The 56,999-nt window shown below is 70.8% G+C and carries 53 protein-coding genes (2 of these 53 only partly in view); 34 read left to right on the top strand and 19 right to left on the bottom strand.

Going from position 1 to position 56,999, the window contains the following annotated elements; all coding sequences use genetic code 11:
- The 3 genes in view from IE252_RS15390 to IE252_RS15400 are tightly spaced (at most 21 nt apart) and all read right to left on the bottom strand, a layout consistent with a single transcriptional unit that may run on beyond the window.
- Positions 1–331, bottom strand: the beginning of a protein-coding gene (locus IE252_RS15390) for a fumarate reductase/succinate dehydrogenase flavoprotein subunit (protein WP_190089961.1). 1,598 nt of this gene lie to the left of the window's left edge; the window shows 331 of its 1,929 coding nt (coding positions 1–331); the start codon lies at positions 329–331; the stop codon falls past the left edge of the window.
- Positions 331–1,149, bottom strand: a complete 819-nt coding sequence (gene sdhC / locus IE252_RS15395; RefSeq protein WP_190089962.1) for a succinate dehydrogenase subunit SdhC — start codon at positions 1,147–1,149, stop codon at positions 331–333. Before sdhC ends, IE252_RS15390 begins: the two co-directional genes overlap by 1 nt.
- Positions 1,150–1,170: 21 nt before the next feature.
- A complete protein-coding gene (locus IE252_RS15400) occupies positions 1,171–1,458 on the bottom strand; it encodes an Rv0250c family protein (protein WP_190089963.1) in 288 nt (95 codons plus the stop codon).
- A 311-nt stretch (positions 1,459–1,769) separates the two neighbouring features.
- Here IE252_RS15400 and IE252_RS15405 point away from each other — a divergent pair, with 311 nt between their 5' ends.
- The 13 genes from IE252_RS15405 to IE252_RS15465 all read left to right on the top strand — a co-directional run bounded on the left by IE252_RS15405 (position 1,770) and on the right by IE252_RS15465 (position 19,585).
- Positions 1,770–4,277: an ABC transporter family substrate-binding protein gene (locus tag IE252_RS15405; RefSeq protein WP_190089964.1), complete on the top strand. Its 2,508-nt coding sequence runs from the start codon at positions 1,770–1,772 to the stop codon at positions 4,275–4,277.
- Between the two features lie 318 nt (positions 4,278–4,595).
- The gene (typA, locus tag IE252_RS15410) at positions 4,596–6,497 is read left to right on the top strand and encodes a translational GTPase TypA (RefSeq protein ID WP_190089965.1); all 1,902 of its coding nucleotides are present in this window, start codon (positions 4,596–4,598) and stop codon (positions 6,495–6,497) included.
- A 455-nt stretch (positions 6,498–6,952) separates the two neighbouring features.
- On the top strand, positions 6,953–8,575 hold the full coding sequence (locus IE252_RS15415; protein ID WP_190089966.1) for a peptide ABC transporter substrate-binding protein: 1,623 nt from the start codon (positions 6,953–6,955) through the stop codon (positions 8,573–8,575).
- Between the two features lie 153 nt (positions 8,576–8,728).
- A complete protein-coding gene (locus IE252_RS15420) occupies positions 8,729–9,655 on the top strand; it encodes an ABC transporter permease (RefSeq protein WP_190089967.1) in 927 nt (308 codons plus the stop codon).
- Positions 9,648–10,589: an ABC transporter permease gene (locus IE252_RS15425; protein WP_190089968.1), complete on the top strand. Its 942-nt coding sequence runs from the start codon at positions 9,648–9,650 to the stop codon at positions 10,587–10,589. Before IE252_RS15420 ends, IE252_RS15425 begins: the two co-directional genes overlap by 8 nt.
- A gap of 14 nt (positions 10,590–10,603) precedes the next feature.
- On the top strand, positions 10,604–11,659 hold the full coding sequence (locus IE252_RS15430; protein ID WP_190089969.1) for an ABC transporter ATP-binding protein: 1,056 nt from the start codon (positions 10,604–10,606) through the stop codon (positions 11,657–11,659).
- The gene (locus tag IE252_RS15435) at positions 11,652–12,800 is read left to right on the top strand and encodes an ABC transporter ATP-binding protein (protein ID WP_190089970.1); all 1,149 of its coding nucleotides are present in this window, start codon (positions 11,652–11,654) and stop codon (positions 12,798–12,800) included. Before IE252_RS15430 ends, IE252_RS15435 begins: the two co-directional genes overlap by 8 nt.
- A 118-nt stretch (positions 12,801–12,918) precedes the next feature.
- A complete protein-coding gene (locus IE252_RS15440) occupies positions 12,919–13,830 on the top strand; it encodes a GNAT family N-acetyltransferase (protein WP_190089971.1) in 912 nt (303 codons plus the stop codon).
- Between the two features lie 109 nt (positions 13,831–13,939).
- Positions 13,940–15,568 (top strand): peptide ABC transporter substrate-binding protein, encoded by a 1,629-nt coding sequence (locus IE252_RS15445; protein WP_190089972.1) that lies wholly within the window; start codon positions 13,940–13,942, stop codon positions 15,566–15,568.
- Between the two features lie 72 nt (positions 15,569–15,640).
- The gene (locus IE252_RS15450; RefSeq protein WP_190089973.1) at positions 15,641–16,564 is read left to right on the top strand and encodes an ABC transporter permease; all 924 of its coding nucleotides are present in this window, start codon (positions 15,641–15,643) and stop codon (positions 16,562–16,564) included.
- The gene (locus tag IE252_RS15455) at positions 16,557–17,576 is read left to right on the top strand and encodes an ABC transporter permease (RefSeq protein WP_190089974.1); all 1,020 of its coding nucleotides are present in this window, start codon (positions 16,557–16,559) and stop codon (positions 17,574–17,576) included. The genes IE252_RS15450 and IE252_RS15455 overlap by 8 nt, the downstream gene beginning before the upstream one ends.
- A 13-nt stretch (positions 17,577–17,589) precedes the next feature.
- Positions 17,590–18,564, top strand: coding sequence for an ABC transporter ATP-binding protein (locus IE252_RS15460; protein ID WP_190089975.1), 975 nt, complete (start codon positions 17,590–17,592; stop codon positions 18,562–18,564).
- Positions 18,557–19,585 (top strand): ABC transporter ATP-binding protein, encoded by a 1,029-nt coding sequence (locus IE252_RS15465; protein ID WP_190089976.1) that lies wholly within the window; start codon positions 18,557–18,559, stop codon positions 19,583–19,585. Before IE252_RS15460 ends, IE252_RS15465 begins: the two co-directional genes overlap by 8 nt.
- A gap of 195 nt (positions 19,586–19,780) precedes the next feature.
- On the opposite strand, the gene IE252_RS15470 is transcribed toward IE252_RS15465, so the two are convergent.
- The 5 genes from IE252_RS15470 to IE252_RS15490 form a co-directional block, all read right to left on the bottom strand.
- Entirely contained in the window at positions 19,781–20,917 is a 1,137-nt protein-coding gene (locus IE252_RS15470; protein ID WP_190089977.1) for an ABC transporter ATP-binding protein, read from the bottom strand.
- 26 nt (positions 20,918–20,943) lie between these two features.
- Positions 20,944–22,011, bottom strand: a complete 1,068-nt coding sequence (locus tag IE252_RS15475) for an ABC transporter ATP-binding protein (RefSeq protein WP_190089978.1) — start codon at positions 22,009–22,011, stop codon at positions 20,944–20,946.
- Positions 22,012–22,075: 64 nt separating this feature from the next.
- The gene (locus IE252_RS15480; protein ID WP_190089979.1) at positions 22,076–23,053 is read right to left on the bottom strand and encodes an ABC transporter permease; all 978 of its coding nucleotides are present in this window, start codon (positions 23,051–23,053) and stop codon (positions 22,076–22,078) included.
- A gap of 64 nt (positions 23,054–23,117) precedes the next feature.
- Positions 23,118–24,899, bottom strand: a complete 1,782-nt coding sequence (locus IE252_RS15485) for an ABC transporter substrate-binding protein (protein ID WP_190089980.1) — start codon at positions 24,897–24,899, stop codon at positions 23,118–23,120.
- A 28-nt stretch (positions 24,900–24,927) separates the two neighbouring features.
- Positions 24,928–25,956, bottom strand: coding sequence for an ABC transporter permease (locus IE252_RS15490; RefSeq protein ID WP_190089981.1), 1,029 nt, complete (start codon positions 25,954–25,956; stop codon positions 24,928–24,930).
- 444 nt (positions 25,957–26,400) lie between these two features.
- On the opposite strand from IE252_RS15490, the gene IE252_RS15495 reads away from it, so the two are divergent.
- Complete coding sequence (locus tag IE252_RS15495) at positions 26,401–27,462, top strand: hypothetical protein (protein WP_190089982.1); 1,062 nt, start codon at positions 26,401–26,403, stop codon at positions 27,460–27,462.
- Positions 27,463–27,488: 26 nt separating this feature from the next.
- On the opposite strand, the gene IE252_RS15500 is transcribed toward IE252_RS15495, so the two are convergent.
- Positions 27,489–29,618 (bottom strand): prolyl oligopeptidase family serine peptidase, encoded by a 2,130-nt coding sequence (locus tag IE252_RS15500; RefSeq protein WP_190089983.1) that lies wholly within the window; start codon positions 29,616–29,618, stop codon positions 27,489–27,491.
- Positions 29,619–29,820: 202 nt separating this feature from the next.
- Here IE252_RS15500 and IE252_RS15505 point away from each other — a divergent pair, with 202 nt between their 5' ends.
- From IE252_RS15505 to IE252_RS15540, 8 genes are all read left to right on the top strand, one after another.
- Positions 29,821–30,015, top strand: a complete 195-nt coding sequence (locus IE252_RS15505; RefSeq protein ID WP_101389912.1) for an SH2 domain-containing protein — start codon at positions 29,821–29,823, stop codon at positions 30,013–30,015.
- A gap of 76 nt (positions 30,016–30,091) precedes the next feature.
- Positions 30,092–30,982 (top strand): N-acetyl-1-D-myo-inositol-2-amino-2-deoxy-alpha-D-glucopyranoside deacetylase, encoded by an 891-nt coding sequence (gene mshB / locus IE252_RS15510; RefSeq protein ID WP_190089984.1) that lies wholly within the window; start codon positions 30,092–30,094, stop codon positions 30,980–30,982.
- Positions 30,979–31,383 (top strand): DUF6113 family protein, encoded by a 405-nt coding sequence (locus IE252_RS15515; RefSeq protein WP_229848387.1) that lies wholly within the window; start codon positions 30,979–30,981, stop codon positions 31,381–31,383. The genes mshB and IE252_RS15515 overlap by 4 nt, the downstream gene beginning before the upstream one ends.
- Before the next feature lie 183 nt (positions 31,384–31,566).
- Positions 31,567–33,612, top strand: a complete 2,046-nt coding sequence (locus tag IE252_RS15520; protein WP_190089985.1) for a peptidoglycan binding domain-containing protein — start codon at positions 31,567–31,569, stop codon at positions 33,610–33,612.
- A 161-nt stretch (positions 33,613–33,773) separates the two neighbouring features.
- Positions 33,774–34,697 carry an ABC transporter ATP-binding protein gene (locus IE252_RS15525; protein WP_190089986.1) on the top strand — a complete coding sequence of 308 codons (924 nt, stop codon included), beginning with the start codon at positions 33,774–33,776 and terminating at the stop codon, positions 34,695–34,697.
- On the top strand, positions 34,694–35,434 hold the full coding sequence (locus IE252_RS15530) for an ABC transporter permease (protein ID WP_190089987.1): 741 nt from the start codon (positions 34,694–34,696) through the stop codon (positions 35,432–35,434). Before IE252_RS15525 ends, IE252_RS15530 begins: the two co-directional genes overlap by 4 nt.
- 5 nt (positions 35,435–35,439) lie before the next feature.
- Positions 35,440–36,600, top strand: a complete 1,161-nt coding sequence (locus IE252_RS15535; protein ID WP_190090181.1) for a sensor histidine kinase — start codon at positions 35,440–35,442, stop codon at positions 36,598–36,600.
- A 250-nt stretch (positions 36,601–36,850) separates the two neighbouring features.
- The gene (locus IE252_RS15540) at positions 36,851–37,456 is read left to right on the top strand and encodes a response regulator transcription factor (RefSeq protein WP_190089988.1); all 606 of its coding nucleotides are present in this window, start codon (positions 36,851–36,853) and stop codon (positions 37,454–37,456) included.
- A 52-nt stretch (positions 37,457–37,508) separates the two neighbouring features.
- Here IE252_RS15540 and IE252_RS15545 read toward each other — a convergent pair whose 3' ends face one another.
- Entirely contained in the window at positions 37,509–38,348 is an 840-nt protein-coding gene (locus IE252_RS15545; RefSeq protein ID WP_190089989.1) for a transglutaminase-like domain-containing protein, read from the bottom strand.
- Positions 38,349–38,394: 46 nt separating this feature from the next.
- Positions 38,395–39,393 carry a GNAT family N-acetyltransferase gene (locus IE252_RS15550; protein ID WP_190089990.1) on the bottom strand — a complete coding sequence of 333 codons (999 nt, stop codon included), beginning with the start codon at positions 39,391–39,393 and terminating at the stop codon, positions 38,395–38,397.
- 141 nt (positions 39,394–39,534) lie between these two features.
- On the opposite strand from IE252_RS15550, the gene fdxA reads away from it, so the two are divergent.
- Positions 39,535–39,870, top strand: coding sequence for a ferredoxin (gene fdxA, locus IE252_RS15555; RefSeq protein ID WP_190089991.1), 336 nt, complete (start codon positions 39,535–39,537; stop codon positions 39,868–39,870).
- 115 nt (positions 39,871–39,985) lie between these two features.
- On the top strand, positions 39,986–41,107 hold the full coding sequence (locus IE252_RS15560) for a bifunctional succinyldiaminopimelate transaminase/glutamate-prephenate aminotransferase (protein WP_190089992.1): 1,122 nt from the start codon (positions 39,986–39,988) through the stop codon (positions 41,105–41,107).
- A gap of 85 nt (positions 41,108–41,192) precedes the next feature.
- On the opposite strand, the gene IE252_RS15565 is transcribed toward IE252_RS15560, so the two are convergent.
- On the bottom strand, positions 41,193–41,645 hold the full coding sequence (locus IE252_RS15565; protein ID WP_190089993.1) for an ATP-binding protein: 453 nt from the start codon (positions 41,643–41,645) through the stop codon (positions 41,193–41,195).
- A gap of 289 nt (positions 41,646–41,934) precedes the next feature.
- Positions 41,935–42,906, bottom strand: a complete 972-nt coding sequence (locus IE252_RS15570; protein WP_444545951.1) for a VldE C-terminal domain-containing protein — start codon at positions 42,904–42,906, stop codon at positions 41,935–41,937.
- An 87-nt stretch (positions 42,907–42,993) separates the two neighbouring features.
- Between IE252_RS15570 and dapE the strand changes: the two genes are divergently transcribed.
- Positions 42,994–44,073 carry a succinyl-diaminopimelate desuccinylase gene (dapE, locus tag IE252_RS15575; RefSeq protein WP_190089995.1) on the top strand — a complete coding sequence of 360 codons (1,080 nt, stop codon included), beginning with the start codon at positions 42,994–42,996 and terminating at the stop codon, positions 44,071–44,073.
- Positions 44,074–44,150: 77 nt separating this feature from the next.
- Complete coding sequence (locus tag IE252_RS15580) at positions 44,151–44,909, top strand: LOG family protein (RefSeq protein ID WP_190089996.1); 759 nt, start codon at positions 44,151–44,153, stop codon at positions 44,907–44,909.
- Positions 44,910–44,986: 77 nt separating this feature from the next.
- Here the strand turns inward: IE252_RS15580 and folP are convergent, their stop codons facing one another.
- Positions 44,987–45,847: a dihydropteroate synthase gene (gene folP, locus IE252_RS15585; protein WP_190089997.1), complete on the bottom strand. Its 861-nt coding sequence runs from the start codon at positions 45,845–45,847 to the stop codon at positions 44,987–44,989.
- A 149-nt stretch (positions 45,848–45,996) separates the two neighbouring features.
- Here folP and IE252_RS15590 point away from each other — a divergent pair, with 149 nt between their 5' ends.
- Both IE252_RS15590 and IE252_RS15595 read left to right on the top strand, forming a co-directional pair.
- Positions 45,997–46,320, top strand: a complete 324-nt coding sequence (locus IE252_RS15590) for a DivIVA domain-containing protein (RefSeq protein ID WP_229848390.1) — start codon at positions 45,997–45,999, stop codon at positions 46,318–46,320.
- Entirely contained in the window at positions 46,317–46,904 is a 588-nt protein-coding gene (locus IE252_RS15595; protein ID WP_190089999.1) for a DNA-3-methyladenine glycosylase I, read from the top strand. The genes IE252_RS15590 and IE252_RS15595 overlap by 4 nt, the downstream gene beginning before the upstream one ends.
- Positions 46,905–46,925: 21 nt before the next feature.
- Here IE252_RS15595 and chcB read toward each other — a convergent pair whose 3' ends face one another.
- The gene (gene chcB / locus IE252_RS15600) at positions 46,926–47,726 is read right to left on the bottom strand and encodes a 2-cyclohexenylcarbonyl CoA isomerase (RefSeq protein WP_190090000.1); all 801 of its coding nucleotides are present in this window, start codon (positions 47,724–47,726) and stop codon (positions 46,926–46,928) included.
- 309 nt (positions 47,727–48,035) lie between these two features.
- Here chcB and IE252_RS15605 point away from each other — a divergent pair, with 309 nt between their 5' ends.
- On the top strand, positions 48,036–48,203 hold the full coding sequence (locus tag IE252_RS15605) for a DUF3117 domain-containing protein (RefSeq protein WP_009997451.1): 168 nt from the start codon (positions 48,036–48,038) through the stop codon (positions 48,201–48,203).
- A 115-nt stretch (positions 48,204–48,318) separates the two neighbouring features.
- Here IE252_RS15605 and IE252_RS15610 read toward each other — a convergent pair whose 3' ends face one another.
- Positions 48,319–49,023 (bottom strand): O-methyltransferase, encoded by a 705-nt coding sequence (locus IE252_RS15610; protein ID WP_190090182.1) that lies wholly within the window; start codon positions 49,021–49,023, stop codon positions 48,319–48,321.
- Between the two features lie 161 nt (positions 49,024–49,184).
- Here IE252_RS15610 and sigE point away from each other — a divergent pair, with 161 nt between their 5' ends.
- From sigE to IE252_RS15635, 5 genes are all read left to right on the top strand, one after another.
- Positions 49,185–49,961, top strand: a complete 777-nt coding sequence (gene sigE / locus IE252_RS15615) for an RNA polymerase sigma factor SigE (protein ID WP_190090001.1) — start codon at positions 49,185–49,187, stop codon at positions 49,959–49,961.
- Positions 49,958–50,884, top strand: coding sequence for a zf-HC2 domain-containing protein (locus tag IE252_RS15620; protein WP_190090002.1), 927 nt, complete (start codon positions 49,958–49,960; stop codon positions 50,882–50,884). Before sigE ends, IE252_RS15620 begins: the two co-directional genes overlap by 4 nt.
- An 86-nt stretch (positions 50,885–50,970) precedes the next feature.
- Positions 50,971–52,710, top strand: coding sequence for a trypsin-like peptidase domain-containing protein (locus IE252_RS15625; RefSeq protein WP_190090003.1), 1,740 nt, complete (start codon positions 50,971–50,973; stop codon positions 52,708–52,710).
- Positions 52,711–52,898: 188 nt separating this feature from the next.
- Entirely contained in the window at positions 52,899–53,357 is a 459-nt protein-coding gene (locus IE252_RS15630) for a sec-independent translocase (protein WP_190090004.1), read from the top strand.
- A 164-nt stretch (positions 53,358–53,521) separates the two neighbouring features.
- Positions 53,522–54,199, top strand: coding sequence for a hypothetical protein (locus IE252_RS15635; protein WP_190090005.1), 678 nt, complete (start codon positions 53,522–53,524; stop codon positions 54,197–54,199).
- Between the two features lie 143 nt (positions 54,200–54,342).
- Here the strand turns inward: IE252_RS15635 and IE252_RS15640 are convergent, their stop codons facing one another.
- The 3 genes in view from IE252_RS15640 to IE252_RS15650 are tightly spaced (at most 40 nt apart) and all read right to left on the bottom strand, a layout consistent with a single transcriptional unit that may run on beyond the window.
- Positions 54,343–55,476, bottom strand: coding sequence for an Mrp/NBP35 family ATP-binding protein (locus IE252_RS15640; protein ID WP_101389933.1), 1,134 nt, complete (start codon positions 55,474–55,476; stop codon positions 54,343–54,345).
- A 40-nt stretch (positions 55,477–55,516) separates the two neighbouring features.
- Complete coding sequence (locus IE252_RS15645; protein ID WP_190090006.1) at positions 55,517–56,098, bottom strand: DUF1003 domain-containing protein; 582 nt, start codon at positions 56,096–56,098, stop codon at positions 55,517–55,519.
- Positions 56,091–56,999: the 3' portion of a magnesium transporter MgtE N-terminal domain-containing protein gene (locus IE252_RS15650; RefSeq protein ID WP_190090007.1), read on the bottom strand. Its footprint extends 363 nt past the window's final position; 909 of the gene's 1,272 nt are visible here — the last part of the coding sequence; the start codon falls outside the window, past its right edge; its stop codon occupies positions 56,091–56,093. Before IE252_RS15650 ends, IE252_RS15645 begins: the two co-directional genes overlap by 8 nt.

The raw sequence follows: 56,999 nt of genomic DNA on the forward strand, positions 1-56,999 counted from the left end.
TACGGTCGAAGAGGGCGCCCCAGGTCTCCAGCTCCCACACCCGGTCGGGCGCCTCGCGCGCGTGGAGCTCGGCCATCCGCCACTGGTTGAGGAACTTGCCGCCGCGCATGGTGTCGCGGAAGTGGACCTGCCAGTTGTCACCGGAGTTCACGTTGCCCATGGAGGCGGCGATGCCGCCCTCGGCCATCACCGTGTGCGCCTTGCCGAAGAGGGACTTGCAGATCACCGCCGTACGGGCGCCCTGCTCGCGGGCCTCGATGGCGGCCCGCAGGCCGGCCCCGCCCGCGCCCACCACGACCACGTCCCACTGCTGCCGTTCGAGCTGCGTCATCAGAAGAACCTCGGATCGTCGAACGCCCCGGTGGCGAGGAAGTACACGTACAGGTCGGCCAGCGAGACACTGATCAACGAGGCCCAGGCGAGCAGCATGTGGTGCTGGTTCAGCTTCCCGGCCCAGCCCCACAGCCGGTAGCGCACCGGGTGCTTGGAGAAGTGCCGCAGCTTGCCGCCGACGATGTGCCGGCAGGAGTGGCAGGACAGGGTGTACGCCCAGATCAGCACGATGTTGACGGTGAAGACCAGGGTGCCGAGCCCCATGTGGCCCCACCGGTAGTGCTCGTCGCGGTAGGCGAGCACCGCGTCGTAGGTGAGGAACGCGGCGACCGGCAGCGCGAAGTAGAACGTGTACCGGTGGATGTTCTGGATGATCAGCGGGAAGCGGGTCTCGCCCGAGTACTTCTTGTGCGGCTCGGCCACCGCGCAGGCGGGCGGCGAGGCCCAGAAGCCCCGGTAGTAGGCCTTGCGGTAGTAGTAGCAGGTGCCCCGGAAGGCGAGCGGGAAGATCAGGATCAGCAGGGCGGGGGAGAGGCCCCACCAGCTGCCGATGAGGTCGGCGTTCGGGCCGCCGCGCATCGGGACGCAGTTGTCCGCGACGCACGGCGAGTAGAACGGCGAGACGTACGGAGCGGCGTAGTAGTCGTCGTTCACGAAGGCCCGCCAGGTCGAGTAGACGACGAAGGCGAGCAGTCCGGCGGCGGTCACGGCGGGCGCCAGCCACCAGCGGTCGGTGCGCAGATGGCGGGGCGCGATGGCGGCGCGCGAGGCGTCGTGAACGCCGGTCAGCGGTTGGGGTTCGGTGCCTGTGGCCAACAGTGGCTCCAGTCGCGTGAGTCAGGGGGCGCGCCGGTCGCGGGCGCCCAGACCTTCGTCGTCCGAGTCCGTCCACAGCGAGGCGTCGTACGGCGTGTCCGGGATGGTGACCAGGTCGGGGCGGGCCTCGGCGGCTCGGGGAGCGGTCGCGCGCAGCAGCGCGACGCTCTCGCGCAGATGGTCGGTGTCGGTCCGTACCCGCCGGATGTCCAGGCCGCCGTCGCCGACCTGTTTCTCCAGCCGCCCCACTGACCTCACCAGGTCGTCGAGGCAGCGCTGAACCGACGTCAACTCGTCGTGCAGGGACATGACGTGCCCTACCTTCCGCAGTGGCGGGCGGTGACCGGTCGTGCCGGAGGGCGACCTCCGGATCCCCCCGAAAGGTCATGCGCCTGAGAGTGTCGCGCGTCACTTCCGTGATTGTGAAGGTGTGTGCACCGGGTTCCGGGCGCGCGCACCACCCCGTACGCGCCCTCATTGAGCCGCACGGGTGGGATCCGGCCGCCGCCGCGCCGTGTCGCCGTACGGGTGGGGGCGCCGTCCTCTTCAGTGAGTGGGCAATACGTGTGATCATCGCGAAATGCCACCAAGCAAACAAAACTGACGAAGAGGTACAAAACATGCCCCACGTCGGCGTCCAGCGCGGGAGGGCATCCCGGGCGATCCGCACCGTCGCCGCGATCCGCACCGTCGCGTCGCTCCGGTCCGTCGCGCTCCTCACCTCCGGTGTGCTGGCGCTCCCCGCACTGACCGGCTGCTCCTCGGGCGACGACGCGGGCGGCGCGGTCGCCGTCCCCCAGGACATCGGCGCGGCGGCCCGTCCCCAGGTCGCCGACGGGGGCACCCTGCGCTGGGCCGTCGACGCGCTGCCCCAGACGCTCAACGTCTTCCAGGCCGACGCCGACGCCGCCACCGCGCGGATCACCGGCGCGGTGCTGCCGTCCCTCTTCACCCTGGACGAGCGCGGCCGCCCGGAGCGCAACCCGGACTATCTGGAGAGCGCGGAGATCGTGCAGCGCGAGCCCAAGCAGGTCGTGCTCTACAAGCTCAATCAGAAGGCGGTGTGGAGCGACGGCCGGGAGGTCGGCGCCCCCGACTTCGTCGCGCAGTGGCGCGCGCTCAGCGGTCGCGACACGGCGTACTGGACCGCGCGCAACGCCGGGTACGAGCGCATCGAGAAGATCGAGAAGGGCGCCAACGACCTGGAGGTCAAGGTCACCTTCGCCAAGCCGTACGCGGACTGGCGCGCCCTGTTCAGTCCGCTCTACCCGAAGGACGTCACCGGGACCCCGGACGCCTTCAACGACGGCGCCCGCACCAAGCTGAAGGCCACCGCAGGACCGTTTCTCCTGAAGGCCTCGGACCGCGACAAGGGCACCTTCACGCTGGCCCGCAACCCGCGCTGGTGGGGCCGGCCCAGCAAGCTCGACGAGCTGGTCTTCCGGGCCGTCCCGCGCGACAAGCGGGTCGCCGCCCTCGCCGACGGCAGCCTGGACGTGGCCGAGATCGACCGGTCCGGCGCCGACCGCATCACCCTGGCCGAGCGCGACAAGGGCGCGGGCCGCGGCAACGACGGCCCCGGGCTCACCCACGGCCCCGGCGCCGCCATCACCCCGGCCGCCGCGCTGCGCTCCTGGGCGATCGCGCACGGTTCCGACGAGGAGCGGGCCGAGGCCGAGGTGCGGGCGCGCAAGCAGACCCGCGAGGCCGTCGAGCGGTACGCGGAGGAGCAGGCGGGCCTGGCGGGTCTCTCCATCCGCAAGTCCCTGGAGCCCGCCTACACCCAGCTCGCCCTCAACGGCAGCTCCGGCCCGCTCGCCGACGAACGGGTGCGCCGGGCCGTGGCCCGGGCCCTCGACCGCGAGGAGCTCGCGGAGCTCGTGCTCAAGCCGCTCGGGCTGCCCGCCCGGCCGCCCGGCAGCCATCTGGCGCTGGCGGGCCAGCCGGCGTACGCCGACAACAGCGACGCGCTCGGCGGCCACGACACCCACGAGGCGCAGGCCCTGCTCGCGGACGCGGGCTGGACCCCCGGCGGCGCCCGCCAGAAGCCCGGCACGAGCAAGGCGGGCAGCAAGGCGTCCGGCGCCAACGCGGACGACGACGCCAAGCGGGAGAGCGCCGGGGACACGGGCTCGAACGACGACGGCACGTACATCGTCGGCGACGACAAGGGCAGGAGATTCCGGGCCGGTCCGTACCTCCTGGGCGGCGCGAAGGTCGGCGAGGGCCCCTATTACGCGGACGGGGCCAAGCCCCGGTCGGGCTCCGGCGCGCAGGACGACGAGGGCGCGGCCGGGAGCGACGACCGCCCCGGCGACAACCGGCCCGGCGGCTCGGGACCGGGCGCCGATACGCACGTGCTCGCCCCGGCCCGGGCCGCCGCCCTCCAGGAGATCGCCCTGATGCGCCAGGCCGACGCGCTGGACGACGCGGGCCACGGCCACCGGGACGAGGCCGGGAAGCGGCGGGACGGCGAGGACGCCCGCAGGACCGAGGCCCAGCGCCAGGGCGGCGCCCCCGGCGCATACGCCCCCAAGGGCACCGCGGCTCCCGCGGCGGGCGGCCCGCTCGGCAAGGACGGCAAGCCGCTCACGCTGCGCTTCGTGCTCCCCTCGGGCGCGGGCTCCGAGCAGCTGCGGGCGGTGGGCGAGCGGATCGCGCAGATGCTGAAGGCCGTGGGGATCAGCACCGAGATCTCCAAGGTGGCCGACGACAGCTACTTCAAGGACCACATCGCCTCGGGCGACTTCGACCTGGCGCTGTACTCCTGGCCCGGCACCGCCTACCCGGCCACCGACGACCGGCCGGTCTTCGCCAAGCCGGAGCCCGCCTCGGACGGCTCGCTGGTGGTCGAGCAGAACTACACCCGGGTCGGCACCGACCACATCGACCAGCTGTTCGACCAGGCGGCCGGGGAGCTCGACGAGGACGAGGCCCGCGACCTGGTGCGCAAGGCGGACGCCAGGATCTGGGCGGCGGCCGGATCCATCCCCCTCTACCAGCGCCCCCAGCTGGTCGCGGTGAAGCCGAACGTCGCCAATGCCGGAGCGTTCGGGTTCGCCGCCCCGCACTTCCAGGACATCGGTTTCAAGAAGGCGGAAAGCGCGCCGAAGGGGGCGAAGAAGTAGCGGATGCGATCGGTGAACGTTCACTGATCGTACTGAGAAGTAGCAGGTCAGAACCTCAGAACTGGCTCAAGTCCCTTGCCCGTCGGTGCGCCGGCGGGCAAGGTCGTGACTGCCCTTGACCCGGCCCCGAGGCTGCCTCCACCAGGGCTCCCTCACTGCTCCTCGCACCCCGCGAAACGATCATAGGTTCGGCCCGGGAGGCCTCCGGCGCGCCAGCCCCGTACCATAGGACTAGCCGTGGCGTGTCCGCGCCCGGCGGGCGGACGAGGCTTCGACCGTCAGACGCCTGATTCCCGATCGAGAGAAGCGCCAGCCAGCATGCCCACGCGCCACGACATCCGCAATGTCGCCATCGTCGCCCACGTCGACCACGGTAAGACGACCATCGTCGACGCCATGCTCAAGCAGGCGGGTGCGTTTGCCGCGCACCAGCACCTCGACGACCGCATGATGGACTCGAACGACCTGGAGCGTGAGAAGGGCATCACGATCCTGGCGAAGAACACCGCCGTGAAGTACCACCCCAAGGACGGCGGGGCCCCGATCACGATCAACATCATCGACACCCCCGGCCACGCCGACTTCGGCGGTGAGGTCGAGCGCGGTCTGTCGATGGTCGACGCCGTCGTCCTGCTCGTCGACGCCTCCGAGGGCCCGCTCCCGCAGACGCGCTTCGTGCTGCGCAAGGCCCTCCAGCAGCGCCTGCCCGTCATCCTGTGCATCAACAAGACGGACCGCCCGGACTCCCGGATCGACGAGGTCGTCAACGAGACGTACGACCTGTTCCTGGACCTGGACGCGGACGAGGACCAGATCGAGTTCCCGATCGTCTACGCCTGCGGCCGCGACGGCATCGCCTCGCTGACCAAGCCGGAGGACGGCACGGTCCCGGCGGACTCCACCAACCTGGAGCCGTTCTTCTCCACCATCCTGGAGCACGTCCCGGCCCCGACGTACGACGACGAGGCGCCCCTCCAGGCCCACGTCACCAACCTCGACGCCGACAACTTCCTCGGCCGCATCGCGCTGCTCCGCGTGGAGCAGGGCGAGCTGCGCAAGGGCCAGACCGTGGCCTGGATCAAGCGCGACGGCTCGATCTCGAACGTCCGCATCTCCGAGCTGATGATGACCGAGGCGCTCACCCGCAAGCCGGCCGAGGTGGCGGGCCCCGGTGACATCTGCGCCGTCGCCGGTATCCCCGACATCATGATCGGCGAGACCCTGGCCGACCCGGAGAACCCGGTCGCGCTTCCGCTGATCACGGTCGACCAGCCGGCCATCTCCATGACCATCGGCACCAACACCTCGCCGCTCGTCGGCCGCGGTGGCACGGGCAAGGGCGCGGACGCCAAGTCCGCCGTCAAGGACCGCAAGGTCACCGCCCGCCAGGTCAAGGACCGTCTGGACCGCGAGCTCATCGGCAACGTCTCGCTGCGCGTCCTGGACACCGACCGTCCGGACGCCTGGGAGGTCCAGGGCCGTGGTGAGCTCGCGCTCGCCATCCTGGTCGAGCAGATGCGCCGCGAGGGCTTCGAGCTGACCATCGGCAAGCCGCAGGTCGTCACCAAGCAGGTCGACGGCAAGACGCACGAGCCGGTCGAGCGCCTGACCGTCGACGTGCCCGAGGAGCACATGGGCGCCGTCACGCAGCTCATGGGCGTCCGCAAGGGCCGTATGGACAACATGTCGAACCACGGCTCCGGCTGGGTCCGCATGGAGTTCGTCGTCCCGTCCCGCGGCCTCATCGGCTTCCGTACGGAGTTCCTGACCAACACCCGCGGCACGGGCATCGCCCACTCGATCCACGAGGGCCACGAGCCGTGGTTCGGCAACCTGGTGACCCGTAACAACGGTTCCCTGGTCGCCGACCGCGCCGGTGCGGTCACGCCGTTCGCGATGATCAACCTCCAGGAGCGCGGTGTGCTGTTCACCGAGCCCGGCACCGAGGTGTACGAGGGCATGATCGTCGGTGAGAACTCGCGCTCCGACGACATGGACGTGAACATCACCAAGGAGAAGAAGCTCACCAACATGCGTGCGGCTTCGGCGGACAACACCGAGAACGTGGTGCCGCCGCGCAAGCTCTCCCTGGAGCAGTCCCTGGAGTTCTGCCGCGACGACGAGTGCGTCGAGGTGACCCCGGAGGCCGTCCGCATCCGCAAGGTCGTCCTGGACCAGAAGGAGCGCGGCCGCACGGCCTCGCGCGCCAAGCACGGCTGAACCGAGTCCGGTTGAGCTTCACGGCCCGGCTCCCCGCGATCTTCGCGGGGAGCCGGGCCGCTGTCGTACGGTGGGGTCCGCGGGGCTCCCGCGCGCTGCCCTCCGACTGGCGCGCGGTCAAGTCGTTTTCCTCTACATCCTGTTCGGATATCGAGCGCCGCTCTCCGGAAGATGTGTTAACGGTCCGTTTCGGGCGTGTCTGTCTGTGATCCGTTTGTCCGGATTTCGGACTGTTGGCCTGACCTGATGTTGTCAAAACGAGACCCTTTAAGTGTGGTTTACAGCCCGGCCGTACTTAATAGTTGGCTCCATTGAGCTCGGGTCAATGGGTCACGCACTGTGGGGAGTGCCGACTCACGAGCACACTCGGGGCGCTTGATCGATCGCCGTCAGGGGTGTCGGCGATCTTTTTGTGCCCCTCTTGTTGTGACAAGTGGACTCATGAGGAGGAACCCATGCGTGGTGCCAAGAGCGCCAAGTGGGTCGCGGGTGCGGCGGTCGTCGCCCTGGCTGCGACTGCCTGTGGTGGCGGCGACGGTGACAGCAAGGGCAAGGGGGGTAGTTCGGGCGGTGTGATCTCCATGGAGATCGGCGAGCCGCAGAACCTGCTCGTGCCCTCGAACACCTACGAGACCGAGGGCGGACAGGTCATTCACGCCCTGTTCACCGGGCTCACCAAGCTGAACGAGAAGAGCGAGGTCGTCAACGACCTCGCGCAGGCCGTCGAGACCAAGGACTCCAAGGTCTGGACGATCAAGCTGAAGCCGGGCTACACCTTCCACAACGGTGAGGCCGTCACGGCGAAGTCCTTCATCGACGCCTGGAACTACGGCGCCAACCAGGACAACGCCCAGCAGACGAACCCCCTCTTCTCGCACATCCAGGGTTACAAGGACCTCAACCCCGGACCGAAGAAGAAGGTCGCCACCAAGGAGATGTCGGGCCTCAAGGCCGTCGACGACAACACCCTCCAGGTGACGCTGGACGCGCCGTTCTCGGCGTTCCCGGCGCAGCTTTCGTTCTCGGCGTTCTCGCCGCTGCCGAAGGTGTTCTTCAACGACCCGAAGGGCTTCGGCGAGGCCCCGATCGGCAACGGCCCGTTCAAGATGTCGGGCAAGTTCCAGCACGACGAGAAGATCAGCGTCGTGAAGTACGACAAGTACCCGGAGGCCTCGAAGATCGAGGTCAAGGGTGTCGACTTCAAGATCTACTCGAACCTGGACACGGCGTACAAGGACCTCCTCGCCAACAACATCGACTTCCACATCGCGATCCCGGACTCGGCGCTCGCGACGTACAAGAAGGACCTGGACAACCGTGTCATCGACACGGCGGACTCCAGCGTCGGCTTCATCGGCTTCCCGCTGAAGTACAACGAGGCCTTCAAGAAGCCCGAGCTGCGCAAGGCGCTGTCGATGGCGATCGACCGGAAGACCATCGCCGACAAGATCTTCCAGGGTGCCCGCACCCCGGCGGACGACTTCATCAGCCCGATCATCCAGGGCTACCGCAAGGGTGCCTGCGGCGACGCGTGCAACTACGACCCGGCGAAGGCCAAGGCGCTGTTCCAGCAGGCCGGCGGTCTGCCGAACAACACCCTCGAGATCGGCTACAACGCCGACGGTGGCCACAAGGGCTGGGTCGAGGCCGTCGCCAACATGCTCCAGCAGAACCTGGGCATCAAGGTCACCGCCAAGCCGTTCGAGAAGTTCCAGGCCATCCTGAACGACCTCGACGCCAAGAAGTACCAGGGTGCGTTCCGCATGGCGTGGAACATGGACTACCCGGACATGGAGAACTACCTCCGTCCGATCTTCTCCAAGGACGCCATCGAGAACGGCTCGAACTACGCGGGCTACGTGAACGAGGACTTCGAGAAGCTCCTCGTCGAGGGCGACAAGGCTCCGTCGAAGGACGAGGCCATCAAGAAGTACCAGGCCGCTGACGACATCCTCGCCAAGGACATGCCGTACATCCCGGTCTACTTCTACAAGCTCAACGCCGGCTTCAGCTCGAAGATCAAGAGCATCAGCGTCGCCGGTCACAACGTCCTCTGGGACACCGTCAAGCTCAGCTGAGCTCGATCAAGTCCCGTGAAGTAGTTGCGGGCCGAGGGTGGGCAGGGGGAGTCCGGTCCGGGTCTCTCCCTGCCCACCCTGTCTGCCGTCCGCCTTGTCCGTTCTGCCACCCCTCACCGGCACCGGGCGAGTCAGCACCCCTCTGGAGAACCGATGGGCCGATTCGTCGTGCGCCGTATCCTGCAGGCGATCCCTGTACTGATAGGCGTTACGTTCCTCATCTTCTACCTGGTCTTCGCACTCAAGGGCGATCCGATCCAGGCCCTGGCCGGCGAGAAGCGCGCCGACCCCAACGTCGCGGCGATGCTCCGTGAGCAGTACCACCTCAACGATCCGAAGATCGTGCAGTACTGGCACTACATCACCGGCGTCTTCACCGGCGACCTCGGTACCACGTACACCGGTCGCCCGATCTCGGAGATCGTCAGCGAGCGATTCCCGGTCACCCTCAAGCTCGCCCTCACCGCGTTCGGCATCGAGGCCGTCCTCGGCATCACGGCCGGTATCTTCGCCGCGCTGAAGAAGGGCAAGTTCATCGACAACCTGGTCCTGATCAGCACCCTGGTGCTCATCTCGATCCCGGTGTTCGTCCTCGGCAGCGTGCTCCAGCTGGAGCTCGGCGTGAAGGTGGGCATCACCCCGGTCGCCGGCATCGACGACGGCTGGCCCAACAGCTACATCCTTCCGGCGTTCGTGCTGGCGTCGACGTCGATGGCGTACATCGCGCGTCTGACCAGGGCGAGCATGATGGAGTCGATCCGCGCCGACTACGTGCGCACCGCGATCGCCAAGGGCCTGCCCCGGCGCCGCGTCATCGGCATCCACACGCTGCGCAACTCGCTCATCCCCGTGGTCACCTTCCTGGGCATGGACCTCGGCGCGCTGATGGGCGGCGCGATCATCACGGAGCGGCTGTTCAACCTGCCCGGCATCGGCGGCCAGCTCGCCAAGTCCGTCTACCTGCGCGAGCGGCCCGTGGTGGTCGGTCTGGTCACCCTGCTCGTCCTGATCTACCTGGTGGCCAACCTCGTCGTAGACCTCCTCTACGCCGTGCTCGACCCGAGGATCCGCTATGAGTGAGAAGACCATAGAGAAGACCGCGCCCGCCGAGGGCGCGGTGAGCGACAAGGCGACCGCGGCCGAGGAGAAGGCGGCGGCCCGTCAGGCGAGCCTGATCCGCGACGGCTGGGAGATCCTGCGCAAGCGGCCGATGTTCTACATCTCCGCCTTCGTCATCGTGATCCTGCTGGCGCTGGCGATCGCCCCCGGCCTGTTCACCTCGCGCAGCCCGTTCAGCGACGGTTTCTGCCAGCTCCAGAACTCGCTCAACCCGCCCTCGTCCGGCCATATGTTCGGCTACGACGTCCAGGGCTGCGACATCTACACGCGGTCCGTCTTCGGCACCCGCAACTCGATCATCGTCGGTGTGGTCACCGCGCTCGCGACGACCGCCCTCGGCGGTCTGCTCGGCATCATCGCCGGTCTGCGCGGCGGCTGGGTCGACACCATCCTGTCGCGTGTGACCGAGGTGTTCTTCGCGCTGCCGCTCATCGTCGGCGCGCTGCTGATCATGTCGATCGTCGGCGGCGGCGACGCCTGGTCGGTGTCGCTGATCATGGCCGTGCTCGGCTGGCCGCAGGTCTTCCGCATCATGCGCGGTGAGGTCATCGCCAACAAGCACAACGACTACGTCATGGCGGCGAAGGCGCTCGGCGCCGACACCACGCGGATCGCGTTCCGGCACATCCTGCCGAACACGCTCGCGCCGGTCATCGTCGTCACGACGATGAACCTCGGTGTCTACATCTCCGCCGAGGCGGCGCTGTCGTACCTCGGTATCGGCATCCAGCACCCCAACATCTCCTGGGGTCTGATGATCAGTGACGCGACGGACCGGTTCCTGACCTCCCCGCACGCCCTGCTCTTCCCCGCCGCCGTGCTCAGCATCACCGTGCTGGCGTTCATCATGCTCGGCGACGTGGTCCGCGACGCCTTCGACCCGAAGATGCGCTAGGGAGGGCGTACTCCATGACCACCATTGAGAAAACGGCGGGTGTACCCGCCCCGCGATCCGAGAGCGACTCCACGCCGCTCCTCGAAGTCCGCGATCTGCACGTCGAGTTCCACACCCGGGACGGCATCGCCAAGGCCGTCAACGGCGTCAACTACACCGTCTCGGCCGGCGAGACCCTCGCCGTCCTCGGCGAGTCCGGCTCCGGCAAGTCCGTGACCGCGCAGGCGATCATGGGCATCCTGGACATGCCCCCGGGCCGCATCCCGCAGGGCGAGATCCTGTTCCGCGGCCAGGACATGTTGAAGATGTCCGGCGAGGAGCGGCGGAAGATCCGCGGCCAGAAGATCGCGATGATCTTCCAGGACGCGCTCTCCTCCCTCAACCCGGTCCTGTCCGTGGGCTACCAGCTCGGCGAGATGTTCCGGGTCCACCAGGGCGCCTCCCGCAAGGAGGCCAAGGCCAAGGCCATCGAGCTGATGGACAAGGTCAAGATCCCGGCGGCGAGCGCGCGGGTCAACGACTACCCGCACCAGTTCTCCGGCGGTATGCGCCAGCGCATCATGATCGCGATGGCGCTCGCCCTGGAGCCCGACCTGATCATCGCGGACGAGCCGACCACCGCGCTCGACGTGACGGTCCAGGCGCAGGTCATGGACCTGCTCGCGGAGCTCCAGCGCGAGTACCAGATGGGTCTGATCCTGATCACCCACGACCTCGGCGTGGTCGCCGACGTCGCGGACAAGATCGCCGTGATGTACGCGGGCCGGATCGTGGAGACCGCACCGGTGCACGAGCTCTACAAGCGCCCGGCGCACCCGTACACCCGGGGTCTGCTCGACTCGATCCCGCGCCTGGACCAGAAGGGCCAGGAGCTGTACGCGATCAAGGGTCTGCCGCCCAACCTGCTCAAGGTCCCCGCCGGCTGCGCCTTCAACCCGCGCTGCCCCAAGGCGGACGACATCTGCCGTACGGACGCCCCGGCGCTGCACCAGGTCACCGAGCGCGACGGCAGCGAGCTGACGGGCCGCGGCAGCGCCTGCCACTTCTGGAAGGAGACGATCCATGGCTGAGCCGGTCAAGAAGGAGACGGCCGTGGACGCGACTCCCGGCGTCACCGACGTCATCAAGAAGGACGCCTCGACGACGACCGAGGTCGAGGCCCTCCTCGACGTCCAGGTCGACCGCGGCGAGCCGATCCTGCAGGTGCGCAACCTGGTCAAGCACTTCCCGCTGACCCAGGGCATCCTCTTCAGGAAGCAGATCGGCGCGGTCAAGGCCGTGGACGGGGTCTCCTTCGACCTCTACCAGGGCGAGACCCTCGGCATCGTCGGCGAGTCCGGCTGTGGCAAGTCCACCGTCGCCAAGCTGCTGATGACGCTGGAGAAGGCGACCGCGGGCGAGGTCTTCTACAAGGGCCAGGACATCACCAAGCTGTCCGGGCGCGCGCTGAAGGCCGTCCGCCGCAACATCCAGATGGTGTTCCAGGACCCCTACACGTCCCTGAACCCGCGGATGACGGTCGGCGACATCATCGGTGAGCCGTACGAGATCCACCCCGAGGTGGCTCCCAAGGGCGACCGGCGCCGCAAGGTCCAGGAGCTCCTGGACGTGGTGGGCCTGAACCCGGAGTACATCAACCGGTACCCGCACCAGTTCTCCGGCGGCCAGCGCCAGCGCATCGGCATCGCCCGCGGCCTCGCGCTCAACCCGGAGATCATCATCTGCGACGAGCCGGTCTCCGCGCTCGACGTGTCGGTCCAGGCGCAGGTCATCAACCTGATGGCGAAGCTGCAGGACGAGTTCAACCTCTCCTACATCTTCATCGCGCACGACCTCTCCATCGTCCGGCACATCTCCGACCGCGTCGGTGTGATGTACCTCGGCAAGATCGCCGAGATCGGCTCGGACGAGGAGATCTACGAGCACCCGACGCACCCGTACACCCAGGCGCTGCTCTCCGCGGTGCCGGTGCCGGACCCGGCGGCGCGCGAGCACCGGGAGCGGATCATCCTCACCGGTGACGTCCCGTCGCCGGCCAACCCGCCGTCGGGCTGCCGCTTCCGCACCCGCTGCTGGAAGGCGGAGGAGCGCTGCTCCACCGAGATGCCGCTGCTGGCGATCCCGGAGCGCTTCCGGGGTCAGGACACCCCGGCCGCGCACGAGTCGGCGTGCCACTTCGCCGAGGAGAAGGACGTCGTGGGCGCGGCCTGACCGCGTCCCACCCCGTCGTACGGAAGGGGCGCCCGGAACCTCACGGTTCCGGGCGCCCCTTCCGCGTACCGGGGTAATTGCGTTGCGGGGCGGGCGACTTGGGCCCGACAGTGGCCGGATGGAGAACGCACACGGGGTCAGGGCCGCCACGACCGAGGACGCGGAGGCGGTCTGCGCGCTGCTGAACGCCGTCGACGAGATCGAGATAGGAGCGCCCGAGACCGCGCTCGGCGAGGTCGAGGAGGACCTGGCGAAGGCGCGGGACGCCTGGGTGGCCGTGGAGGACGGGCGCACGGTGGCGTACGCGGCGATCCTCGACGCGGGGACGGACGGCGCCGTCGACATCGACCACTACGTCCTGCCCGACCGCCAGGACGCGGGCCTGCGCCTGCTCGACCTGGCCGAGGCGCGCTCGCGCGAGCTCGCCGCCGAGGCGGGCGCGGAGCACGCGGTGGTCCACCTCCACCTGAACGCGAACCCCACCCTCGACACCGCGCTGCTCACCGGCCGCGGCTGGCGCACGGTGCGCCGCCACAACGTCCTGACCCGCCCGATCTCCGCCGAGGCCGACCCGCACCCCGAGCCGCCCGCCGGGGTGCGGCTGCGCCCCTGTGCGGACGACGCCGACCGCCGGGCCGCGCACCGCCTCCACCAGGAGACGTTCACCCACCACTTCGACTTCCGCCCGCAGGGCTACGAGGAGTGGCTGCGCCAGGTCGCCCCCGACTGGCCGCTGGTGTGGATCGCGTCCGTCGACGGCCTCGGCGACGCGGCGGTCCTGATCACCCGCGACGACCGCGAGGGCATGGGCTGGATCCGCACGCTGGGCGTCCGCGAGGAGTCCCGGGGCCGAGGCCTGGCCGGGCACCTGCTGCGCCACGCCTTCGCCACGTACGCACGCCGCGGCCGCGACACGATCGGCCTGGGCGTCGACACGGAGAACGTCACGGGCGCCCTGCGGCTGTACGAGGCGCACGGCATGGGCCTGCACTACGCGGTGGACACGTGGGAGGTGCGGCTGGCGGTGTGAGCCGCACGGCTCGTTCCTCCGCCCATTCGGGTGCGGCAGACGTGCACCCTGTCCCCTCCTGGGGTGATATTTGGCCCTAAGTGAGACTTTGGGACTCTAGGAGGACTCCATGCGCGGAGCCACGCATGCCAAGTGGGCCGCATGTGCGGTGGCCGTCGCCCTCGCGGCGACGGCCTGCGGGGGCGGGGACAGCGGCGGCGGTAGTGGTGCCTCCGGCATCGTGAGTTCGTCCTGGGGCGATCCGCAGAACCCGCTGGAGCCCGCCAACACCAACGAGGTGCAGGGCGGCAAGGTCCTCGACATGCTCTTCCGGGGGCTCAAGCGGTACGACTCGAAGACCGGCGCGGCCAAGGACATGCTCGCCGAGAAGATCGAGACCACCGACTCGGTCAACTTCAACATCACCGTCAAGGACGGCTGGACCTTCTCCAACGGCGAGAAGGTCACCGCGAAGTCCTTCGTGGACGCCTGGAACTACGGCGCCGACCTCAAGCACAACCAGAAGAACGCGTACTTCTTCGGCTACATCGAGGGGTACGACAAGACCCACCCCGACAAGGGCGACCCGACCGCGGAGACGCTCTCCGGGCTGAAGGTCACCGGCGAGCGCACCTTCTCCGTCAAGCTCAACCAGAAGTTCTCCACCTGGCCCGACACCCTCGGCTACGCCGCCTTCGCCCCGCTGCCCAGGGCGTTCTTCGACAACCACTCCGCCTGGCTCTCCAAGCCGGTCGGCAACGGCCCGTACACGGTGAACTCGTACACCAAGGGCTCCAAGCTGGAGATGCGCAAGTGGGACGGGTACCCGGGCCCCGACAAGGCGCAGAACGGCGGCGTCGACCTGAAGGTCTACACCGACAACAACACCGCCTACACCGATCTGACCGCCGGCAACCTCGACCTCGTCGACGACGTGCCCGCCTCCCAGCTCAAGAACGTCAAGGCCGACCTCGGCGACCGGTACATCAACACCCCGGCCGGCATCATCCAGACCCTCGCGTTCCCGTACTACGACGAGGCCTGGAACACCCCGGGCGCGGTGAAGGTCCGCAAGGGCCTGTCGATGGCGATCAACCGCGCGCAGATCACCGACACGATCTTCCAGAAGACCCGCACCCCCGCCACCGACTGGACCTCGCCGGTGCTCGGCGCGGACGGCGGCTACAAGGACGGGCTCTGCGGCGACGCCTGCAAGTACGACCCCGCCGGGGCGAAGAAGCTGATCCAGGAGGGCGGCGGGATCCCCGGCGGCCAGGTGAAGATCTCGTACAACGCGGACACCGGCTCGCACAAGGAGTGGGTCGACGCCATCTGCAACAGCGTCAACAACGCGCTGGGCAACGACAGGGCGTGCGTGGGCAACCCGGTCGGCACCTTCGCGGACTTCCGCAACCAGATCACCCAGAACAAGATGTCCGGCCCGTTCCGGGCGGGGTGGCAGATGGACTACCCGCTGATCCAGAACTTCCTGCAGCCGCTGTACTACACCAACGCCTCGTCCAACGACGGCAAGTGGACCAACGCCGAGTTCGACAAGCTGGTCAACGAGGCCAACGCGGAGACGGACAAGGCCAAGGCGGTCGACCTCTTCCAGAAGGCCGAAGGGGTGCTGCGGGACCAGATGGGCGCCATTCCGCTCTGGTACCAGAACGGCAGCGCCGGCTACTCGACCCGGGTCTCCAACGTCGCACTGAACCCGTTCAGCGTCCCCGTCTACAACGAGATCAAGGTCAGCTGACGCCGGCGGAGGTGCGGCCCGGCGCGCGCCCCGCGCCGGGCCGGACCCCTTCCCAGACTCTCGGAGCAGTTCATGGGACGTTATGTGATCCGGCGTCTGCTGCAGATGATCCCGGTCTTCTTCGGTGCCACGCTGCTGATCTTCCTGATGGTCAACGTCATGGGCGACCCCATCGCCGGCCTCTGCGGCGACAAGGCGTGCGACCCGGCCACCGCCACCCGCCTCAAGCAGGAGTTCGGCCTCGACAAGCCGGTCTGGCAGCAGTACGCGACGTACATGGGGAACGTGTTCACCGGTGACTTCGGGACCGCGTTCAACGGCCAGAAGGTCACCGAGCTGATGTCGACCGCCTTCCCCGTCACCATCCGGCTCACGATCATCGCGATCCTCTTCGAGATCGTCATCGGCATCACCCTCGGCGTGGTCACCGGTCTGCGGCGCGGCCGCCCGATCGACACCGCGGTGCTGATCCTCACCCTCGTCGTCATCGCGATCCCGACCTTCGTCACCGGTCTGGTGCTCCAGCTGGTGCTCGGCGTCGAGTGGCAGTGGATCAAGCCCTCGGTGCCCCCGGACGCGCCCTTCGACAAGCTCCTGATCCCCGGCCTGGTCCTCGCCTCGGTCTCACTGGCGTACGTCACCCGGCTCACCCGGACCTCGATCGCGGAGAACTCCCGCGCCGACTACGTCCGTACGGCCGTCGCCAAGGGCCTCCCCAGACACCGGGTGATCACCCGCCATCTGCTGCGCAACTCGCTGATCCCGGTGGTCACCTTCATCGGTACGGACGTGGGCGCCCTGATGGGCGGGGCGATCGTGACCGAGCGGATCTTCAACATCCACGGCGTCGGCTTCCAGCTCTACCAGGGCATCCTGCGCCAGAGCACCCAGACCGTCGTCGGCTTCGTGACCGTCCTGGTGCTGGTGTTCCTGGTGGCGAATCTCGTCGTCGACCTCCTGTACGCCGTACTCGACCCGAGGATCCGCTATGCCTGAGCCCGACTTCGACGAAGGTGCCGCGATCTCCGCGACCGGCGCGGGCGGCGTCGGCCAGGGAGCCATCGCCCCGACCGGCACCGGCGCCGCGATGGACCTCGCGATCAGCGAGGGCGCGACCCTGGAGAGGACGCCCGGAGGCCCGGAAGGCACCGGCCCGGCGGGCAAGCCGCGCAGCCTGTGGGGCGACGCCTGGCGGGACCTGCGGCGCAACCCCGTCTTCATCGTCTCCGGCCTGATCATCCTCTTCCTGGTCGTCATCTCGCTGTGGCCGTCCCTGATCGCCTCCGGCAACCCGCTCAAGTGCGACCTCTCCAAGGCCCAGCTGGGCTCCCGGCCCGGCCACCCCTTCGGCTACGACGGCCAGGGCTGCGACGTCTACACCCGGACCGTGTACGGCGCCCGCACCTCGGTCACCGTCGGCGTCTGCACCACCCTCGGGGTCGCGCTCTTCGGCTCGGTCCTGGGCGGGCTCGCCGGGTTCTTCGGCGGCGGCTGGGACGCGCTGCTCTCCCGGATCACCGACATCTTCTTCGGCATCCCGGTGGTGCTCGGCGGTCTGGTGTTCCTGTCCGTGGTCACCTCGACCACGGTCTGGCCGGTGATCGGCTTCATGGTCCTGCTGGGCTGGCCGCAGATCGCCCGGATCGCGCGCGGCTCGGTGATCACCGCCAAACAGAACGACTACGTCCAGGCGGCCCGTGCGCTCGGCGCCACCAACTCCCGGATGCTGCTGCGCCACATCGCGCCCAACGCGGTGGCCCCGGTGATCGTCGTGGCGACCATCGCGCTCGGTACGTACATCTCGCTCGAAGCCACGCTCTCCTACCTCGGCGTCGGGCTGAAGCCGCCGTCCGTCTCCTGGGGCATCGACATCTCGGCCGCCTCCCAGTACATCCGCAACGCGCCGCACATGCTGCTGTGGCCGGCCGGGGCGCTGGCGGTCACGGTGCTCGCGTTCATCATGCTCGGCGACGCGGTGCGCGACGCCCTCGACCCCAAGCTGCGCTGAGGAGTTGGACGCCATGCTGCTCGAAGTGCGCGACCTCCAGGTCGAGTTCAAGACCCGGGACGGGATCGCCAAGGCCGTCAACGGGGTCACCTACTCGGTGGCGGCCGGGGAGACGCTGGCGGTGCTCGGCGAGTCCGGCTCCGGCAAGTCGGTGACCGCGCAGGCCGTGATGGGCATCCTGGACATGCCGCCCGGCCGGATCACCGGCGGCGAGATCGTCTTCCAGGGCCAGGACCTGCTGAAGCTCAAGGAGGACGAGCGGCGCAAGATCCGCGGGTCCGGGATGGCGATGATCTTCCAGGACGCGCTGTCCTCGCTCAACCCGGTGCTCAGCGTGGGCGCGCAGCTCGGCGAGATGTACTCCGTGCACCGGGGGATGTCCCGGGCGGACGCCAAGGCCAAGGCGGTCGAGCTGATGGACCGGGTGCGGATCCCGGCGGCCAAGGAGCGGGTCGGGCAGTATCCGCACCAGTTCTCCGGCGGTATGCGCCAGCGCATCATGATCGCGATGGCGATGGCCCTGGAGCCCGCGCTGATCATCGCGGACGAGCCGACCACCGCGCTCGACGTCACCGTCCAGGCCCAGGTGATGGACCTGCTCGCGGAGCTCCAGCGCGAGATGAACATGGGGCTGATCCTGATCACCCACGACCTGGGGGTGGTCGCGGACGTCGCGGACCGGATCGCGGTGATGTACGCGGGCCGGATCGTGGAGGAGGCCCCGGTCCACGAGATCTACAAGGCCCCCGCGCACCCGTACACGCGCGGCTTGCTCGACTCGATCCCGCGCCTGGACCAGAAGGGCCAGGAGCTGTACGCGATCAAGGGCCTGCCGCCCAATCTCATGCACATCCCGTCCGGCTGCGCCTTCCATCCGCGCTGCCCGATGGCGCAGGACGTGTGCCGTACGGACGTCCCGCCGCTGGCGAACGTCTCCGAGGGCCGCAGGAGCGCGTGCCACTTCTGGAAGGAGTGCCTGAATGGCTGAGGCGATTCTGGAAGTGCGCGACCTCGTCAAGCACTACCCGCTGACCCAGGGCATCCTCTTCAAGAAGCAGGTCGGCGCGGTCAAGGCGGTCGACGGGGTCTCCTTCGACCTGGTGGCCGGCGAGACCCTGGGCATCGTCGGGGAGTCGGGCTGCGGCAAGTCGACGGTCGCGAAGATGCTGGTGAACCTGGAGCGTCCCACGGCGGGTCAGATCAAATACAAAGGCACGGACATCACCAAGATGTCCGGCAAGGCGCTGCGGTCCGTGCGCCGGAACATCCAGATGGTGTTCCAGGACCCGTACACGTCCCTGAACCCGCGGATGACGGTCGGCGACATCATCGGTGAGCCGTACGAGATCCACCCCGAGGTGGCTCCCAAGGGCGACCGGCGCCGCAAGGTCCAGGAGCTCCTGGACGTGGTGGGGCTCAACCCGGAGTACATCAACCGCTATCCGCACCAGTTCTCCGGCGGCCAGCGCCAGCGCATCGGCATCGCGCGCGGCCTGGCGCTCCAGCCGGAGATCATCGTGGCGGACGAGCCGGTCTCGGCGCTGGACGTCTCGGTCCAGGCGCAGGTGGTGAACCTGCTGGAGCGCCTGCAGAACGAGTTCTCGCTGTCGTACGTGTTCATCGCGCACGACCTGTCGATCGTGCGGCACATCTCGGACCGGGTCGGGGTGATGTACCTGGGCCGGATCGTGGAGATCGGCCGGGACGCGGAGATCTACGACCACCCGACGCATCCGTACACGCAGGCGCTGCTATCGGCCGTCCCGGTGCCGGATCCTTCGGCGCGGGAGCACCGCGAGCGGATCATTCTCTCCGGGGACGTCCCGTCCCCGGCGAACATCCCCTCGGGGTGCCGGTTCCGTACGCGGTGCTGGAAGGCGCAGGAGCGGTGCACGCTGGAGGTGCCGGAGCTGGCGGTCCCGGCGGTCTTCCAACTCCTGGAGGGCCCGGCCCACCACCCTTCGGCTTGCCACTTCGCGGAGGAGAAGCGGGTCGTTCCTTCGGAGTGACCAGATGTTCGTCTGCGGACCGTGGATGGCTGGTCGCGCAGTTCCCCGCGCCCCTGAGATGCGCGGGGAACTGCGCGACCAGTTGGGGACGGCCCGCAGACGAAGGATCCGTACACACGCAAAGGCCCACGTCCGCGGTGGTGACTGGGGTGTGCGGACGCGGGCCCTGCCCGAGCGGAGGCATCGGAGCCCGGGTCAATGGGTGGTATCCGTCGCCTCCTCGATCGCGGCAAGCGCAGGATCAAGCACCACATCCTCGCCCCGCGCCGCGACCGTCGGTTCCTCGGGGAAGTGGCACGCGGTCAGATGCCCCTCCCGGTTGCCCTCAAGACGTACCAGCGGCGGCGTCTCGGAGGCGCAGCGCTCCGCCGCCTTCCAGCACCGCGTGCGGAACCGGCAGCCCGACGGCGGGTCGATCGGCGACGGCACGTCTCCGGCGAGCCGGATCCGCTCGCGGCCCTCGCCCTCGTCGTCCACCACCGCCTCCGGCACCGCCGACAGCAGCGCGTGCGTGTACGGATGGCGGGGCCGGCCGTAGATGGAGGCCCGGTCGCCGATCTCGACGATGCGGCCCAGGTACATCACCGCCACCCGCTGCGAGAAGTGCCGCACGATCGCCAGGTCGTGGGCGACGAACAGGAACGCGATCCCCATCTCCCGCTGGAGGTTCTGGAGCAGGTTGACCACCTGCGCCTGGATCGACACGTCGAGCGCGGAGACCGGCTCGTCCGCCACGATCAGCCGCGGCTTGAGCCCCAACGCCCGGGCCACCCCGATGCGTTGGCGCTGGCCGCCGGAGAACTCGTGCGGGAAGCGGTTGTAGTGCTCGGGGTTGAGGCCGACGATCTCAAGCAGCTCCCGCACCCGCTTCTCCCGGCCGCCCGGCGGATTGACGCCGTTGACGACCATCGGGTTGGAGATGATGTCGCCCACCGTCTGGCGCGGGTTGAGCGAGGCGAACGGGTCCTGGAAGATCATCTGGATCTCGGACCGGATCGGCGCCAGCTCCTTGCGCGAGGCGTGGCTGATGTCCCGGCCGTCGTACGTGATGGTGCCCCGGGTCGGTTCGAGCAGCCGCGTGATCAGCCGGCCCGTGGTCGACTTGCCGCACCCCGACTCGCCGACCAGGCCCAGGCTCTCGCCCTGCCCGATGGTGAAGTCGACGCCGTCCACCGCGCGCACGTCCCCGACGTGGCGCCTGAGGACGAGGCCGCTGGTGATCGGGAAGTACTTGACGAGCCCGGCCACTTCGAGCAGCGGGGCGGACGGCTCCGGACCGCCGTCGTCGTCGCGCGGCCCCGGAACCTTCGTGAGGCTCAGCTGTTCGCTCATGATGTGTTCTCGACTCCTGGTCGGCGTCAGCGCAGCCGCGGCCGGATCTGCTCGGCGAAGATGGTGGACTTCTGTTGGGGTGTCAGATGGCAGGCGGCCCCGTGCGGCTCGTCCTCCGGGATCACCGGCCGCTCGGTGCGGCACGCGCCGCCCGCGACCTGGTCCGGGAAGGCGCACCGGGGATGGAAGGGGCACCCCGGCGGCGGCGCGAGCAGGCTCGGCGGCGTCCCCGGGATCGGCACCAGCGGCAGGTCCACGGGCGAGTCGAGCCGGGGGATCGAGCCGAGCAGCCCCCAGCTGTAGGGGTGGCGCGGGGTGCGCATGATCTCCCGTACCGTGCCGCGCTCCACGCAGCGGCCCGCGTACATCACCATCACGTCGTCCGCGGTCTTGGCCACCACGCCGAGGTCGTGGGTGATGATGATGATCGCGGAGCCGGTCTCGTGCTGGAGGTCCTTGAGCAGGTCGAGGATCTGCGCCTGGACGGTCACGTCGAGCGCGGTCGTCGGCTCGTCCGCGATGATCAGCTCCGGGTCGCAGACCAGCGCCATCGCGATCATCGCGCGCTGGCGCATCCCGCCGGAGAACTGGTGCGGATAGTCGTCGACCCGCAGCTTGGGCTGCGGGATGCCGACCTTGCCGAGCATCTGGACGGCCCGCTCGCGGGCCTCCTTGCGGGAGGCGCCCATGTGCTTCATGTACGGCTCGGCGATCTGGCGGCCCACCGTGTAGTACGGCGAGAGCGCGGCCAGCGAGTCCTGGAAGATCATCGCCATCTTCTTGCCGCGCAGCTGGGAGAGCCTGCGCTCCGAGGCGCCGGTCAGCTCCTGCCCGTCGAGCAGGATCTCGCCCCGGATCGTGGTGTTGCGCGGGTTGTGCAGGCCCAGGACCGCGAGGTTGGTGACGGACTTGCCGGAGCCCGACTCGCCGACGATGCCGAGCGTCGAGCCGCGCGCCAGGTCGAAGGAGAGCCCGTCGACCGCCTTGACGGTGCCGTCCTCGGTGGCGAAGTGGACGTACAGGTCGCGGACCGAGAGGAAGCCGCGGGACGCGTCGGCGGCCGGCTTCGTCGCGGGCTGGCTGAGGGTGCTCACGGACGGTTCTCCTCCGGAGGTTCCTGGGTCCCGGGGTTCCGGGACCGTGGGGGTCGGCGCGCGCTCAGGAGAGCCGGATCCGCGGGTCGATGAAGGCGTACGCCATGTCGACGACGATGTTGCAGAGGACGATGATCGTGGCGCCGATGAGCATCACGGCCATCTCCAGCGGCAGGTCGCTGCGGAGCACGGCCTGCACCGAGAGCGAGCCGAGGCCGTGCAGCCCGAAGGTGACCTCGGTGATGATCGCGCCGCCGAGCACCGCGCTGAGGTCGACGCCGAAGATGGTGATGACGGTGGCCATCGCCCCGCGCAGCGCGTACCGCAGGAAGACGTAGCGCGAGGTCATGCCCTTGGCGCGGGCCGCGCGGATATGGTCCTCCGACATCTGCTCGACCATCAACGACCGGGTCTGGCGGCTGTAGTTGGACCAGAAGATGACCGACAGGATCAGACAGGGCAGCAGCAGTCCCGACACGGAACCCGCCGGGTCGCTGGTCCAGTGCGGGTCGTGGCCGCGGTCGAGCAGGTCCAGCTTGGTGGAGAGCAGCAGGATCGCGATCGGGCCGATGAAGTAGATCTGCACGGACTGGCCGAGCAGCGAGGCCGCGCTGGCGACCCGGTCGAAGAGCTTGCCCTGCTGCCAGGCGGAGATCAGGCCCAGGCCCACGCCGACGGTCAGGAAGATCGCGGCGCCGCCGACGCCCAGCGAGAGCGTCGTGGGATAGCGGTCGGAGATGGTGTTCCACACCAGCTGCTGGTCGGCGAAGGAGTAGCCGAAGCAGGGCGCCGGGCAGTGCCCGACGGGCATGTCGCGCCCGGCGAAGATGCCCACCATGAAGTGCCAGTACTGGACCCAGATCGGATGGTCGAGCCCCAGGTTCTTGCGGATCAGCGCGACGTTCTGCGGGTCGCAGTTCTTGCCGCAGGACAGCAGCGCGGGGTCGGAGGGCAGGAAGAAGAAGAGGAAGTACGTGATGGCGCTGATCAGCAGCAGGATGACCGCGGCGCCGAGCAGTCGTCGCACAAGGAAGCGGAGCATCGGACTCTTCCGTCTGTATGCGGTCCCCGGCCCGTGAGGCGGGCCGGGGACCGGGCCGCCACGGCTACTGCTTCACGAAGATGGTGCTCGGGTTGATGGTGCCGAACACCTGGTTGTAGGTGACGCCGCCGAGGCCGTCGCCGTGCAGGTTGAAGTACTTGTCGTAGATGAACGGGATCTGCGACGTGTCGGTCTGCAGCACGTACTCGGAGAGCTTGCGCCACTCCTCGTTCTGCTTGGCGATGTCGGTGAGCGCCATGATCCGGTCGATCTCGGAGTTCACCTTCGGGTCGTTCAGGAACGCGTAGTTGTTGGTGCCGTCCTGGAGGTTGCGGCCGTCCATGGTCGGCGGGACCACGGTCGAGGCGCTCGGCCAGTCGGCGCCCCAGCCGGTGCGGTAGATGTCGTACGGCGTGTTCACCTTGCCGACCACCGTGTAGTACGAGGTCGGGTCGATGGCCTTGCGCTCCACCTGGAAGCCGGCCTTCTCCAGCGCCTTCTGGACGGTCAGCGAGACGTTCTGCCAGCGCGGGGTGTTGGCGTACGCGTAGGAGAGCTTGACCGGGGTGGCGACCCCGGCCTCCTTCAGGAGCGCCTGGGCCTTGTCCGGGTCGCCCATGGGCTTGGCGAGCTTGCCGAACGGGTCGAACTTCGCCCAGCCGGCCACCGTCGGGCTGAGCAGCGTGGTGCCGAGCTCGCCCTGCGCGCCGCCGCCGAAGGCCTGGAGCACCTGCTGCTGCGGGAAGGCGTACATGATCGCCTGGCGGACCTTGGGGTTGGTGATCCGCTTGGTGTTGATGTTCATGACCTCGACGTACGGCTGGTACTCGTTGACGATCCGCGACTTGTACTGGGCGTCGGTCGTCAGCGTCTGCATCTTCGACGGGTCGGCGGAGCCGGACATGTTCACGGCGTACTTGTCGGGTCCGGACTGGGCGGCCATCCGGTTGGTGAGGCCCGGCTCGGCGATGCCGAGCTGGAACTCCCACTTGTCGGGGTAGGCGTTGCGGATCGGGTCGGACTTGGGGTCCCAGTTGGTGTTGCGCACGAACGACAGCGACTTGCCCGGCTTGTAGTCCGCGATCTTGTACGGGCCGGAGGCGACCGGGTGGTTGTTGTACTTCTGCTTGTCGTCCTTGGCCTTGGGCACCGGCGAGACGTTCGGCATCGACATCGCGTACGGGGCGTCCGCGTGCGCTTCCTTGAAGTGGAAGACGAGGGTCTTGTCGTTGGGCGTCGCCAGGACCGTGTCGGGCAGCTCCTTGCCGTCGTACGGGCCCTTGTAGGCCTTGCGGTAGTCGACGCCGAGCATCCACTTCTGGACGTACTGCGGGCCCTGCGTCTGGTAGTCCGCGAAGAGCCGCTCGATGCCGTACTTGATGTCCTTGGACGTGATCGGCGAGCCGTCCTCGAACTTCAGGTTGTCCTTGAGCGTGTACGTCCAGGTCTTGGCGCCGTCCGACGAGGTGCCCGTGTCGGTGGCGAGGTCGCCCACCAGAATCGTTTTGCCTGTCTTGGCGTCGATCTTGTAGCCGGTCAGCGAGCGGTTGTAGAGCAGCTGCAGCGAGAGCATGTCGCTGACGTACTGCTGGCCCGGGTCCAGATAGTCGAAGCCCGCCTGGTCCAGGTCGTAGGCCGTACCGCCCGGCTTGGCGCCCTCGACGGGCACCGCGGGTCCCGTGGAGTCGGCCTTGGAGCCGATGCCGAAGTTCTGCACCGACGCCTTCTTGTCGTCGCCCGCGGGTTTCTTCTCGTCGTCGGCCCCACCGCTGCTGCACGCAGCGGACAGTGTCAGAGCCCCCACCGCCAGAAACGCGGAGGCGTAGCGCGCCTTGCGAATTCTCATTGATCCCTGCCTGTCAGGATGTGGACGTTCAGCGGACGGTCTTGGGGTCGAGTGCGTCCCGGACCGAATCCCCGAGCAGGTTGAAGGCGACGACGAAGATCAGCATCGCGATGCCGGGGAAGAACATGAAGGTGACGTCGGACTCGAAGTACGAGGCGCCCGACTGGAAAAGCAGCCCCCAGTCCGGGGTCGGTGGCTGGATACCGACGCCCAGAAAGGAAAGTCCCGCCTCCGCGGTGACATTGGCCGGAAGCAGGAGTGTGGCCTGGACGAGAACGGTCGACCAGATGTTCGGCAGGATTTCCTTGCGGATGATCCGCCAGTTCGAGGCGCCGCTGAGTCTGGCCGCCTCGATGAACTCGCGCTCGCGCAGCGAAAGCACCTGGGCCCGCACCAGCCGGCCCACCACCATCCACCCGAGCAGGAACTGCACCAGGATCAGTGCCACGATCCGCACGTACGTCGGCTCCTCGTCCCGGGGCGAGACGAACAGCGCGACGATCACCGGGGTGAAGGCGATGAAGAACAACTGCTGCGGGAACGACAGCATCAGGTCCGAGAACCGGCCCAGGAAGTAGTCGACCTTGCCGTGCAGATAGCCCTGGACCAGGCCGATCAGCACGCCGGTCACCACCGAGACGACGGTGACCGCCAGCGAGATGAACAGCGAGGTCCGGATCCCGTAGATCAACAGCGTGAACACATCGCGGCCCAGGTTCGGTTCGACGCCGAACCAGAAGTCCCCGTCGACACCGCCGTTGGGCTTCAGCGGAATACCGTAGCTGTTCAGCAGCCCGCGGTCCTGGCCGTAGAGCTGGTAAGGATCTTTTCCGTACAGCTTCGCGATCAAGGGTGCCGCGAAGGCGATGAGAATGAAGGCGAGCACCGTGACCGCGCAGGCGATGCCCACCCGGTCGCGTTTGAACCGGGCCCAAGCGAGGCTGCCGGGAGAGCGTCCAATGAGTTCGGTCGCCGTCAGTCCCGTGCCCGTTCCGGAATCCCCGCCGGGTGGCAGAGGATCAGTTGGTTCTGTGGCGGCCTGGGTTGAACTCGTCATCGCGCATAGCCCCCGCACCGAGAGAGTCGAACGGCGCCCGAAGGCGTCATTGATTGACCGGAACATTCATGGGCCCGGCCTTGTGCGTCAAGAGGTTTGAGCATGCTTGTGTGTGATCACGGGAGAACTTGGCACAAGATTTCGCACATCGAGGCGACTGCGTGCTTGACAGGGCAGTGGAGCGGGCGACATGACTCCATAAATGCCCATCAATTTCGTTAACAAGCAGGCAACTTGACTGACGCAACACCGATATACGAACGCGTCACGCTGAACACCGTACGGCCGTGCGGGTGCCGTAGGCCGGCCGGGGCACTCAGTCGCCCCGGTCGGCCGCCCGCGCCACGCCCGGGCCACGCACCCCTCTTGTCCATCCGAGCACCCCGGGTGGAAGATTCGCCCGAGCAGGCGCTCGCCACGCCAACCGGGGGGACGGCAAGGGGCATGACGCAGCCACAGACACTCACGGCCGGAGCCAGACTGACCGGGGCACTCCTGTGTGCCTTCCTCGCGCTGCTCGCGGCCGCCTGGATCGCCCGCGACATCCACGCCGCCCGCAGCATGGGCGACCTGTGGTGGTTCTGGACCGGCGCGCCCAAGCGCGGCGGCCGCGCCCCGCTGACCACCGGCATCCTCGACCCGGTCCTGCTCGTGGTCTACGCGGTGGCGGCGGCGGTGGTGCCCCGCTCGCCGTCCGCCGCGGCCGTGCTGTGCAGTGTCGGCGCGGTCACCGCGGCGCTGCGGGTCTCCTCGCTGTGGGTGCTGCACGACGACTGGACGGACACGACCGCCCTGCACGACCTGCGCCGGCGGGCCCTGCTCAGCACCTTCGCGGCGCTCGCGGCCGGGCTCGCCCTGGTGATCACGGCCGCCGCCGGACGCAGACCCGACGCCGCCCCCGGACCGAGGCCGCGGGCCAGGCCCGGCGCGGGCGCCGGGACCACCGCGTTCCTGCTGCTCGGCGCGGCCGGTCTGGTGGCGGTGGCCTGGGAGATCTACTGGGCCGTGGAACTGCCCGGCGACGTCTACGAGACGCGGTTCACCGGCAAGCACCTGCCGCTGCTGTGGATGCCCGGCGGCTGGGCGTCCCTCGTCCTCGCGGCGATCGCCCTGACGGCCGCGGGCGGCGGCCTGGCGCGAGCCGTCTACGTACGGCCGCTCGGCCTGGTGGCGGCCGCCTTCCTCGCCTCCTCCGGCGCCATCGGGATCTCGCTGGCCGTACGGTTCGAACTGCTCGACCACTTCGGGGACTTGGAGACCAGCGCCCAGCTCCAGGTCGTGACGTGGTTCTTCCAAGTGGCCGCCGGTCTCGCCCTGATCCCGGTGCTCGCCCGGCGCGGCCCCGAGGACCCGGCGGGCGTGCCCGGGACGCCGTGGTCCCCGGCCTACCCGCCGTACGCGCCCCACCCGCCCCAGGGGCCGCAGGACAGCCCCGGCGGCTTCGGCCCGCCGCCCCAGGGCTTCGGGTCGCCCCCGCCGCCGTCCTCCCCGCCGCCCGGCTGGTGAGGTGCGCGGGCGGCGGAGGGCGGGGCTCAGATCCCCAACGAGCGCTTCAGGAAGTCCACTTGGAGCAGCAGGAGGTTCTCCGCCACCTGCTCCTGCGGGGTCATGTGCGTCACGCCCGTCAGCGGCAGCACCTCGTGGGGGCGTCCGGCGGCGAGCAGGGCCGAGGAGAGCCGCAGGGTGTGCGCGGCCACCACGTTGTCGTCCGCCAGACCGTGGATGAGCATCAACGGCCGGTGCTGCTCGGCCACTTGGGACAGCCCGGAGTCGGTGACCAGCGAGTTCGCCTCGTACACCGAAGGGCTGCCCTGCGGGTCGCCGAGGTAGCGCTCGGTGTAGTGGGTGTCGTAGAGCCGCCAGTCGGTCACCGGCGCGCCCGCGATCCCCGCGTGGAAGACGTCGGGGCGGCGCAGCACCGCGAGCGCCGACAGATAGCCGCCGTAGGACCAGCCGCGCATCGCCACCCGGCCCAGATCCAGCGGGAAGGCGCCCGCGAGGCCGTGCAGCGCCTCGATCTGGTCGTCGAGGGTGAGCGTGAAGTCGTCCCGGATCGCCTTCTCCCAGCCGGGGGAGCGGCCGGGGGCGCCGCGCCCGTCGGCCACGATCACCGCGAACCCCTGGTCCGCGAACCACTGCGAGGTGAGATGGGCGTTGTGGGCGGCGTAGACCCGCGGGCCGTGGGGGCCGCCGTACGGGTCCATCAACACGGGAAGGGGACCGTCCGATTCCGAGTAGTCGGTGGGGAGCAGTACGGCGCATGGGATCCGCCGTGCGCCCCCCTCGGTCAGCCGGACCCGGGCCGTGAGCACGGGAGTCTCCGCGTACGAGTCGACCACCGCGACCGTCTTGCCGTCCCGCTCGACCCGGACCGTGGTGCCCGGGCTGTCCGGACGGGCCGAAGTGAGAACCGTCACCGGTCCGCCCCGGACCGCCGAGTGCACCCCGGCACCCTCCGAAACCCGCTCGATACCCAGCTCGTTGACCCGGTACACATGGATCTCGCCGGTTTCGGGGGCACGGGCCGCCTCGCCGGCCGACGCCGAGACCAGGATGTCGTCGTCCCCGATGTCGAGCACGGCCCGGATCTGCAGCTGCCCTCCGGTCAGCGGACGGTCGCCCGCCGCGAGCACGCGCGCCCCGCCCTCGTCCGCGATCCGCACCAGCCGTCCGTCCGGCGCCCAGGCCGGGACGCCGGGGAAAAGATCGAGCCACACCGCGTCCTCGTCCGCGTGGACGGTCCGGGTCGTCCCGGAGGCGGTGTCCACGGTCAGGTGCAGCTGCACCCGCTGGTCCCGGGCCTGCACCAGGAGCAGCGGCGCCCCCGCCGCCGACCAGTGCACCCGCGCCAGATACGGGTAGCGCACCCGGTCCCAGACGACCTCGGTCCGGGAGCCGTCGAGCCCGTACAGGAACAGCCGGACCTCGGCGTTGGGCGTGCCCGCCGCCGGGTAGGCGACCCGCTGCGGCTCGCGGTCGGGGTTGGCCGGGTCGGAGATCCACCAGCGCCGTACGGGGCTCTCGTCGGCCCGCGCCACGAGCAGGGCGTCCCCGTCGGGGGACCACCAGTAGCCGCGCGGGCGGTCCATCTCCTCGGCCGCGATGAACTCCGCGAGCCCGTAGGTGATCTCCGGCGACTCCGGCTCGGCCAGCGCCCGGTCGCCCTCGCCGTCCGCCCCGGTGACCCGCAGGGCGCCCCGCGCCACATAGGCCACCAGACGGCCGTCCGGCGAGGGCCTCGGGTCGATCACCGGGCCGGGAACGGGGAGTTCACGGGTGGTCCCGGCCCGCAGCTCGGCCGTGAACAGCCGGCCCGAGAGCGCGAACACGGCCAGCTCCACCGCCGCGTCCGTCGCGTAGCCGACGATGCCGGCACCACCTTCGCGGCTGCGCTCGCGCCGCGCCTTCTCCTCCTCCGAGAGCTCCTCGGAGGCACCGCCGAGGAGCGCCCGGGGGTCCGCCGCGAGCCGTTCGCGCGCGCCGTCCGCCAGATCGAGCACCCAGAGGCTGTTGGCCGGATCCGTACCCCCTGGCGCCCTCAGGAAGGCCACCCGGCTGCCGTCCGGGGCCACCGAGAAGGCGCGGGGCGCACCGAGCGTGAAGCGCTGGGTCCTGGCGTACTGACGGGGAAACGAGGTCTTTCCGGGGGCAATTGAGGTCATGGGGCGAACCTAGCGGCACCCGTCCGCACCTGCTCGTACGTGGGGGGTGTGCGCCCCTTGTGCGCCCGTGCACCGATCAATGCGTTCCGCCGGATAGTTATGATCCATAGTGGGGGGTGGGTATGACTCTGCATGCCCCCTGGCACGCTGCTCTGCCCCTACCGACTGGCTCTGCCCGACCGACAGATGGAGGTGAACCGCCGTGGCACTCTCGATTTCGGCGGTGGTGCTGCTGGCGATCATCGTCTTCCTGCTGGTCAGGAAGTCCGGGCTGAAGGCCGGACACGCGGTGGTCTGCACTCTGCTCGGCTTCTACCTCGCCAGCTCGTCCATGGCCCCCACCATCAACGACCTCTCCAACAACGTCGCGGGCATGATCAGCGACATCAAGTTCTGACGGTCGCGCCACCGCCCGGCGCGGCCGGGGGATCCGAGGCATGCCGCCGCGCGGCATGCCTCGTAGGCTGTCCCGTATGACGGACCTCCCCGCCCGGCGGCTGCTCCTGGTGCACGCCCACCCCGACGACGAGTCGATCAACAACGGCGCCACCATGGCCCGCTATGCCGCCGAAGGCGCGCTGGTCACGCTGGTGACCTGCACCCTCGGCGAGGAGGGCGAGGTCATCCCGGCCGATCTGGCGCACCTCGCCGCCGACCGCGACGACCGCCTCGGCGCCCACCGCGTCGGCGAACTCGCGGCCGCGATGAAGGAGCTGGGGGTCACCGACCACCGCTTCCTCGGCGGCCCCGGCCGCTTCCGCGACTCCGGGATGATGGGCGTGGAGCAGAACCGCCGCCCGGGCGCCTTCTGGAACACCGACGTGGACGACGCGGCCCCGCACCTGGTCGAGGTGATCCGCGAGGTCCGCCCGCAGGTCCTGGTGACGTACGACCCGAACGGCGGGTACGGCCACCCCGACCACATCCAGGCCCACCGGGTCGCGATGCGCGCCGCCGAACTGGCCGCCGAACCCACTTACCGCCCCGACCTCGGGGAGCCGCACACCGTCGCCAAGACGTACTGGAACCGGGTGCCCCGCTCGGTGGCCGAGGCCGGGTTCGCCCGGCTGCGCGCCTCCGGGGCCTCCTTCCCCGGGATCGCCGACGTCGCCGACGTGCCAGGTGTCGTCGAGGACGACCGGATCACCGCCGAGATCGACGGCGCCGCCCACGCCGGGGCCAAGGCCGCCGCGATGCGCGCGCACGTCACGCAGATCGCCGTGGACGGCCCGTTCTTCGCGCTCTCCAACGACCTGGGCCAGCCGCTCTTCTCGGTCGAGTACTACGAGTTGGTCGACGGCGAGTCCGGCGCCCCGGCCGGAGAGCGCGAGCACGACCTGTTCGCGGGGGTGGACGCCCGATGAGTACTTCGTCCCGTACGTCCGGTCCGTCCGTCAACTCCCGTACGGCGGGCGCCCGCCCCGGGCGGATCGCCGCCTTCCTGGGCCTGTTCGTGCTCGGCGCGCTCACCGGGGCCGCGGGCGCGCTCGTCCAAGCCGCCTGGTTCCCCGGCGGGTTGCTGCTCTCGCTTGCCGCCGCGGCCGGACTGTTCTACGTCGGTACCAACCTGACGAGCAGCCGGGGCGGGGTCGGTGCGGCGGGCGCCGGATGGCTGGTTGCCGTGCTGTTCCTGACCGCCACCCGGCCCGAAGGCGACTTCGTCTTCGGCGCGGGACTGGGTTCGTACGTCTTCCTGCTCGGCGGGATGGCCGCGGCTGTGATCTGTGCCACGGTCGGCGTCCTGGTGCAACCGCCCCGCGATTAGCTCCGACTTGGCAAGTGACGTGCGCGGTCGCGGTGGCGCAGTACAGGGTGTGGTGCCCCGCTTCCCCGGGCCGTCCGGTGCTTCCCCGCGACGGCCAGTATGGTGGTGCGCGCCGCCGAGCCGCCCGCACAGAGGAATTCGAGACAAGAGCGGGTGGCGGAGCCGATCGGGAGAGAACCTGCCTTGAGTCGTGAAACTGACAGTTCGACCTCCGGCCCCCAGGGGCGCGGCGGAGCTGCGTACCCGTCGGGTACCCCGCCGTACGGAACGCCGCACTCTCCGGCGCACGACGCCCCGGAAGCCGCCGTCGCCGAGCCGGACGAGCCGAAGACCGAGACCACGCTGACGACGCGGATCCGGATCAACATCCCCGGGTCCCGGCCCATCCCGCCGGTCGTGATGAGAACGCCGGTCAGCGACGCCGACAAGGCGTCCGCCGCCGAGAGCGAGCGCGCGCAGGCCGCCGAGGCCCAGGAGGCGGCCGCGGCCGCCGCGCCCGCGGGCGAGGACAAGCCGGCCAGCGACTGGTTCGCGCCCCGCAAGGCGGGCTCCGGCGCGACCCCGCCGTCCGGCACGCCGCGCCAGAACCTCCCGTACTTCTCGGACGGCCCGCAGAGCGCGCCCGCCGACGGCTCGGCCACGGGTTCCTTCGCGCGGCCGGAGAGCAACGGCGCCAACGGCTTCGCCCCCGCCCCCGCCCCCGAGGCCGACGGCTTCCGCCCCGGCACCGCCTCCGCCAACGGCTCGGCCCGCTCCGCGCTCGCCGGGAACGGCGGCCCCGCCGGGCCCACCACCGGCCCGGTCACCGGCACCGCCGCGCTGCCCACCCGCCCGGTCGGCAGCCGCAAGGGCCAGCAGCGGCTCGGCGGCGCGCCCGCCGGCCCGCAGGGCACCCCGAGCCACGGGACCCCGGTCCTGGGTGCGCAAGGTCCCAGCGGTACGCCGAGTCACGGCACCCCGGTCCTGGGCGCCCAGGGCGGGCGGCCCGGGCCCGTGGCGCCGCCCGTGCCCCGGATGTCCGACGACACGGCGATCCTGACCCCGCAGGCACCTGCCCCGGTGCCGGGGGCCGGAAGCGGTGGGGGCAACGCGGCCCCGCCGGCCGGGCATGTCTCGGGGGACACGCTGACCAGCGGGATCCCCGTCGTACCGGCGGAGAACCGTTCCGCGTTCGCGCCCGGCGGCACGGGTCCCGACCTCACGCCGCGGCTTCCGGACGGGCCGCGCGCGGCGGAGGAGCCGCCCGCCCCGGCCCGTACGACCCCGTCCGCGCCCGCCAAGAAGAAGGGCCGCTCCAAGCTGGTCCTGCTCGGCGTCGCGGCCTTCGTGCTCGCCGGTGTCGCGTACGGCGCGGGTCTGCTGCTCAACCACTCCGAGGTCCCCAAGGGCACCACGGTCCTGGGCGTCGACATCGGTGGCGGCAGCAAGGAGCAGGCCGTCGCCAAGCTCGACGCCACGCTCGGCAAGCGCGCGGCCCAGCCGCTGCGGCTCACCGTCGACGGCAAGAAGGAGACGCTCGCGCCGGACAAGGCGGGCCTCACCTTCGACGGCCAGGCGACCGTGCGCAACGCGGCGGGCAGCGACTACAACCCGGTCTCCGTGATCTCCTCGCTCTTCGGCGGCAAGCGCGTCGCCGAGCCGGTCATCCCGGTCGACGAGGAGAAGCTGGGCGTGGCGCTGACCGACCTGGCGGGCGCCTCGGGCTCGGCGGTCGAGGGCACGATCAAGTTCGTCCCGGGCAAGGCCGTGGCCGTACCCGGCAAGGCGGGCAAGTCGCTCGACGTCAACCGCTCGATGATCTCGGTCAAGGACGCCTACCGGGCGCAGGTCGAGACTGGCAAGCCCAACGAGGTGCAGCTGCCGGTCGCCGCCCGCCAGCCGACCGTCACCCAGGCCGAGATCGACCGGGCGATGAACGAGTTCGCCAAGCCCGCGATGTCCAACCTGATCACCGTCAAGGCGGGCGGCAAGCAGATCAACTTCGGCCCGCAGAAGTCGCTCCCGAAGATCCTTTCGATGAAGCCGATCGAGGGCAAGCTGGTCGAGGTCTACGACAAGAAGGCCATCGAGCAGCTCATGGGCAGCACCTTCAACGGGGTGATGATCACCAAGGGTGACGGCCAGAAGCACCAGCTGACGGCCGACGACGTGGCCAAGGCGATGCAGGGCGCCCTGCGCGGCAAGACCCCGGCGGAGCGCAGCGTGACGATCGCCCTGAACCCGAGCTGACCGGTCGGTCCGAACCCGAGCTGACCTGCGGTTCCGCACCCGGCCCCCGTACGCCCCACGTGTACGGGGGCCGTGTCATGCCGTCCGCATGACATCTGTCATCCGACACCCACGACACCCGGCACTGCCCCCGCCACGGCCCCGCGGGCGAACCTTGGGGCATGACCACAACCACCTCCACCTCCACTTCCGTGGTGAGCTTCGCGCACGTGAGCAAGAGCTACGGCGACGTCCACGCCGTCGCCGACCTCTCCCTGGAGCTGCACCCCGGCGAGACGGTCGCGCTGCTCGGGCCGAACGGCGCGGGCAAGTCGTCCACGCTCGACCTGCTGCTCGGGCTGCGGGGCGCCGACTCGGGCGCCGTGCGCCTCTTCGGCACCACGCCCGAGCAGGCCATCAAGGACGGCCGGGTCGGCGCGATGCTCCAGAGCGGCGGTCTGATGGAGGAGGTCAAGGTCCGCGAGCTGGTGAAGCTCGCCTGCGACCTGCACCCGCGTCCGCACCCCGTCGAGGAGGTCCTGGACCGCGCGGGCATCGCGCAGATCGCCGACCGGACGGTCAACAAGCTCTCCGGCGGCCAGGAGCAGCGCGTCCGCTTCGCGCTCGCCACCGCCGGCGCCAACGACCTGATCGTCCTGGACGAGCCGACCACCGGCATGGACGTCACCGCCCGCCAGGCGTTCTGGGCGACCATGCGCGAGCAGGCGCAGCAGGGCCGTACGGTCCTGTTCGCCACCCACTACCTGGAGGAGGCGGACGCGATCGCGGACCGCGTCCTGGTCCTGCACAAGGGCCGGCTGCTCGCCGACGGCACCGCGTCCGAGATCAAGGCGAAGGCCGGCGCCCGCCGGATCGCCTTCGACCTGGAGGGCGCCATCGACGAGGGCGTGCTGCGCGAGCTGCCCTTCCTGACCTCGTTCGACGTCTCGGGCCGCACGGTCCGCCTCCAGTCCACCGACGCCGACGCCACCGTCCACGCGCTCTACGGGCTGAGCCTGTACCCCCGCAACCTCGAAGTCGCGGGCCTCGGCCTGGAGCAGGCCTTCGTCGCCATCACCGAGGCCGAGGAGGCCAGGACCGCATGAACACGCTGATCAAGCTCGAAATCACCCGCACCCTGCGGAACAAGAAGTTCATGTTCTTCTCGGTGATCTACCCCTCCGCGCTCTATCTGCTGATCTCCGGCTCGCAGAACACCACGGACAAGATCGGCGGCACCGATCTGACCTTCCCGGCCTTCTTCATGGTCTCGATGGCCTCGTTCGGCGCGATCACCGCCGTCCTGATGGGCAACAGCGAGAAGATCGCCAAGGAGCGCGAGAAGGGCTGGGTGCGCCAGCTGCGGCTGACCGCGCTGCCCGGCCGCGGCTACGTGCTGGCGAAGATCGCCAGCGCCGCCGTGGTCACCCTGCCCTGCATCGTGGTGGTCTTCCTGGTCGCGGCGACCGTCAAGGACGTGCGGTTCGACGCCTGGCAGTGGCTGGCGCTGACCGGCGCCATCTGGGCCGGCTCGCTCTGCTTCGCCGCGCTCGGCGTGGCCATCGGCTACCTCGCCAGCGGTGACGCGGTCCGCCCGATCACGATGATCATCTACTTCGGCCTGTCCATCCTGGGCGGCCTGTGGATGCCGACGACGACGTTCGCGCCCTGGCTCCAGTCGCTCGCCAAGTGGCTGCCCACCCACGCGTACGCTGCGCTCGGGCAGGCCATCGAGGCGGGCAACGCCCCGGATGCCAAGGACGTGGCCGTCCTCGCCGCCTACTTCCTGCTGTTCGCGGGCGGCGCGGCCTGGCTGTACCGGAAGGACACCCTGAAGGCGTGACGAGCGTGACGGAAGACCACAAGCCCGTGGCCGCGATCGGCCGCCCGCCGGAGAACCGCCAGGAGGCGCTGCGCAAGCTGCTGTGGATCGGCATCTGGCTGGCGTTCCTCGGCGCCCCCGTGTCCGACCTCCTCAAGCGCGAGCACACGGCGTGGGCGACCGCGCTCGGCTGGCTCGCCCTGGTGGCGTTCGTCGCGGTCTACCTGGCCCTGGTCTTCCGGCACACCGCCCGCCCCTTCGCCCGCGCCACGGTCGCCTCGATGCTGGTCTTCCTCACCGGCATCGCGGTGGTCACCTCGCTGACCCTGGCCGCGCCCTGGCTGGTGCTCTTCGTGTACGTGTCGGTCGGCTGCGGGGCGGTGCTGCCGCTGCCGCTCGCGCGCTGGGCGATCCCGGGCGCGACGGCCGCGATGGCCCTGATCGGCCTGACCACCAAGGGCGACTGGGGCGACTTCGTGCCGGGCCTGGCGATCCCGGCCCTGCTCGGCGGCTTCGCCATGACGGGCGTGCGGCATCTGGTCCGTACGACCGTGGAACTGCGCCAGGCCCGCGCGACCGTGGCCCAGCTGGCGGCCAACGAGGAGCGCCTGCGGCTCGCCCGCGACCTGCACGACCTGCTCGGCCACTCGCTCTCCCTGATCACGCTCAAGAGCGAGCTGGCGGGCCGGATGCTCCCCGACCGCCCCGACCAGGCGGCCCAGCAGGTCGCCGACATCGAACAGGTCAGCCGCCAGGCCCTGGTGGACGTACGGGAAGCGGTCACCGGCTACCGCCGCGCGACCCTCCCCGGGGAACTGGCGGGCGCGCGCACCGCGTTGACGGCGGCGGGGGTGGCGGCGGACCTGCCGGTGACGGCCGAACTCCCGCCCGGCCTGCCCCCGGGCGCGGGGGAGGCCCTGGCCTGGGTGGTCCGCGAGGCGGTCACCAACGTGGTCCGCCACAGCGGCGCCCGCAAGTGCGTGATCACCCTCGGGGTGTTCCAGACCCTGGACGGCCGCTTCCTGGAACTGAAGATCGCGGACGACGGCCGCGGCGCGTCCGCCGCAACCCCGGGCAACGGCCTGACGGGCTTGGCGGAACGCCTGTCGGAGGTGAACGGCAAGCTGGAACCGTCGGCGCAGAAGGGCAGGGGCTTCACGCTGACGGCGAGGGTTCCGCTTCTGTAGCCCGGTGTTCGCCCGCGGGCCGGTGGCGGCTGGCCGCGCAGTTCCCCGCGCCCCTTAAATGCCGCTGCGCGGCAATCCCCTGGGCGGCCCGGAGGGGCGCTTCTAGGGGCGCGGGGAACTGCGCGAGCAACCCACCACTCACCCGCAGACAAAGACCGGGCCAAAAAGGGGCGCGGGGAACTGCGCGACCAGCCACCCACAACCCGCAGCCAAACGACGGCGCAGCCAGACCCGCACCTAGAATCCCCGCATGATCCGCCTACTCCTGGCCGAAGACCAATCCATGGTCCGCGAAGCCCTCGCCGCCCTGCTCGGCCTGGAGCCGGACTTCGAGGTGGTCGCCCAGGTGGCCAGGGGCGACGAGGTGCTGGGCGCGGCCCGCGCCCACACCCCCGACGTGGCGCTGCTCGACATCGAGATGCCCGGCATGACCGGCATCGAGGCCGCCGCGGCCCTGCACCGCGAGCTGCCGGAGCTGAAGGTCGTGATCCTCACGACCTTCGGCCGCCCCGGCTACCTCCGCAGCGCCATGGAGTCCGGCGCCGACGCCTTCCTCGTGAAGGACGCCCCCGCCGCCCAACTCGCCGCCGCCGTGCGCAAGGTGCTCGCCGGGGAGCGCGTGATCGACCCGACGCTGGCCGCCGCCGCGCTCGCGGAGGGCGCGAACCCGCTGACCGACCGCGAGCGGGACGTCCTGCGCGCGGCGGCGAACGGCGCCACCAACGCGGAGCTCGCCCGCACCCTCTCCCTCTCCCAGGGCACGGTCCGCAACTACCTCTCCATGGCCATCCAGAAGCTCGCGGCCCGCAACAGGGCGGAGGCGGTGGGGATCGCCCGGGAAAAGGGCTGGTTGTAGGACTCCCAGGGGGCTCCTACGGGATTCCCGCAGGACTCCTACGCGCCCGGCGTCAGTTCAGCATCGCCCGCGCCGCCCGCGCCCGCCCCCGGATCGTCTCCGCCGTACGGGGTTCCACCGGTTCCAGCACGTCCGCGTACAGGTCGAGTTCCGCCGCCCCCGCGAGGAAGTCGCCGCGCTGGACCAGGAGTTGGGCCCGGTCGTAGCGCAGCCGGGCCGGGTGGGTGGGCAGCAGCAGGGAGAGGTCGAGCGCCCACAGGGCGACCGCGCTCTGCTCCGGGCGGGCCGCCGCCCAGGCGCGGATGTTGTTGAGGATGCGCAGCACGATCGCCAGCGGATCGGCCGGGGTGAGCATCGAAGGGTCGAGCGGGGCGCCGGTGGCCCCGGCCACAAGCAGCTCCGCGTCCGCACCCGTCAACGGCCTGCCCCCGTCGAACGGATCCGCGAGCACCCGCTCCTCCGGGCGCCCGAAGCCCACCACGAAGTGGCCGGGCAGGGCCACCCCGTACACCGGCGCCCCGGCCCGGCGGGCCACCTCCATCCAGACCACCGACAGCAGGATCGGCAGGCCCCGGCGGCGGCGCAGGACCTCCGGCAGGAGCGAGGACTCCAGCCGCTGGTACTCGGCCGGGGCGCCCCGGAACTCACAGCGGTGACCGAGGAGTTCGGCCAGCGCCAGCGCCCAGGCGCGGGCCCCGTCGACGCCGTACGGCAGCTGGCCCGCGAGCCGGTCCAGCTCCATCTGGGCGTCGTCCAGACCCCGCTGCCCGAGCTCCGGATCGGCCACCGCGCCGATCAGCAGGCACAGCGTCGCGAGGTCCGGCCGCTCGGCCCGGGCCTCCTCGGTGAACTGCCGCCGCCAGTCCTCGGCGCCGGGGCTTTCGGGGTCCATAACCGCCTCGTACCCGTTCGTGGAGATCGGAAAGTCCGGTACGGGCTCACCCGTGCCGGAAGTGGTGGTAGGTGTGGTGGGTGGCGAAGCCCTGGGCGTCGTAGAGGGCCCGGGCTCCTTCATTGTCCGCCTCCACCTGGAGCCACGCCGCCGACGCCCCCTCCGAGAGGGCCTGGCGGGCCAGCGCGGTCATCACGGCCGTCGCGAGCCCCTCGCGCCGCCGCGCCGGGTCCACCTCGACCGCCATGAACCCCGCCCAGCGGCCGTCGACCACGCACCGGCCGATCGCGGCGGGCGCCCCGCCCTCCTCGCCGGGCACCGTCGCGAACCACGTCGAAGGCCCGCTCTCCAGTACCTTCAGCACATGGGGTCCGGGCGTGCCGGTGCGCTGGTAGCGGGCGAGCCAGGCGGAACCGACGGAACGGGACAGCTCGACCTGCGAGACGTCCGCGTCGAGGTCCCCGATCGGGGCAAGTGCGGCGATCCGCAGTTGGGCGCTTACCTCGCGAATCCACCCAAACTTTTCAAGATCGACACAGAGGCTCTCCTGCGTCCCCTCGGCGCCGGTGGACGTTTGTACGTACGTGGGAAGGCCGCGCGTCGCGTACCAGGCGCGCGCGTACGCCAGCGCGTCCGCGAGCGGCATCCCCGGGTCGCCGAGCGGCAGCACCGAATTGGCCCGGCGGGTGAATCCGACGGCCGCCCGCAGCGTCCATCCGCCCAGCGCCTCGCTCTCCACGGGCTGCCAGGCACGTGCGCTGACCAGCGCCAACTCCCGGAAGGTGGCGGCCGGGCCGCGGCGCCGGGCGGGCTCGGCCGGGATGACCTTGCCCGCGACCATCTCGCGCTCGGGGACGAGGACCGTCTCCCCGTTCCTGCGCACGATCGACAGCACTCCGGCATCCCACGATGTGAGAACGCCGACCGTGTCGGTGAACTTCTCGCCCCGCTCCCCGGTCAGCGCCAGGTGCCTGACTGATACGCGTTTGCCCTGATCTTGTGGCGTGATTCTGACGACCAACCGTCCGCCGGTGGTGAACTCCACAGCTCTCTTCGCCCCTCCTGTTCGGATCGCGCCCCGGAACGGAGATACTAGGTGTGGGCATCGACGACGCCGCGCTCCCGCGCGCCACGTGGACGGAGCCGCAGACCGGCCCGCCGCGCCCTATCGAGGAGGAACGACAGCGTGACCTACGTCATTGCGGAGCCTTGTGTCGACCTTAAGGACAAGGCATGCATCGAAGAGTGCCCGGTCGACTGCATCTATGAGGGCAAGCGGTCCCTCTACATCCACCCGGACGAATGTGTCGACTGTGGCGCCTGTGAGCCGGTCTGCCCGGTCGAGGCCATCTTCTACGAGGACGACACCCCGGAGGAGTGGAAGGACTACTACAAGGCGAACGTCGAGTTCTTCGACGAGCTCGGTTCGCCCGGTGGCGCCTCCAAGCTCGGCCTGATCGAGCGCGACCACCCCTTCATCACCGCGCTCCCGGCCGACATCAACGCCGACAGCGAGCACTGACACCGACACCCCGTGTCCCCCCGGTCCCGTACGGCGCCCACCGCCCTACGGGACCGAGGCGTTTCGTCCGTGCGACGCCGAGCGCGGGACCGAGCACGAGAAAGTGAGCACCTCCGTGGGCGCAGTCTCCGCACGCCTGCCCGTCTTCCCCTGGGACAAGCTGGAGCCGTACAAGGCGACGGCCTCGGCCCACCCGGACGGGATCGTGGACCTGTCCGTGGGCACCCCGGTCGACCCGGTCCCGGCGCTGATCCAGAAAGCGCTGGTCGAGGCCGCGGACTCGCCGGGCTATCCGACGGTGTGGGGGACCACGGAGCTGCGCGACGCGCTCACCGGATGGGTCGGGCGCCGGCTCGGGGCGGTCGGCGTCGGCCACCGCAACGTGCTGCCGGTGGTCGGGTCCAAGGAGCTGGTGGCCTGGCTGCCGACCCAGCTGGGCCTCGGCGCGGGCGACAAGGTCGCCTACCCCCGGCTCGCGTACCCGACGTACGAGGTGGGCGCCCGGCTCTGCGGCGCCGAGCCCGTCGTCTACGACGACCCCACGGAGCTCGACCCGGCCGGTCTCAAGCTCCTCTGGCTGAACTCGCCGTCCAACCCGACCGGCCGCGTCCTCGCCAAGGACGAGCTGGTCCGGATCGTCGCCTGGGCGCGCGAGCACGGCGTCCTCGTCTTCTCCGACGAGTGCTACCTGGAGCTGGGCTGGGAGGCCGAGCCGGTCTCGGTGCTGCACCCGGACGTCTGCGGCGGTACGTACGAGGGCATCGTGGCCGTCCACTCGCTCTCCAAGCGGTCCAACCTCGCGGGCTATCGCGCGGCCTTCCTGGCGGGCGACGAGGCCGTGCTGGGCGAGCTGCTGCAGATCCGCAAGCACGGCGGGATGATGACGGCCGCGCCCGTCCAGGCGGCGACGGTGGCGGCGCTCGGCGACGACGCGCACGTCCAGGAGCAGCGGGCGCGGTACGCGGCCCGCCGCACCGCCCTGCGCGACGCGTTGGTCAAGCACGGCTTCCGGATCGAGCACAGCGAGGCCAGCCTCTACCTGTGGGCGACCCGCGACGAGGGCTGCTGGGAGACCGTCGACTACCTGGCCGGTCTCGGCATCCTGGTGGCGCCCGGCGACTTCTACGGCGAGGCGGGCGAGCGGTTCGTGCGGGTGGCCTTCACGGCGACGGACGAGCGCGTCGAGGCGGCCGTCAAGCGGCTGGGCCAGCCGTTCGCCCGGACGGGAAGCGCATAGGGGAACGGATACGGGAAGGGGCCCCGGGGACAGGATCCCGAGGCCCCTTCGGCCGTGTGCCGCGCGGGGGGCGCGGCCGCGCGGCTCAGCCGCCGACGGGCAGGCCCTTGAGCGGCAGCTGGTCGGTGGAGGGCAGCCCGCTGGTGGGCAGCTGGCCGCCGACCGGCAGGCCGTCCAGGCTGGCCGACTTGGCGGTGGAGCCGAGGAGGTCGCCCGCGTTGCCCGCGGCGTCGCCCGCCGTCTTCTGGGCCGCCGGGGTCGCCGTCCTGCCCGCCTTGCCGACGGCCTTGCCCGCGGCCGGGACCGCCTGCTTGACCGCCTTGCTGCCGGCGTCGCCCGCCAGGCCGGTGGCCTTCTGCGTGGCGCCGTCGACGGTGTTGCCGAGGTTCGCGCCGTCGAGTGCGGTCAGACCGCCCAGGTTCGGGGTCTCGGGAAGGGCCGCGGCGCTCGCCGCGCCGGCCGCACCGACCACAGGAACGGCACCCGCCGCGATGAGCAGAGCGGCACGGGCGATCCGACGGGTCAGGGGGAGGGACATGATGCTCCTTGAGACGGGAGGAACGGCGTTCGGACGCTGTGACAACTCCTCGGGGTGCGGCGGAGGTTGCGGAGACCCCAGGTAAAGAGTTCGCAATGCGTCGCATTATCGGGTTCGGATAAAAACGGGCAAAAGAGCCGCCACGACAATACGTTGAACGCCCCCGGATCCCTTTGTTCCCAAGGGAATTGACGATTCTTCCGACGGGTGCGGGGGTGGGTGTACGAAACGGTGTACGCGAAAGCCATCTGTGCCCCGCACGGGTGGCCTCCCGAACGGGTGTCGCGCGCTATCCGGCGAGCTGGATCCGCACCTGGCCGAACGCGCCGGAAGCCTCCGCGCCGCCCGCCTCGCCGCCCGTGTTCCGGCCGGTGGCGGAGGCGGCGGCCTCGGTGTCGTCCGTGTGCCAGCCCTTGCGGGAGCCGTCCACGCGCCAGGTGCGCCCGGCGTACGAGACCTGCTCGACGCGGAGCGCGGCGGCGTGCGCGACCGCCCAGTGGGCCAGCTCCCAGCCGCGCTGCTCGGCGCCGCCCTCGGCGTTCGCACCGGCCCGCGCCGGCGTGCGCACCGGGACCGTGACCTCCTGCCCCTCGCCCCGGTCCGGGGCCACCCCCGCGCCGAACGCCCGAGCCAGCTCGGCGCGCACCTTCGCCGGGTCACCCGGGTGGGCGTCCTTGGAGATCGTGCAGGTCAGCGCGGCGGGGGTGCGGCCGGTGAGGGCGGCGGTGAGCAGCGCCGCGTCCGGCTCGTGCTTGGCGTAGGCCTGAGGGAAGCCGCTGCGCTGGACCCGCTGCGCGGCGACGGTGAGCGGCAGCCGGGAGTAGCCGGGCACCTCGGCCAGACGCTGGTAGAACTTCCCGGCCGAGTAGACCGGGTCCATGATCTGCTGCACGGTGCCCCAGCCCTGCGAGGGCCGCTGCTGGAAGAGGCCGACCGAGTCGCGGTCGCCGTGCGTGATGTTGCGCAGGCCCGACTCCTGGAGCGCGGTGGCCAGCGCGATCGTCACCGCCCGCTCGGGCATCCCGCGAGAGGTGCCGACCGCGGAGATGGTCGCCGCGTTCTCGGCCTGCTCGGGGCTGAGCCGGTAGGTGTCGCCCCCGGACCCCACCGTGCATCTCGGCGCCCCCGGCCCCCCGCTCACGTACTGCACCACCAGGTATCCGGCGACGGCGAGCAGCACGACGGCCGCGGCCACGAAACGGAAGAGGCGGCCGCGCCTTACGGGTCGGTTGGGGGTGACGGGCTGGGACACGGGGACCACCGTACTGGAGGGCAGGACGGCTGCCCCCGGCCCTGCCCTCGTGGACACCCCGGCCCAGCTCGGGACGGCCGCGCTAGGGTCGGGTCCATGGCAGACAGCGCACTCGACCTGACCCTGGACGGCCCCGCGCTCACCGCGTGGCTCGTCGACTTCCCGTCCGAGAGCGGAACGGAGAAGCCGCTCGCGGACGCGATCGAGGCGGCCCTGCGCACGCTGCCGCACCTGACCGTGGACCGCCACGGCAACAACGTCGTGGCCCGCACCCACCTGGGCCGGGCCGAGCGGGTCGTCCTCGCCGGGCACATCGACACCGTCCCGATCGCCGACAACGTGCCCTCCCGGCTCGACGAGAAGGGCGTCCTGTGGGGCTGCGGCACCTCGGACATGAAGTCCGGCGTGGCCGTCCAGCTGCGCATCGCCGCGACCGTCCCCGAGCCCAACCGCGACCTGACCTTCGTCTTCTACGACAACGAAGAGGTCGCCGCACACCTCAACGGTCTCGGCCATGTGGCAGACGCACACCCTGACTGGATCGAGGGCGACTTCGCGGTCCTCCTGGAGCCGTCCGACGCCCAGGTCGAGGGCGGCTGCCAGGGCACGCTGCGGGTCATCCTGCACACGGCGGGGGAGCGCGCCCACTCCGCGCGCAGCTGGATGGGCTCCAACGCCGTCCACGCGGCCGCCCCGATCCTGGCCAGGCTCGCCGCGTACGAGCCGCGCCGGCCGGTGATCGACGGGCTTGAGTACCACGAGGGCCTGAACGCGGTACGGATCGAGGGCGGCGTCGCCAACAACGTCATCCCCGACGCCTGCGCGGTCACCGTCAACTACCGCTACGCCCCGGACCGCACCGCCGAGGAGGCGCTCGCCCACGTCCGCGAGGTCTTCGCGGACTGCGAGATCGCCGGGTTCACCGTCGACGACCACTCGGGCGCGGCCCTGCCGGGGCTCTCGCACCCGGCCGCCGCGGCCTTCATGGCGGCGGTCGGCGGCACCCCGCAGCCCAAGTTCGGCTGGACCGACGTGTCCCGCTTCGGCGCGCTCGGCGTGCCCGCCGTCAACTACGGTCCCGGCGACGCCCTCTACGCGCACAAGCGGGACGAGCACGTGGTCGTGGACCGGATCACCCACTGCGAACGGCGACTTCACGCCTGGCTGACTGCCTGAATTTCGTCATTCGTAACGTAAGTCGTCCTACCCTGGCCGGACGCGTCATATGACTCAGTCAGCGGAGGGAGCACGCAATGGCCAACCCCGAGGGAGAGTTCCCGGGCGAACAGCGTCTTGAGCAGCGGCTCGGGCCGGTGCTGCGCCGCCGCGACCAGGTCCAGGCCGGTACCACCGACCAGCGGCTCCTCGACACCGAGGGCGACTCGGAGTGGGTGCACACCGACCCCTGGCGGGTCATGCGCATCCAGTCCGAGTTCGTGGAGGGCTTCGGCGCGCTCGCCGAACTGCCGAGCGCCATCAGCGTCTTCGGCTCGGCCCGCACGCCGGTGGGCTCGCCGGAGTACGAGGCGGGCGTGGCCATCGGGCACGCGCTGGTCGAGGCGGGCTTCGCGGTGATCACCGGCGGCGGGCCGGGCGCGATGGAGGCGGCCAACCGGGGTGCGCGCGAGGCGCGCGGCGTGTCGGTCGGGCTGGGCATCGAGCTGCCCTTCGAGCAGGGGCTCAACCCGCACGTCGACATCGGCGTCAACTTCCGCTACTTCTTCGTGCGGAAGACGATGTTCGTGAAGTACGCCCAGGGGTTCGTGGTCCTGCCCGGCGGTCTCGGCACGCTGGACGAGCTCTTCGAGGCGCTCACCCTCGTCCAGACCGGCAAGGTGACCCGCTTCCCGATCGTGCTGTTCGGGTCGGCGTACTGGGCGGGCCTGGTGGACTGGCTCCGCGACACGGTGGTAGGCGGCGGCAAGGCCTCCGAACGCGACCTGCTCCTCTTCCACGTCACGGACAGCGTGGAGGAGGCGGTGGCCTTGGTGACGAAGGAAGTGGGGCGGTAGTTCGTCTGCGGACCGTGGTGGGTTGCTCGCGCAGTTCCCCGCGCCCCTGGGTGGTCCGGGGCGCGGGGGAAGTCCGGCTAGGCCAATCCCCGCCGGGCCACCGCAGGCTCGCGGTGGCCCGCGATGGAGGACACCATGTCCAGGACCTGGCGGGTCTCGGCGACCTCGTGGACCCGGTACACCCGTGCCCCCAGCCACGCCGACACCGCCGTCGTGGCCAGAGTGCCGAGCACCCGCTCCTTCACCGGCCGGTCCAGCGTCTCGCCGACGAAGTCCTTGTTGGAGAGCGAGACCAGGACCGGCCACCCCGTCGCCGCCATCTCGCCGAGCCGCCGCGTCGCCTCCAGGCTGTGGCGGGTGTTCTTGCCGAAGTCATGACCGGGATCGATCATGATCCCGTCCCGCCGCACCCCGAGCGCGACCGCCCGCTCGGCGAGCCCCACCGTGACCCGGAGGATGTCCTCCATCACGTCCTCGTACGCGATCCGGTGCGGCCGCGTGCGCGGCTCCACGCCGCCCGCGTGCGTACACACCAGCCCCGCCCCGTACCGCGCGGCGACCTCCGCCAGCTTCGGGTCGACCCCGCCCCACGCGTCGTTCAGCACGTCCGCGCCCGCCTCGCAGACCGCCTCCCCGACGTCGTGGCGCCAAGTGTCGACGCTGATCACCACGTCCGGATGCCGCCGCCGCACCTCGGCCACGAAACCGACCGTGCGCCGCGCCTCCTCCTCGGCCGTCACCTCCTCGCCGGGGCCCGCCTTGACCCCGCCGATGTCGATGATGGCAGCGCCCTCTGACACCGCCTGCTCCACGCGGGCCAGCGCGGGCTCGTCGCGGAACGTCGCACCCTGGTCGTAGAAGGAGTCCGGGGTCCGGTTGACGATCGCCATGATCACCGGCTCGTGCGCGTCGAACTCGCGCCGTCCCAGCCGCAGCATCCGCTGTTTCCTCCTCGGGTAAGACGCCCGTGACCTCAAGGTTCCGTGTCGGGCGGGCCGGTCCGCGCCGCCCGACAGACCCTAACTCCCAGCCGCGCATGGCACGATCGGACCCGACGGATTCCGGCTGGCGGGGAGAGGCTTCGCGCGTGTTCTGGTTCTTGCTGATCGCCATGGTCGTGGTGGTCGCCGCGGTCACGCTGGCCGTGGTGGGCGGCGGCGACGGCGCCGTACTGCCCGAGACGGGCCCCGAGGGGCTGTCCGACCCGCTGCCCGAAGGCCGCCCGGTCGAGCGCGCGGACATCGACGCCCTGCGGCTCCCGGTGGCCGCCCGCGGCTACCGGATGGCCGACGTCGACGACGTACTGAGCCGCCTCGCCGCCGAGCTCGCCGAGCGCGACGCCCGGATCACCGACCTCCAGCAGGCGCTCAGCGCCGCCCACGCCCCCCGCGACGAGGAGCCCCGCCAGTGAGCACCGCCATCCCCGGCCCGGACGGCCGACTGCGCTGCCCGTGGGGCCTGTCCACCGCGGACTACGTCGACTACCACGACACCGAGTGGGGCCGCCCGGTCCACGGCGACGACGCCCTCTACGAACGGCTGTGCCTGGAGGCCTTCCAGTCGGGCCTCTCCTGGATCACCATCCTGCGCCGCCGCGAGGGCTTCCGCCGCGCCTTCGCGGACTTCCGGATCGCCAAGGTGGCCGCGTTCACCGACGAGGACGCGGCGCGGCTGCTGACCGACGAATCGATCATCCGCAACCGCGCCAAGATCCAGGCGACCCTCGCCAACGCGCGCGTACTGGCCGACTGGGCCCCCGGCGAACTGGACGAACTGATCTGGTCGTACGCCCCGGACCCGGCCACCCGCCCGGCCCCCCGCACCCTGGCGGACGTCCCCCCGGTCACCGACGAGTCGACGGCGCTCTCCAAGGCCCTCAAGAAGCGCGGCCTGCGTTTCATCGGCCCCACGACGGCGTACGCGCTGATGCAGGCCTGCGGTCTGGTGGACGACCACTTGGCGGACTGTGTGGCCCGGGGCTGCCGTACCCCTTAAGGGGTACGGGCCCCAGATGGCTCAGCGCCCCACATATTTCGGCTTCTCCTTCGCCAGGAACGCCGCCACCGCGATCCCGTGGTCCTCGGAGGCCCCCGCCCGCGTCTGGAGCTCGTCCTCCTTCTCCAGCGCCTCGGCCAGCGAGTGCCCCGCCCCGTACGCCAGGGACTCCTTCAGGGCCGCGTACGCGAGCGTCGGGCCGTCGGCCAGCGCGCGGGCCACCGCCGCGGCCTCGGCCGCCAGCGAGTCGGCCGGGACCAGCTTGTTCACGATGCCGAGCTCGTACGCCTCCTGCGCCGAGATCGAGCGCGGGAAGAGCAGCAGGTCGGCGGCGCGCGAGTGGCCGATAAGGCGGGGGAGCGTCCAGGAGACGCCCGAGTCGGCGGTCAGCGCGACCCCCGCGAACGAGGTGTTGAAGGCGGCCGTGTCCGCCACCACCCGGTAGTCGGCCGCCAGCGCGAAGCCGAAGCCCGCGCCCGCCGCGACCCCGTTCACCCCGGCCACGACCGGCTTGGGCATCTCGGTGAGGGCCTTCACGATCGGGTTGTAGTGCTCGCGGACCGTGCTCATCGTGGAGCCGGTGCCCGCCGCCCGGTCCGCCGCCAGCAGGGCCACGTGCTCCTTGAGGTCCTGGCCCACGCAGAACGCCCGGCCCGTCGCCGTGAGCAGCACCGCCCGCACCGCGGGGTCCGCGGCAGCGGCCCGGGCCGCGTCCCGCAGGGCGACCTTGGCCTCGGTGTTCATGGCGTTCATGGCGTCGGGACGGTTGATCGTGATCGTCGCGAGCCCGTCGGTCACCTCGTAGAGCACGGTGTCGGCCATTGGGATGGATCCCCTCCGTTGCGGTGTCGTGTCCGCCCAGCATGGCGGAGATCATCGACGCCGCACATGTGACCTGCGTCAAACAATCCCGGCCACCGTCCGGACCGGGGGTGGCGAAGTATCGCAGGCGGATCGCCGAATTGGGTGGTTTTGATAGAGCGCGTTGCGCAAGCGATGCCGACCGATGTTGGTCATCGGGTCCTGCGATGCGGGATAATGACCTGGAAGCAATGTGTTCGATGCCGGTAACACGGTGCCTGTCATGGGGCCGCCGGCTGCGATGAGCTGGTTTCAGGAAGGGGAAACAGCATGGCGGCCATGAAGCCGCGGACGGGCGACGGCCCGCTCGAGGTGACCAAGGAGGGGCGGGGCATCGTCATGCGCGTTCCGCTCGAAGGCGGCGGTCGGCTTGTGGTCGAGCTGACCCCGGACGAGGCCGAGGCGCTCGGTGACGCTCTTAAGAAGGTCGTCGGCTGATTCAGCGGGCTTGACCCCCAATCTGCCCCCGCCCCGGGCCGGTACGTACGTACCGGCCCGGGGCGGAGTAGTTTTCCGGGGTGGTTCCGGGGCCGCGGAGCCCCGTGAAGAGCCGTCAGCCGCGCTTCACGGCGCAGAGCAGGCCGTCGCCCACCGGCAGCAGCGACCCGGTGAGCTCCTGGCTCTCGCGCACGGTCCGCAGCAGGTCCCGCAGCCGCAGCACCTCGGCGGGCTGGACGCCGGAGTCGACCGTGCGGCCGTCGGCGAAGACCCCTTCGAAGCAGACGATGCCGCCGGGCCGCAGCAGGCGCAACGATTCAGCGAGGTAGTCCAGGGACTCCAGCCGGTCGCCGTCGCAGAACACCAGGTCGTATCCGCCGTCGGCGAGGCGCGGCAGTACGTCCAGGGCGCGCCCGGGGATGAACCGCGCCCGGTTCCCGGCGAAGCCCGCCGCGCGGAACGCCTGCTTGGCGAACTGCTGGCGGTCCGCCTCCGGGTCGACGGTGGTCAGCACGCCGTCCGGCCGCAGGCCCTGGAGCAGATAGATCCCGGAGACGCCGGTTCCGGTGCCGATCTCGGCGACCGCCTTGGCGTCGGCGGTGGCAGCGAGCAGGCGCAGCGCGGCCCCCGTCCCCGGGGACACCGAAGGCAGTCCTGCCTCCCGGGACCGCTCGCGGGCCCAGCGCAGCGCGTCGTCCTCGGCGACAAAGGCGTCGGCGAACGCCCAGCTCGTCTGCCGGTTGGCGGTAATGGCCCTCTCCTGTCCCCGTAGTTGGCGCGCAACGGTGACTGTATCCGCTGCACCCGGGAACCCGCAGATGGGACCGGGCGTTATGAAGGGCGGGGGGATACATGGACGAGACGGCCGAGTACGGAATCCCGGTCCCCGAGCGGTCCGGGAAGCAGCGCGGTTCGAGGGGCACGAAGGCAGCCCGAAATGCGCGTAAAGATTCTTATCCGGAGCTAACGGGCGAGGTGGCTATGGTAGGGGCTCCACTGGACACCACCAGAGCCGACAGGGGAGGTGCGGCTGCGCCTGTGGATCGGGGAGGAGTGCTCCGGCGCTTTCTCAGGTCGGCGGGTGAGCCGAAATCCGTGACCTACACCGCTGACCGTTCCAACGCCGCAGACTCCGCAGCCACCGCGACCTTCGCCGACGCGGATTCCCCGGCGTGGACCCCTCCCACCTGGGAGGAGATCGTCAGCACGCACAGCGGCCGCGTCTACCGCCTCGCCTACCGCCTGACGGGCAACCAGCACGACGCCGAGGACCTCACCCAGGAGGTCTTCGTCCGCGTCTTCCGCTCGCTGTCGACCTACACGCCGGGTACGTTCGAGGGCTGGCTGCACCGGATCACCACCAACCTCTTCCTGGACATGGTCCGCCGCCGCCAGCGCATCCGCTTCGACGCCCTGGGCGACGACGCGGCCGAGCGCCTCCCCAGCCGCGACCCGTCCCCCCAGCAGGTCTTCAACGACGCGCACTTCGACGCCGACGTCCAGCAGGCGCTGGACACCCTCGCGCCCGAGTTCCGCGCCGCCGTCGTCCTCTGCGACATCGAGGGACTGTCGTACGAGGAGATCGCCGCCACCCTCGGCGTGAAGCTCGGCACCGTGCGCAGCCGGATCCACCGCGGCCGCTCGCACCTGCGCAAGGCCCTCAAGCACCGCTCGCCCGAGGCCCGCGCCGAGCAGCAGCGTGCCCTCGCGGGGGTGGCGCCCGGCGCCCCGGGGGCGGTCGGAGAGGGGACCGCGTGACCGGCACCAGTCCCACTCCCGCGGAACAGCATCTGGGAGACCGCCTCGCCGCCCTGGTCGACGGCGAGCTCAGCCATGACGCGCGCGAGCGCGTCCTGTCGCATCTGGCCACCTGTCCCAAGTGCAAGGCCGAGGCCGACGCCCAGCGCCGCGTCAAGAGCGTCTTCGCGCAGACGGCACCGCCCGCCCCCTCCGAGGGCCTGCTGGCCCGCCTCCAGGGGCTGCCCGGGGGGTCCGGAGGTGACGACGACGGTCGGGGACCATTCGGCGGGGGCCGCCTCGCCGGCGGAGTCTTCTCGCCCGGAGTCCTGAGCGACCCGCGCGACCCGGCCGGGCGCTTCGGCTATGTGCCCGGCGGGGCCCATGCGACCGTCCTCGACGGGCCGCTGCCCGGGCGCGGCTTCCGCATCCACGAAGTGGGCCGCCCCGAAGAGCGTTCGGGCTCGCCGTGGCGCGGGCGCAGGATCGCCTTCGCCGCAGCCAGCGCCGTCTCGTTCGCCGCGATCGCGCTCGCCGGCGCGGTCCCGTCGGACTCGGGCGCGGACACCAGCGCCCGGGGCGAGGGTTCGGGCCGCAATGTCACGCCGCTGCGGGCCCAGAGCCCGTCGGCCGGTCCGGCCTCGGGCAGGTCCCTGTCCGTGGAGTCGGAGCGCAGACACGGCGGCGCGGCGAGCGCACCCCTGGCCCCGGAGCCCACGGCGCCGGTCCCGATGGGTCTGGCCGGGCTCAACGGAATCCCGTCCCAGCCGTCCCAGCAGTTCGGCAACCCGTTCCGCGCCTCTCTGCTGAGCAGTTCGTCTCTGCCTCCGCTGATACGTCCGGCGGTCGCCACCCTGGCGATGCGGCCGGTCGCACCGCCGCCCGCGCTCCCCGGCGCGACCCCGTCCGTACCGCCGACGCAGCTGGCGGCTCCCCGGCACTGACCGTGCCCTGCGCTCCTCCCGGCAAACCTGGTTGAATCCCTGGGAGGGGTGCCCCCGGGGGCACGCAGGACAGTTGCGGGGAGAGCATGAACGACGGGAAGCCCACCGGGTCCAAGCCGAGATGGTGGAGCCGTCCCACCCCGCGCGGGGACGGCTCCACGGCCGAGGAGACGTACGACCTGGCTCCGCCGGAGGCGCCGGTTCAGGGTGAGCCGGTGGTTCCGGGTGCGCCGGAGGCCTCCGTTCCGGCTGAGCCCGTTCAGGGGGAGTCGCCGTACGCGCTGGCCCAGGGCGAGCCCGTCGAGGACGAGTCGGCGTATCGGCTCGCGCCGCCCGCGCCCGCCGAGCCCGTCCATGAGCCCGCGCCCGCCGAGCCCGCATCGGCTCAGCCCGCGCCCGTCGCGCCCGTCGACGAGCCCGGCCGCGCCCCCGCCGCCCGGCCCGAGGACATCGCGGCGCCCCGGCGGCCCCTGCACGACCCCGATCCGTACGGGACGCCGCCGTACGGCGGGCCGGGGCCGTGGGCGCCCGCGCCTCCCGTGCAGCGGCCCGCGCCGCCCGCCGGGGCGGTCCCGCCCCAGGGGGCCTACCCGGCACCGGAGGCCCCGGCCCCGTACGCGGTACCGGAAGGCGCCCCGCCGGTGCCGCCCTCGTCCCAGTGGGTGCAGTACGACCCGTGGGGCGCGGCCGGGCAGCCGCTGAGCACGGCCGGGGTGCCGCAGAAGCGGAAGTCGAGCCGTGGCGCGCTCGTCCTCGGGGCCGTCGTCCTCGCGCTGGTCGCGGGCGGCATCGGCGGCGGGGTCGGCGCGTACATCGAACGCAACGGCGTCACGCACGTCGACCTGCCACAGGCGGGCAAGGGGCCCACCGGGCGCGCGCCCGACAGCGTCGCCGGGATCGCCGCGAGCGCCCTGCCGGGCGTGGTCACGCTGCACGTCAGCGGGGAGAGCGAGTCCGGCACCGGCACCGGCTTCGTGCTGGACAACGCCGGGCACATCCTCACCAACAACCACGTCGTGCAGCCCGCGGGCTCGTCCGGCGACATCAGCGTGACGTTCAGCGGCGGCGAGACCGCCCGCGCCACGGTGGTCGGCCGGGACTCCGGGTACGACCTCGCCGTGGTCCGCGTCACCGGAGTCACCGGGCTGAAGCCGCTGCCGCTCGGCAACTCCGACAACGTCCAGGTCGGCGACCCGGTGGTGGCCATCGGCGCCCCCTTCGACCTCTCCAACACCGTCACCTCGGGCATCATCAGCGCCAAGGAGCGCCCGATCACGGCGGGCGGCGAGAAGGGCGACGGCAGCGACGTCAGCTATGTCGACGCGCTCCAGACCGACGCCCCGATAAACCCGGGCAACTCGGGCGGCCCGCTGCTCGACTCGCGCGCCCACGTCGTCGGCATCAACAGCGCGATCCGCGCCGCGGGAAACAGCGACAGCGGCGGCCAGGGCGGCTCCATCGGCCTGGGCTTCGCGATCCCGGTCAACCAGGGCAAGCGGGTCGCCGAGGAGCTGATCAACACCGGCAAGGCCACCCACCCGGTCATCGGGGTCACCCTCGACATGAAGTTCACCGGCGACGGCGCCCGGGTCGGCGCCAAGGCCGCCGACGGCAAGCCGTCCGTGACCCCCGGCGGCCCCGGCGCCACCGCGGGCATCAAGCCCGAGGACGTGATCACCAAGGTCGACGGCCAGCGGGTGCACAGCGCCGAGGAGCTGATCGTCAAGATCCGCTCGCACCGCCCCGGCGACCGCCTGGAGCTGACGCTCAAGCGCGGCGGCCAGGAGCAGCGGCTGACCCTCACCCTGGGCTCCGCCACGTCCTGACGAGCCCCTGAAGCGCCCCTCGGCCGCCCGCACGCCCTGCCGCGCCCCTGCCCCCGGGTCACCTATCGGTCACCCGGAGGGCAAGCGGCGGCCAAAGGTCACCGGGTAGGTACCGTTTCGACAGTTTCGACGGGTACCGTGGAGCGGTCCATGACTGGACCCGGGAGCAGAGCCACGAGGAGCAGCAGGTGTTCAACGACATAGGGCCCATGGAGCTCGTCACCCTCGTGGTCCTCGCTGTGCTCATCTTCGGCCCGGACAAGCTGCCCAAGCTGATCCAGGACGTCTCCGGCTTCATCCGCAAGATCCGCAGCTTCTCGGAGACCGCCAAGGCGGACATCCGCGCCGAACTCGGCCCGGAGTTCAAGGACTTCGAGTTCGAGGACCTGAACCCGAAGACGTTCGTACGCAAGCAGCTCATGGACAACGACGACCTGGGTCTCAAGGAGATCCGCAACAGCTTCGACCTGCGCAAGGACATGGAAGAGGTCGCGGACGCGGTGCACGGCCGCGAGAGCGCGTCCACCGGGTCCACCACGGCCGCCAACGGCTCGGCCGCGGGGGTGGCGGGCACGCCCGACCTCCTCAAGAAGCGCGACAAGCTCGACCCCGGCGAGCGCCCCCCGTACGACGCCGACGCGACCTGACACAACCCCCCGGCTTTCGTACAGGACGTCAATCCGAGCCACGTCAGCACCGTCATTCCCGGTGGGCGGGGCCGGGGTGGCTATCCTCCATAGGTCCGGAAGCCAGGACGCCCGAGGGGGGCGGGCCGCTCCGGACACCTACGGATCGAGGAGGCGGCCGGGCAGTGGAGACGACGAGTCGGGTAGCGGCACAGGGGTCCACCGAGGACACCCCGTCCACACCGGAAGGGGTGCCGGCGGCCCGGCGTGCGGTCGACGGCTATCTGCGGGCGCCGTTCGCCTGGTACGGCCTGGACGAGGCCTTCAGCGGGCCGCGCTGGCTGATGCAGGTGGCCACGGCGGCGGACGGCACCGTGCAGCACGGGTCCACCGGCCACGGCGACGAGCCGTCGATACGGCCCGACGCGGCCGACCGCTCCGCCGCCGACCGCGAGCGCTTCGCGGTGGTCGTGAGCGTGCCCGCCAACCCCACGCGCCGCAGCGGCGACGGTACGGGAGTGCTGGAGGCCACCTCGGTCTCCTCCGCGGCCTGGCTGGCCGGGTCCGGGCTGCTCTCGTTCACCTGGCCCGCCCAGATGGACCACGTGCTGCGCGGCGAGTGGCTGGACCAGCAGACCGAGGCGGCGTGGGAGCTGGCGGACGATCTGGCCGGGCCGGACTGGACGACGCTGTCGTTGCCGGTGGACGGGGTCGCGACGCCGTTCCACTACCGGGAGTCGGAGTTCGGTTGGGTGCTGGCCGGTACGGCCGGGGGCGGGGTGCATCTGGGGGCGTACGGGCGTGGGTTGAGCGCGTACGGGCTCGGCTTTGCCGTGGTGCGGGACATCACCTCGTACGCCTAGGTCCGCTTCGGCCGGGGGCGTCTTGCGGCTGCGGGTTGTGGTGGGTTGCTCGCGCACTTCCCCCCGCCCCTAACCGTTCGTGCCACAGCCATGAGTAAGGGGCGCCCAGCAATTGTGGGCGCCCCTTACTCGTACTCTCTGCTCTAGAACTTGTTCCTCGGCGTGATTCCCAGCGACATGCCCGACAGGCCCCGCTGGCGGCCGCCCAGCTTGCCCGCGATCGCTCGCAGGGCCGCGCCCGCCGGGGAGTCGGGGTCGGAGAGGACGACCGGCTTGCCGTCGTCGCCGCCCTCGCGCAGGCGGACGTCGATCGGGATCGAGCCGAGCACCGGCACGTTCGCGCCGGTCGTCTTGGTCAGGCCCTCGGCGACCTTCTCGCCGCCGCCCGTGCCGAACACGTCGACCATCTCGTCGCAGTGCGGGCAGGGCAGGCCCGCCATGTTCTCGACGACGCCGACGATCTTCTGATGGGTCTGGACCGCGATCGAGCCCGCCCGCTCGGCCACCTCGGCGGCCGCCTGCTGGGGGGTCGTGACGACCAGGATCTCCGCGTTCGGGACCAGCTGGGCCACCGAGATCGCGATGTCGCCGGTGCCCGGCGGCAGGTCGAGCAGGAGGACGTCCAGGTCGCCCCAGTAGACGTCGGCCAGGAACTGCTGGAGGGCGCGGTGCAGCATCGGGCCGCGCCACACGACCGGGGCGTTCCCGGGGGTGAACATGCCGATGGAGATGACCTTCACGCCGTTCGCCGACGGCGGCATGATCATGTTCTCGACCTGGGTGGGCTTGCCGTCCACGCCCAGCATGCGGGGCACCGAGTGTCCGTAGATGTCGGCGTCGACGACACCGACCTTGAGTCCGTCCGCCGCCATCGCCGCGGCGAGGTTCACCGTCACCGAGGACTTGCCGACGCCGCCCTTGCCGGACGCCACCGCGTAGACGCGGGTCAGCGAGCCGGGCTTGGCGAAGGGCACCTCGCGCTCGGCGGTGCCGCCGCGCAGCGACGTCGCGAGCTCCTTGCGCTGTTCGTCGCTCATCACGTCGAGCGTGACGTCGACGCGCGTGACGCCTTCGACCCGCTCGACAGCCTCGGTCACGTTCTTCGTGATCGTGTCGCGCATCGGGCAGCCGGAGACCGTCAGGTACACCGTGACCGCGACCGCCCCGTCCGTCCCGATCTCGACCGTCTTGACCATGCCGAGCTCAGTGATCGGTCGGTGGATCTCTGGGTCGTTCACCGTCGCCAGTGCCTCGCGCACCGCGTCATCCGTAACCATATGGAGATGGTACGGCGCCGGGTCCCGCCCCCGGAAAGCCCTAACGGCGGTCTGATTCGTCACTTCCGTAGGGGGCCTCCGGCGGGAATACGACGCGCCGGTCCTCCATCTCCTTGATCATGTCCTGCAGTTCCGAGCGGATCCAGTCGCGGGTGGCGACCTCGCCGAGGCCCATCCGCAGCGCGGCGATCTCCCGGGTCAGGTACTCGGTGTCGGCGATGGAGCGCTCGTTGGACTTGCGGTCCTGCTCCAGGTTGACCCGGTCGCGGTCGTCCTGCCGGTTCTGCGCGAGCAGGATCAGCGGGGCCGCGTACGAGGCCTGGAGGGACAGGGCGAGGGTCAGGAAGATGAACGGGTACTCGTCGAAGCGCAGCGGCGCCGGCGCGAAGATGTTCCAGACCACCCACAGGATGATGACCAGGGTCATCCAGACGATGAACCGCCCGGTCCCCAGGAAGCGGGCGATCTTCTCGGAGAACCGGCCGAACGCCTCCGGGTCGTACTCGGGCAGCAGGCGCGGCCGGGGCGCGCGCGGCAGGTCCAGGCGGGTGCGCGGGCCGCGCGGCACGGCGCTCGACCCCGACGCGCGCGTACGGTCGCGCTCCTCCGTGCGGTCAGCCATGCGAACCCCCCTCGGCGGCGTGGAACTCCGCCTCGCGCCAGTCCTCGGGCAGCAGGTGGTCGAGGACGTCGTCGACGGTGACCGCGCCCAGCAGCGAGCCGCTGTCGTCCACGACGGGCGCGGCGACCATGTTGTACGCGGCGAGGAACGCGGTGACGGCGGGCAGCGGGGTCTGCGGGGACAGCGGCGGCAGGTCGTTGTCCACGATCGAGGAGACCAGGGTGAACGGCGGGTCCCGCAGCAGCCGCTGGAAGTGCACCGTGCCCAGGTACTTGCCGGTCGGCGTCTCGTCGGGCGGCCGGCACACGTACACCTGCGCGGCGAGCGCCGGCGAGAGGTCCTGCTGGCGTACGCGCGCGAGGGCGTCCGCGACCGTGGCGTCCGGGCGCAGCACGATCGGCTCGGTGGTCATCAGACCGCCCGCGGTGCGCTCCTCGTAGCTGAGCAGCCGGCGCACGTCCGCCGCGTCGTCCGGCTGCATCAGGGTCAGCAGCCGCTCCTTGTCCTCCTCGGGCAGCTCGGAGAGCAGGTCGGCGGCGTCGTCCGGGTCCATCGCCTCCAGGACGTCGGCGGCCCGCTCGTCCTTCAGCTTGCCGAGGATCTCCACCTGGTCGTCGTCCGGCAGCTCCTCCATCACGTCGGCGAGCCGGTCGTCGTCGAGGGCCGCGGCCACTTCGCCGCGGCGCTTGGGGGAGAGGTGGTGCAGCACGTTGGCGAGGTCGGCGGGGCGCAGCTGCTCGAAGGTGGCGAGCAGGCTCTCGGCGCCCTGGCCGTGCTCCTCCAGGGAGAAGCCGGTGACCGCGGACCACTCGACGGTCAGCGTCTCGCCCTTGCGCCGCAGGGCGCCGCCCTTGCCGCGCCGTACGAAGACCTTGTCGATCTCCCAGTCGCGGCGGGCGGG

Source organism: Streptomyces melanogenes (genome assembly GCF_014649795.1).
Lineage (GTDB): Bacteria > Actinomycetota > Actinomycetes > Streptomycetales > Streptomycetaceae > Streptomyces > Streptomyces noboritoensis.

Coding starts and splice junctions, on each gene's coding strand:
- IE252_RS15440 (WP_190089971.1), top strand. CDS start 12,919: ATGGAGAACGCACACGGGGTCAGGGCCGCCACGACCGAGGACGCGGAG.
- IE252_RS15450 (WP_190089973.1), top strand. CDS start 15,641: ATGGGACGTTATGTGATCCGGCGTCTGCTGCAGATGATCCCGGTCTTC.
- IE252_RS15405 (WP_190089964.1), top strand. CDS start 1,770: ATGCCCCACGTCGGCGTCCAGCGCGGGAGGGCATCCCGGGCGATCCGC.
- IE252_RS15565 (WP_190089993.1), bottom strand. CDS start 41,645: ATGTCCCTCCCCCTGACCCGTCGGATCGCCCGTGCCGCTCTGCTCATC.
- mshB (WP_190089984.1), top strand. CDS start 30,092: ATGACGGACCTCCCCGCCCGGCGGCTGCTCCTGGTGCACGCCCACCCC.
- IE252_RS15465 (WP_190089976.1), top strand. CDS start 18,557: ATGGCTGAGGCGATTCTGGAAGTGCGCGACCTCGTCAAGCACTACCCG.
- IE252_RS15415 (WP_190089966.1), top strand. CDS start 6,953: ATGCGTGGTGCCAAGAGCGCCAAGTGGGTCGCGGGTGCGGCGGTCGTC.
- IE252_RS15430 (WP_190089969.1), top strand. CDS start 10,604: ATGACCACCATTGAGAAAACGGCGGGTGTACCCGCCCCGCGATCCGAG.
- IE252_RS15540 (WP_190089988.1), top strand. CDS start 36,851: ATGATCCGCCTACTCCTGGCCGAAGACCAATCCATGGTCCGCGAAGCC.
- IE252_RS15525 (WP_190089986.1), top strand. CDS start 33,774: ATGACCACAACCACCTCCACCTCCACTTCCGTGGTGAGCTTCGCGCAC.
- IE252_RS15445 (WP_190089972.1), top strand. CDS start 13,940: ATGCGCGGAGCCACGCATGCCAAGTGGGCCGCATGTGCGGTGGCCGTC.
- IE252_RS15490 (WP_190089981.1), bottom strand. CDS start 25,956: ATGACGAGTTCAACCCAGGCCGCCACAGAACCAACTGATCCTCTGCCA.
- IE252_RS15460 (WP_190089975.1), top strand. CDS start 17,590: ATGCTGCTCGAAGTGCGCGACCTCCAGGTCGAGTTCAAGACCCGGGAC.
- IE252_RS15625 (WP_190090003.1), top strand. CDS start 50,971: ATGAACGACGGGAAGCCCACCGGGTCCAAGCCGAGATGGTGGAGCCGT.
- IE252_RS15645 (WP_190090006.1), bottom strand. CDS start 56,098: ATGGCTGACCGCACGGAGGAGCGCGACCGTACGCGCGCGTCGGGGTCG.
- typA (WP_190089965.1), top strand. CDS start 4,596: ATGCCCACGCGCCACGACATCCGCAATGTCGCCATCGTCGCCCACGTC.
- IE252_RS15605 (WP_009997451.1), top strand. CDS start 48,036: ATGGCGGCCATGAAGCCGCGGACGGGCGACGGCCCGCTCGAGGTGACC.
- IE252_RS15500 (WP_190089983.1), bottom strand. CDS start 29,618: ATGACCTCAATTGCCCCCGGAAAGACCTCGTTTCCCCGTCAGTACGCC.
- IE252_RS15480 (WP_190089979.1), bottom strand. CDS start 23,053: ATGCTCCGCTTCCTTGTGCGACGACTGCTCGGCGCCGCGGTCATCCTG.
- IE252_RS15530 (WP_190089987.1), top strand. CDS start 34,694: ATGAACACGCTGATCAAGCTCGAAATCACCCGCACCCTGCGGAACAAG.
- IE252_RS15495 (WP_190089982.1), top strand. CDS start 26,401: ATGACGCAGCCACAGACACTCACGGCCGGAGCCAGACTGACCGGGGCA.
- sigE (WP_190090001.1), top strand. CDS start 49,185: ATGGTAGGGGCTCCACTGGACACCACCAGAGCCGACAGGGGAGGTGCG.
- IE252_RS15640 (WP_101389933.1), bottom strand. CDS start 55,476: ATGGTTACGGATGACGCGGTGCGCGAGGCACTGGCGACGGTGAACGAC.
- folP (WP_190089997.1), bottom strand. CDS start 45,847: ATGCTGCGGCTGGGACGGCGCGAGTTCGACGCGCACGAGCCGGTGATC.
- IE252_RS15580 (WP_190089996.1), top strand. CDS start 44,151: ATGGCCAACCCCGAGGGAGAGTTCCCGGGCGAACAGCGTCTTGAGCAG.
- IE252_RS15455 (WP_190089974.1), top strand. CDS start 16,557: ATGCCTGAGCCCGACTTCGACGAAGGTGCCGCGATCTCCGCGACCGGC.
- IE252_RS15435 (WP_190089970.1), top strand. CDS start 11,652: ATGGCTGAGCCGGTCAAGAAGGAGACGGCCGTGGACGCGACTCCCGGC.
- chcB (WP_190090000.1), bottom strand. CDS start 47,726: ATGGCCGACACCGTGCTCTACGAGGTGACCGACGGGCTCGCGACGATC.
- IE252_RS15545 (WP_190089989.1), bottom strand. CDS start 38,348: ATGGACCCCGAAAGCCCCGGCGCCGAGGACTGGCGGCGGCAGTTCACC.
- IE252_RS15400 (WP_190089963.1), bottom strand. CDS start 1,458: ATGTCCCTGCACGACGAGTTGACGTCGGTTCAGCGCTGCCTCGACGAC.
- IE252_RS15470 (WP_190089977.1), bottom strand. CDS start 20,917: ATGAGCGAACAGCTGAGCCTCACGAAGGTTCCGGGGCCGCGCGACGAC.
- IE252_RS15425 (WP_190089968.1), top strand. CDS start 9,648: ATGAGTGAGAAGACCATAGAGAAGACCGCGCCCGCCGAGGGCGCGGTG.
- dapE (WP_190089995.1), top strand. CDS start 42,994: ATGGCAGACAGCGCACTCGACCTGACCCTGGACGGCCCCGCGCTCACC.
- IE252_RS15485 (WP_190089980.1), bottom strand. CDS start 24,899: ATGAGAATTCGCAAGGCGCGCTACGCCTCCGCGTTTCTGGCGGTGGGG.
- IE252_RS15515 (WP_229848387.1), top strand. CDS start 30,979: ATGAGTACTTCGTCCCGTACGTCCGGTCCGTCCGTCAACTCCCGTACG.
- IE252_RS15420 (WP_190089967.1), top strand. CDS start 8,729: ATGGGCCGATTCGTCGTGCGCCGTATCCTGCAGGCGATCCCTGTACTG.